This is a genomic window from Shewanella vaxholmensis, assembly GCF_031932135.1.
Lineage (GTDB): Bacteria > Pseudomonadota > Gammaproteobacteria > Enterobacterales > Shewanellaceae > Shewanella > Shewanella hafniensis.
Genome location: NZ_JAUOEV010000011.1, coordinates 115,343 through 158,210, shown reverse-complemented (window position 1 = coordinate 158,210; position 42,868 = coordinate 115,343). Strand labels below are relative to the sequence as shown.

The following is a 42,868-nucleotide window of genomic DNA, read 5'->3' as shown; positions in this document are numbered from 1 at the left end:
CCAGATAGCACCTGTTTACCCCAATACAAAATGTAAAAGTTAACCAGAGTCGAGGCACCTTAGTTGATGTTGGCGTAAATTCAGTTCGTGCCCATTAGGTCAACAAATCGGTATGAACCGAATACACAGGCTTTAATCCCCTCGCTAACTCGCCAACACCACAGACTGTTCAATCCAGCCCAAGGCAAATGCGTACAATCAACACAGGTGCAAAAATGCCTCAGTTAGATTAATCTGACCTTCCTTTACTTGCTTATGGTGCTTATCTTGCGGTACACGGCCGATTTATTAGAAATGCGCAGCTTTAAGCGTTTCGAGACCGAACTCGCACACTTAGGCTTTACGCATTTTAAACCCTTAGCGCCACTTCGCCCTTGGGTGCAGCGCTACTTTCATTTGCGCGTAGCGACCGATTTACCGCAGAACATTGAGCAGACATTTTATCCGGACGGCGGCACTAGCCTGCATTTCTATTTCCCAACGCCAACACAATCGCTAACTCAAACGATAAGCAGCGATGAACCCAAAGTGTTGTTTCATTGCGGTCAAAGCCGACATTCCCACGCCTTTTTGCCAGGAATCGAGCTGCTGATAGTTCGCTTTCACCCCGGCGGCGCGTTTCATTTACTCGGCATTGAACTGCAAGATATTAAGTCTACAACATCAGTGACGGCTATTGATGCGACGCAATTGCAGCTAACAGGATTGGATCAACTGCTATCACAACTGGCGCAAACCAATCAACCAGCCCGACGCATCGCATTACTTGAGCATTGGCTATTGCAACTCAACCAGCGGCAATTTACTGCGGCCTTATCTCGGCATGAATGCGCGAGGATTGGCTTAGTGCAGGCGAGTTTGCCAAAGCTTATTCAAACCCAAGCCAGTTTAGAGGATTTCTACGGACAACTGCCCCTAAGTCGTCGTCAGTTTGAACGAAGATTTAAACAAGAAACCGGATTGTCGCCAGCGCAGTTACTGCAGTTAAACAGAGTCAAAGTCGCCCGTAACCTACTCAGTCAATCACCTAACCTCAGCCTAGTGCAAGTTGCATTCGATTGCGGATTTTACGATCAAGCCCATCTACATCAACACTTTGTGCGAGTGACACAGCAAACGCCAGGACAATACAAAAAGCGTAAAATGTCGCAAATCTCCAATCCTACGTCGCGCTAACCGCTTAGATTGAAGCCTCAGCTTATAGGAGGCTTTTATGTCAGAACGTATACCACGCCAGCAAATTTATCAGCTACAACCCGCACTCGCCAACGCACTGTTAAGCTTAGACAAAGCAGCCGGCGACTCCCACTTTGCGCCATTACTGGTGCATTTAGTCAAGCTCAGAGCATCGCAACTCAATGGCTGCGCGTTTTGTCAGCGAATGCACGCAGAAGAAGCCAGAAGCGACGGTGAAGAACAGCTGCGTTTAGATTTACTTGCCGCTTGGCATGAGGTCGATGGAATCTTTAATGAACGGGAACGTGCAGCGCTGCTCTGGACAGAAATCTTAACCCAAGTTGCTACTGCACCCGTGCATGACAGTCAATATGCGGCGCTTACTGAGCATTATTCCGAGAAAGAAATTGTCGACCTCACCAGCTTAATCATTGCCATTAATGGCTGGAACCGCATCGCGATCGCCTTCCACTTGCAACCCATATAGCAGCAAATAAATGGACAATAAAAAGGGCACCTAATCGGGTGCCCTGTTTGTTGGTATCACTATGCCGTTCGTATCGCTATGCCGTTAACTTAAGGTCAGCGCGACAATTTTAAGTGGATGATTGTCATCGAACGAAGGGAAATCTTCATGGGGATCAAGCCAAGTGTGCGCTGTGACTGTACGACCTTGTTTTTCAACGCAGCGTACTAAACTGTCAAACCATGCTTGGCGCTCAACTTTCGCCACATTGTTGCAGCAAACGATAGTGCCGCCGACTTTAGTCGCCATTAATGCAGGCTTAAATAAACCTTGATAATCATTGATCAAATCGACAATACCGAAAGCACTCTTGGCATAACGCGGTGGATCGAGGAACACGAGATCAAACTGGGTTTGCGGCAATTTTGGGTAGCTCGGTAATTTTTGATTACGGCGCCCTCCCACACTTAAACCAGCCAATTGGCGCAATGCCGGAAACGCATCACTCTGCACAAACTCACACACATTGGACACCTGATTTAACGCCGCATTCGCTTTGCCCGTCGCTAAAGCAAAGGAAGAAAAATCGACGTTCATCACCCGAGTCGCGCCGCCGATGGCTGCCGCTGTACCAATGCCGCAGGTGTAAGAAAATAAATTCAGCACGGTTTTATCTTGGCTGTTTGCCCGCACATATTCACGACCAATGCGCATATCGAGGAATAACAGCGGATCTTGTCCTTCGTGGCGCAGTTTAGTGCTGAACTTAATACCATTTTCCTGCATGACTCGCTCAGAACTCGCGATCTCTGTCAGTGCCGGTGATAACGCGTTCAATACGCGGGAATTGCCTAATGAGCGGTCGTTATACACAATCGGCAAATCGGTCTGTTGCAGCAAAACGGCGCTAATATCGCTCAACTCTTCGTCGGTTAAGGTCTGATGAAAACTCTGCACTAGCCAAGTATCGCCGTAACGGTCGACATTCAAGCCACTCACGCCTTCGACTGTGCCATGGAACACCCGAAAACAATCGGTTTGATCCTGTTCTGCTTGTTGTAAAAAATCATGGCGTTTCGCCAGAGCCGTCGATAACAGCGTTTGAATAGACATAAAAAGCGGGACTCGCGCAGCGGAAACCTGCGTAAGGTTTCAAGAAGGAAAACGGCATAATAACAAACTAGGTCGCAGAATATCGGATAAATTCACCAAAAGAGCGCTAAATTGCAGGCTTTGGCCCGTTCCAACGAGGGCCCGACTCCCTTAGCATAGCTCTCTCGATAGCACTGTTGGATATAAGGTCAGATACCGCTCATGCTGATCATTTGAATAATCATTAGCTTGAAATCTAGCGCTCACGTTTCGGCTAGCGTCAGTGCGCTCTTAACCTAAGCCGTTTTCTGAGTGCCCTTTCATTCTTAGTGCATCTCAAACTCACTTCACCCGTTTACTATTATGTTCACTGAGCCCTTGATGTATAAGGCTAAAGCATGCAGATGGATTTTCTAACGGCAGCAGATGTCCATATCGCTTATCTTCTAAAAATACTGTATCCGGCGTGAGCTGTTGCCAGCGCTGCCAGGTCGCTTCAGAAAAGAACACTGACGGTTTCCCTCGGATGGCGACGCAGGGAAGCTTTATCTGCTTCAATATCGATAATACATTCGGCGGTTGAGTGTAGTTATGCGCTTCCCATCGTTTAGGAAACTTCAACATGAATTGGCCATCATTGTTTTGATGAATCCCAAATTGAGCTAAGGCGATAAAAGCCTCATCATCAAAGCGTTTGTATAGCTTACTCATTTTGCAATATTCGATATATTGCTCCCGGGTTTCCCACACATCGCGCTTCTTTAAGGTGTTTTTTGCGGGCGCGGTCAGATTCATTAACGATTTAGGCATTAACTTAGCCAACCAAGCGATAGGGAGCGATACCATTGCAGGTTCAATTAGTATCAGTGCTTTAAACAAATCAGGTCTTTTATTGGCGGCAAGAATGGTGCTGGATGCTCCCATTGAATGGCCAATTCCGATAATCGGCGCACTGCAATGCCGCTCAATATGCAAGATCAAATCATCGGCATAAAGCTGCCAATCTCGGCGCTTAGGCGGCATACCTGCATCAGGCCATGTCGGCCTTAACTCGAGTGCATTAAGGCTGAACGCTTGCTTCAACTTGGCCAATAAGGGCGCATAAACGCCTAATGGAAAACCATTGGCGTGGTAGAAATGAGCGGGGTCGCCAATATCTGAAAAGGTTTTAAAAACCTGAGCCTGTTGTAATTCAGTCCAAATTTGATCCATCAAATCCCACTTATCGAGCCCCACTGTTATAGTTCAACGGATTCAATCGTACCAATCTAAGCCGCTAGGCACCTTACGCTCAAGCTACGAAATCTAGCGATGAAATCAAACCTGTCGATATCAGTCTTTACGACAGCCTTAAAAGGTCATTAAATCACTTCAATTAACGACTCTAATCCGGGCGCGGTTTTTGTCGGCACAAACTCTATCACTTCAAACTCGGCAACATCGGCAATGCAGAAAGGATCTTGCTGCAAAATAGCCTCTAGCGCCGCGCGACTCTCAGCCTTAGCAAGGATGACGCCGCCGGTACGTGGCACTTTGCGACCTGAGGCGACAAAAGTCCCTGCGGCATAATACTGCTCAAGGTAGGCAATGTGCGCGGCTAAATGTAACTCCACTTCGGCAATAGGCTTTTTATAGGTGAGCGAAACAACAAACATAGGTATCCTCTTATTCAGCAAGTCGGGGCTTATACAATAGGTTTCTTCCCGCTGACTATATAGTGCGGTCCTAATATATAGTGCGGTCCTCAAGTGTCAAATGAACTTAGCCTCCAGCAAAGTTAAAAACAGTCAACAGCAGGTTGCACCTCTGTTTACGTGTGGTTATCAACCCATGATGAATACGTATGTAAGCGGTTGTACCTAAAACCAAGGCAAGGCTACTATAAATCCGCTCGTTTCACCCTCTGCTTGTGGGGTTTGAGATGTGTGAGGTCGTTTCTGATAGGGTTATATACAAGGATTACTATCAGGCTTAAGTTCTTTCTGCTGACTGGCTTTGAGCCATTCTTTTGGACTGACTCGTTTTAATTAAGGTGTTAAGTCCAAATGTGAAATGAATTTATCGGCGAATATGCTTCTGAGGGAGAGGTATATTCGCCATTTTTTCACAGAGCTGACTCATTCATAGCATGCGCGAAACCATAGCGAACAAGCTTTGAATCAGACTCTTAGCTGTTTCGAGGATGCGCTGGCTTTTACACACAAGCCTCTTTGCAGTGATGAATAGCGAACCACATAAAAGCAAAGTACAGTGCCAATCCATTGCTCGGCAAAACAATTAAAACAATAAGCACTCAAGGCAGAAATACTGCCGGCAACAGAAAGGAAGTTCAATGTCTTCGAATCATCAACAGGCTAATCAAAAAGATAGCCATCAAGCTGCCACGCCTCAGGCGCCGCATTCATTCAAGCAACAACCTGAGCTGAATTTCTGGCAAATTTTTAATATGTGCTTCGGTTTTTTAGGCATTCAATTTGGTTTTGCCCTGCAAAATGCTAACGTCAGCCGCATTTTCCAAACCTTAGGTGCATCTATCGATGAAATCCCCATTCTGTGGATTGCCGCGCCGCTGACGGGTTTATTGGTTCAACCTATTATTGGTTATTTGAGTGATAAAACCTGGGGACGCCTTGGCCGTCGCCGCCCTTATTTTTTGATTGGCGCGATTTTTACCACTCTTGCTATTTTTATCATGCCGCACTCACCTACCCTGTGGATTGCCGCGGGCATGTTGTGGATCATGGATGCCTCGATCAACATCGCCATGGAGCCGTTTCGCGCTTTCGTCGGTGACAATTTACCTAAAAGCCAGCGTACCCAAGGCTATGCCATGCAAAGCTTTTTTATCGGCATTGGCGCTGTGGTCGCGTCAGCTTTACCTTATATTTTGACTCACTTTTTTGCTGTCGCTAATACTGCACCAGCGGGTGAAATTGCCGACTCCGTGCGTTATGCCTTCTATTTCGGTGGCGCAGTGTTATTGCTCGCGGTCACTTGGACTGTCGTATCGACAAGAGAATATTCCCCCGAAGAATTAGCCGCCTTTAACGCTAAACAAATCGATGCAGAGGATGAAACTTTAGCTCGCACTCGTACCCGCAAGGATTATCAATTTGCGTCCTTCGTGTGGATGGGTCTCGGCGCCTTGCTCACCTTCGCTATTTGGGCGCAGGATTTAGATAAGCAACTGTATATCTTAAGCTTAGGGATTTTCGCCTTTGGCCCATTGCAACTGTATTGCGCGCTGCGTTTGGGCAATTCACAACCCGCTGAACGCAATAAGCTCGGCATGGTATTTAGCGTGGTCGATGACTTATTCCATATGCCCAAAGCCATGCATCAACTGGCGATAGTGCAGTTTTTCTCTTGGTTTGCGTTGTTTGCCATGTGGATTTACACCACAGCTGCCGTGACGTCTTACCATTTTGGCAGCAACGATGTATTGTCCCAAGCCTACAACGACGGCGCAGATTGGGTTGGCGTGCTGTTCGCCTCCTACAATGGTTTTGCCGCGATTGCCGCGATTTTTATACCTATGCTGGCTAAGCGTATCGGCATCAAACTGACGCACACGGTCAATATGTTCTGTGGCGGTATCGGGTTGATTAGCTTCTTTATTAAAGACCCAAGCCTGTTATGGCTGCCTATGATAGGTGTCGGTATCGCGTGGGCGTCCATTTTATCTGTGCCCTACGCCATGTTGTCGGGCATGTTACCCCCGCAAAAAATGGGCGTTTACATGGGGATTTTTAACTTCTTCATTGTGATCCCGCAGCTTCTCGCCGCCAGTGTGCTGGGTTTAGTGCTCAATGGTCTGTTCGATGGTCAACCTATTTATGCGTTGATCACAGGTGGCATCTTGATGATGTGCGCAGGTATTGCGGTACTTTTTGTTGAGCAAGAGATTGTGGATCAAAATGACCAAAGCGCCGCCGTAAATAGCAAAACCAACTTAACCACAAAAGCCGCAAACAAAGTTAACTGACAGTTCACTAAGTGCTGTGGCGCTGAATAAGATGGCACTCAATTAAGTGCCATCTCCTTAAGTGAGGCTCTTTTAGATGCCAGGCCGTTAGATAACAGTCAGTTAGATGCTAGGTCTTTAGATAACAATCAGTTAGTCGGCATATAGCCAGATACATTAAGCGCGGTGAACTCGGCCAGTTGGCGATTCACCGCAGCATGAAGCTTTTATATCAATTCAATCACTATAAAAATATAACCATTATTTGGGGAGAACGAGATGGAATCTAGTCCTACGCCGCAGCAGGATCTGCACACTAGCCAAACCCGTCACGCACAAACGTTAACAAGGCGCAGCCGCCTAGCGCTTGCCGTCGCCGCAAGTCTATTAGGGACAATAGGATTCACAGCCTGTTCACCCTCATCGAATTCAGCAACACCGAGCATGAGTGGCAATGCCGCATCAAATGTGCAGCAGGTTGCGCCCGGCGCACCGGGTAAAGCGCCGACTTGGGCATTTTCGGGTAAAACCGGTATTGGAACGTCTTACGAGCCTTACACCCAAGGTCAATACCAAGATGCCAAGCAAAATCCCATTAGCCGCGTTTGGTTCTCCCTCGCCCAAGGTATTTTAACCGAAACCATGTATGGTCTTATTCACAATGCGCAGCTCAAAGAACTGCAATTTGTGGTCACGGGTAATGGCTTTGTCGATACCGAAAAAGATAACACCATCAGCAGCATAGAATATTTAGATACCGATGCTAACGGTCGCCCACAATCCCTTGCCTATAAAATTATCAATAAAGATGTTGAAGGTAAATATCAGATTGAAAAGCATATCTTTACCGATCCTGACCGCGACACCCTAATGATGCGCGTCACCTTTACCGCCTTTGAAGACGGCATTACGCCGCATTTGTATGTCAATCCGCATATCGATAACGCGGGCGCCAATGATATCGGCCGCATCGACACTCATACTGACAATCATGCCAACACTCATGCTAGTAATCAGGCGCTGGTGGCCTATACCGCCGCCAAAGACAGCAGCGTGATGACGGTGAAATCCGATCTCAATTTTGTGCAGGCAACGACAGGCTTTGTCGGCGTCTCTGATGGCCTAGCCGATTTGGCCGATAACGGCACACTCGATACGCACTATCAAACGACCAGTGCACAGGATAAATCGACCGTTGGCAATATCGCCTTTACCGCGAGTTACCCTACGCTCATCAAAGCCAAACCCGTCACTTTTAATCTCGCCATCGGTTTTGGTAAAGATGAAACCCAGAGTTTAGCCAATGCCGATGCCACCTTGGCCGCAGGTTATGATGCTGTGCTGAGCGCCTATAAAGGCGATGCCACCCATGTCGGCTGGCACGATTACTTAAGCTCGCTGCCCGCCATCACAAACATGGCCAACAACACGACCGATAACGGTAAGCTGCTGTATACCAGTGCTATGGTCTTAAAAGCGCAAGAAGATAAAACCTATGCGGGCGCACTGATCGCCTCGTTATCTAATCCTTGGGGCGATACGGTTTCAGCAGCCGTTCCGAGTACTGGCTATAAAGCGGTATGGCCGCGTGACTTTTACCAATGTGCCATGGCATTCCTCGCCATGGGTGACACCCAAACGCCCAAAGTGGCCTTCGAATACCTGAAAAAAGTGCAAGTGACCGAAAAGACGCCCGGCTTTACGGGTACGCCGGGTTGGTTCCTGCAAAAGACCCATGTGGATGGCCAAATTGAGTGGGTTGGTGTACAGCTCGATCAAACCGCCATGCCAATCATGCTCGGCTGGAAACTCTGGCAAGCAGGTGTGCTCACCCCTGATGAGATCAGTCACTGGTATCAAGAGATGCTCAAAGGTGCAGCGGACTTTTTGATCAGCGGCGGTGAGGTCAATCTGGATTGGAATCACACCCAAATCACCCCGCCTAAAACCCAGCAAGAACGTTGGGAAGAACAAGCGGGTTACTCCCCCTCAACAACGGCTGCCGTGATTGCCGGCCTTGTTGCCGCGAGTGACATCGCCAAAGAAGCCAAGGATCCCGACTCCAGTAGTCGTTATCTTGCCGCCGCCAAAGGCCTAAGTGATAGCTTAGAAAAACACTTAGTCACCACCCAAGGGCTATTGAAGAACAGCACCGGAGTCAGCACGCCTTACTATTTACGTTTAAGCCCGAATGGCGAGCCAAATACTGGCGATACACTGGCGGCAAATAACGGTAAGCAAGGTTTAGATCAACGTCAGATCCTCGATGGCGGATTTTTAGAACTGGTGCGTTATGGCGTGCGCGGTGCAACCGATAAGCTCATCAATCAAAGTCTTCAACTGATTGATAATACTGAGCTTGAGCACAACCTACGCCTTAAATACGAGTTTAGCGCCAAAGATGGCAGCACTATCCCCGGCTTTAGACGTTATGGCAACGACGGCTACGGTGAGGATACGGTTTCTGGCCATAACTATGCGGAATCGGGCAGCAACAGCGCCGATCAACGTGGCCGAGTCTGGCCCTTCTTCACCGGTGAGCGCGGTCATTTTGAATTAGCACTCGCCCAAGCGAAAGGTGAGCTAACAGGCAATAACGCCCAGCAAACCAAGCAGCAGTTGCTCAACACCTATGTGCAGGGCATGGAAACCTTTGCGAATGCGGGCATGATGTTACCCGAGCAAGCGTGGGACGGTGTCGGCGATGCCACCCGCTACCATTACCAACTCGGACAAGGCACTAACTCGGCCACGCCGCTCGCTTGGACCCATGCCGAATACATCAAACTGGTGCGATCGATGACCGACGGCCAAGTCTGGGATAACTACCCTATCGTCCCAGCGGCATTGAAATAATGTATTGAAATAACATATTAGTCGAACTACAAATTCGGTATATCGCTGGCTAGAACAACCTCTCATAAGTTGTTCTAGCTTTTTTATAGGGGTTTTATAATGCTTGATTTAGCTCCTACTCTCCCCACATAAATTATTTCGATAAGTATCATTGTTAGACTATACTGTTCATACGTACAGTATATTGTGATTTATTATGATGATCCTAGGCCGCTTCGCCAAACATACCCAATATCGGCTCTCGCTATTTAGCTCCTTGATTGCCGCAGGATTTCCGTCACCTGCCCAAGACTATGTAGAACAAACATTAGATCTCAATGAGTTATGCATCAAGCACCCAGCCGCCACGTTTTTTGTCAAAGTCCAAGGGGATTCGATGATCGACGCGGGGATTTTCTCCGGTGATATTTTAGTGGTGGATCGCTCATTACAGCCGGCCCACGGGGATACCGTTGTCGCAGCAGTCAACGGCGAGTTTACCGTAAAGCAATTGCAACTGCGCCCTGTGGTGCAATTACTGCCACGTAATGCCTTATTCTCCCCGATTGCCATCAATGATGAGTCTGAGTTAAACATCTTTGGGGTGGTAACCAACGTGGTGAAAAAGCTCAAATGACGCCCTCACTATTCGCACTCGTCGATTGCAATAATTTTTATGCCTCCTGTGAGCGGATGTTTAGGCCAGATTTAGCTGGCAGGCCGATTGTAGTGTTATCCAACAACGATGGCTGCGTCGTCGCCCGCTCGGCAGAGGCAAAACAACTTGGCATCAAGATGGCGGTGCCTGTGTATCAAATCGCAAACCAACTCCGCCAGCATCACGTTGCGGTATTCTCCTCCAACTATGCACTCTATGCCGACATATCAAATAGAGTCATGACCACCTTAGAACAAATGGTACCGAAAGTAGAAGTGTATAGTATTGATGAAGCGTTTTTAGATCTTTCTCGTCTCGATAAATGCATTGATATTCATCAGCTTGCACTTGATATTTATCAACGAATACCACAGTGGATTGGGATCAGTGTTTGCGTCGGCATTGGACCGACAAAAACCCTGGCTAAACTGGCAAACCATGCCGCGAAACGTTATCCCGCGACGCGGGGCGTGGTTGACTTGCGCGACCGTGAACGCCAACGACGGCTGATGGCGCTTATCCCTGTCGACGAAGTCTGGGGAATAGGCCGTCGGCTTACAAAACGCTTGAACATCATGGGCATAAATACCGCGTTGCAATTGGCGGATGCGCATCCCAAGCTTATCCGCGACACCTTTTCTGTCACCGTTGAGCGCACGGTACGCGAACTTAACGGCATTGACTGTGATGACATACAAGAGGTCGCCGCCACTAAGCAACAAATTATCAGCTCCCGATCCTTTGGCAGCCGTATTGATAATTTAGAAGCGATGCAACAGGCAATCAATGAATACACTTTTAGGGCCTGTGAAAAACTGCGCTCCGAGCGCCAGTACGCTAAAGCAATGTCGGTATTTGTGCGTACTAGCCCTTTTAGCGATGCAACTCCCCAGTACAGCAAATCGCTGTCGGGCAGTTTAGTTCGCCCCAGCAATGATACGCGGGATTTTGTCACCCTTGGCCAAAGCCTACTGCAAAGTATTTGGCGTGAAGGTCATGCCTATGCAAAGGCCGGTGTCATGTTAGGGGATTTTTTTGGTGCTGGCGTGTTTCAGCTCGGATTATTCGATGACGTCACGCCTAGGCCTAAAAGCAAAGAGTTGATGCAGTTACTCGATAAAGTGAACCACAGCGGTCATGGAAAAATTTGGTTTGCAGGACAAGGTATTGACCCGACTTGGGGAATGAAGCGTGAGCAGCTTTCCCCTCGTTACACCACCCAATGGGCACAATTACCCATAGTGAAATAATCAGCAAATCCAGTGGCTAAATGATCGTCTGCGAATTACAGACCCCATCTAACTCTAAACTAACTCTAAAATCCATATAGCACTAAAACCCATCTAGATCTAAAAAATATATAGCGCTAAGCCCCGTAGGGTGTTAACGCTAAAGCGGCATTAACACCCATCAACCTTTGGCTCATTCCGCCTTAACACTCTTCATCGCTGAGATCTTCAAAGTACCAGTAGCCTTGATTCACCCACTCGGTAAGTTGCGTGAGCAAATCAGCATGGGCTAACCAAGGGGCTAAGGCGGTTTTATCCAACTGATTACTATCACATAGTAATGGGATCACTGCAGCCAATTCGGCTGAAAGCTGATACTTATCACCATTAATATAGACAACGCCCTGTGCCACATTAATATCAAAATACAAACAGCGCAGCCCGCCGAGGCGAATAAGCGGCTGCTCATCGAGCCAAGCGAGCACTTCGTCTTGTGTGATGTCCAATGGCTCATCGGGTAAATCTAAGGCGCACTTTGACTGAGTTAAATAGCGGCCAGAAAACTCGCTCACGAGTTCATCGGTCAACATATTGGTCAGTTGCGTACGTAACCGCGTTAAATCGCCATTATCGACACAACCACTGCGGGTGGTCAGCTCACGGTCTGGATCTTTAATTTGCTGTGCGCCTAAATCCTGCTCAGACAAATGATCGGCCAAAGCGCTTATCATATCTTTAGCGGAGGCGGTGCGATAACCCACTGAAAAACTTAACGACTGTTCTAAGGTTATGCCGTCATGGGGGAATCCAGGGGGAATATAAAGGATGTCGCCAGGCAACAACTCAGTATCGATAATCGGGTCAAAGGCTTCGGTGTGCAGCAAAGCGGGATGGGCGGCAAACTCTTTGTGCGGCCCCAGATCGCCCACGCGCCAACGGCGACGTCCCGAACCTTGGCAAATAAACACATCATACAGATCGATATGCGGCCCCACGCCACCACCTGGCGTCGCAAAACTCACCATCACATCATCTAAACGCCAGCGCGGAATAAAATCAAAGCATTGGATCAAGGCTTCCGCATCGGGCACCCAGTTATTCAAGGCTTGCACGATCAGAGTCCAATCCCGTTCTCCGAGATGATCGTAGGAATCGAAGGGGCCAAATTCCGCCTGCCATTGGCCAGCTTGTTGGTACACCCGCCGAGATTCCACCAGCTCATCCATGGCTAAGCCCGCTAATTCTTCGGGCGAAATTAAATCTTGAAAGTGCTTGAATCCTTGGCGGATCACCAAGGGTTTTTTCTGCCAATATTCTGCTAAAAATTGCGCGGGCGTTAAGCCGTTAATATCGAGTTGCATGGGTTGCTCACAAACCAAACTGTTATTCATAGCAGCAAATGCTAACAGGAAGCGAAACCAAGAAAGCTCGACCGGATCAACAAAGCATTAAGTCTTTTGTCAGCATCAATGTGATAGTGAATTTACTAACGTATTGAATTACAATCGGCTTATCAAAAAGCATTTCGCCACAAACAGCGCTAATGCTGACACATCATTTATTGAGTCCACGTAAGATCTATGCCTACATCAGCAGCTAACACTTTGGTCGTGCTCGACTTTGAAACCACGGGGCTATCGCCCAATCAAGGGGACCGCGCGATTGAAATCGGCGCTGTACTGATAGAAGACGGTGTGATCACTCAAAGATTTTCTGAGTTAATGAACCCTGGATTTAGAATAAGTCGCTTTATTGAGGACTACACAGGGATCAGCAATCAAATGCTAAGGGACGCGGCGCCCTGCAATGAAGTGATGGCACGTTTTGCCGACTTTATCGCCGATCACAATTTAGTTGCCCACAATGCGGCGTTCGATCAACGCTTTTTAGATGCGGAGTTTGCCCAAATTCGCCATCGTTATCTTGGGCAATTTGGCTGTTCCTTGCTGGTGGCGAGACGTTTGTATCAAGCGGCACCCAATCATCAGTTAGGTACTTTAGTGCGCTATAAACAGTTACCAACCGATGGCACTTTTCACCGCGCCTTAGCCGATGCCGAAATGACCGGCCATTTGTGGCTGGCTATGCTGGCAGACCTTCAGCAAGAGTTTGGACTCTGCTCACCGACCTTTGAGTTACTGCAAAAATTAGCGAAGAAAACCAAAGCAGAGGTGCCGAAGTTTTTACGCCAATACGCCGTCAAGTGATCCAAAAAGCAACGCAGCTAAGAGGTATCAAAAAGCAAAAAACCGATAAATCCAAGGATTATCGGCTTTGTTCCATCAGCTTAGTTTCAACAGGTAAAATTAACGATTCAATCGGTTGCCGACAAAAACATTATGCTAGCGGTAACGGCTTAAGCGGCGCGCTATCAATGCCGCAGGAGCTGCGAACCACTAAGGTTGTCGGAATAAGCTGCGCACTCACCTCTTGTCCGCGGATAAGTTTGAGTACACTGTCGACTAAGATCTCACCGGCTAATTGGGTGTTCTGCTTAATGGTCGTTAATGGCGGATTAGCAAAACTCGCCACCGGAATATCGTCATATCCCACTACAGCCACTTGCTCTGGGACTGAAATACCCTTTTCTTTCAGCGCCCGAATCGCGCCGATGGCAATCAAATCACTGGCCGCAAATATCGCATCAAACTTAGCGCCTTGGGCAATCAACACCATAGCGGCATCGTAGCCGGAACTTTCTGTGCTGATGGCCGACACTTGCTTAGTGCGATCCACGGGAATATTCGCCGTTTGCAGCGCCTTCACATGGCCTAAATATCTGTCCCTAAACTCAGGGCTATGGCTCGAAGCATCACCTAAAAAGGCAAAAGCGTTGCGGCCAAGGGAAATCAAATGCTCTGTCGCAATCAAGCCGCCTTGATGATTATCACAACCAATCGACAACACAGACTTATTGTTATGCTCGGCGCCCCAAATCACAAAATGGGTATTCTGCGCTAACAGTCGCTCCAGCTTTTGCTCGTAATCCATATAGTCGCCATAACCGAGCAGAATAATGCCATCGGCTTTATTGCTGTCTTCATAATCGGCATGCCAATCGCTGGATAATTGCTGAAAAGAAACGAGTAAATCATAACCCTGCTGCGCCGTTGCTCGGGTAATAGAACCTAGCATAGACAGGAAAAAGGGATTGATTAACGAGTCATCATTGGTGGGGTCTTCACACAATAACAGCGCTAAGGTATGGCTATTTTGGGTGCGAAGATTACTGGCGTTTTTATCAACCTTGTAATTCAGCTCTTTAGCAATGGCTTGAATACGTTGACGGGTCTCTAAATTGACTAACGGACTGTTTCTAAGGGCACGGGAAACCGTAGACTGGGATACGCCAGCACGATAAGCAATATCAATCGAGGTCGCTTTCGATGCCATAGAGAGGAGGTAACCTTAGTGATTATTTTGCGTCGATACTAAAACAGTTCCGCTAACTTGTATAGACGAATGCATTAACATCCGTCTTACACTTAGATTTTCTGCTTAAATGCCAAGCTGATCGAGCAAATCATCGGCGTCATTATCAATGGCGCGAGTCGCAATGGCGGGTTTGTCTGCCATCTTCACCCAAGGCGAAACATTCGACGTTGAGTCCTTATTACCGCCTATCGTACTGTGCTGCTCTAATAGGCTGTCGGGGTCGAATTCTTCATCGTAAACAAATTCATCTAAACGAATGAACTCAGTTTTATCCATGGCAAATTCGAGGTAGAAAATATGATTGTTTTCAGTTCTAAACGACACTCTACGGGCGACCGCATCATCTAAGTTAGCATCGATTGAAATGGTTAACTCTTTATTAATCGTCAACATTTTTGGCTGACTTTGGCTGATTGACGTTTGCAATTCTTTTGAAATTTTATTAATAAAATCCCCTAAGATTTGGTTCATCAACTCACCCATCACGTTACTCACTTCATCTGACGTATGCGAAAATGCCAACTCAGATTCAGGCATGCCCATGTTCAGCATGTAGCGACGGTAGATTTCAATCGCCGCCGAAGATGAAAAGTTAATGACGACTAGGCCCGAAAAACCACCATCAAAAATCGAGAAACAACCAAGATCGGGTTTTAGACGCGTGCGCGCGATACTTTGTACCATACCTGCGTGGGTAACATTACTGGCACTGGTGCTAGAGAGTACGTGGGCGACTGAGTGACATAACTTCAGTAAAATATCATCCGACGTTACGATAGTATTTGTGGTCATAATCGATTCTCAAACTGAATAATGCATTAATCTTGCGCGTAAAAGCGTAAAAAATCAAAATTAAAACAATTGATTAGCCTAATTTAGCAAGGCCGTAAAGTTAACATAACGCTAACTTATTGATATTTAATAGGTCAGATAAAACCTGCAACATGCAACGACTTAAAAAACGGCATAACTTAATAAGAACATGCCCCATAATGCAACAGATTAAAATTCCCTATCATCATTTCCTGCTTTAGATCAAAGAAACTCATATTTTATAACGGCTTTTGCTGAATTTATGTCACAGACGATTCAATTGAGATTGATTCGCAGGTATATTAAGTAACAATTATCAGCCTTTGAGACCCCCAATGATCACGTTTTTGCGCCGATTTACTATCTTGCAACGCTTAATGATGATGCTTCTTATGGCCGCGATAGGGACTGTGTGTTTTGCCAGTTTTTCGATTAAAGAACAGTACAGCAATTTAATTGAGCAGAAATGGCTACAAATAGACGGTCAACTCGCCAGCATGTTAAGCGTGATAGATGTACATCGTCAGGATGCGCTCAAAGGTAAATACAGCGAAGAAGACGCCAAGAAAGCTGCCGCGGAGTTAATCAATCAGACTCGCTATTCTGGCTCAGGCTATTTCATTGTTATTGATGATAATAATCAAATCCTCGCCGACGGTGACAATGCAAGTCTTGTTGGCACCTCAGCATTAACATTTAAATTACCCAATGGCACTAATCCATTGGCCACTATGCTGCCTTTAGCGCGGGCTAAATCGAAAACCACCCTCGAATACCCCATAGCCGATCCTATGACTCGCGCTATCGAAGATAAGCTCGCCGAAGCCCGTTACTACCCACAATGGGGCTGGACAGTGATGACAGGTGCTTATCTCAGTGATGTGAAAGCGAGTTTAAAGTCGGTCATTATCGATTACCTAATTATCATGTTTTTGATTTCAGTGCCGATTTTTGCTTTCTTCCTTGTGCTTAATCATTCCATCACCTCGCCATTGAATGATGCCATTGATGCCCTTGAAGATATTGCCCAAGGCGAAGGCGACTTAAGTCAGCGCATTAATGCTCAAGGTAAAGATGAGATTGCCCATCTCGCCCGCGCCTTCAACATGTTCGCACAAAAAATTGGCGACATGGTCGGCCATTTACAGCCCCTAGGCCAAGCGTTAGACACAGACGCAAAACAGCTCATGATTGCAGTTGAAGAGTCCAATCAAAGTGCTGAGCATATCCACAGAGAAACGGGCAGCGTTGCCACCGCCGTCAATCAAATGCTGTCGACCACCCATGAAATGGCGAGCAACACCCAGCAAGCGGCCGATGCGGCGAACAGCGTAAAAGAACAAGCGCAGCAAAGCCAAGTGGTGATTGATAACACGGTCAGCAATACTGAAAAGCTGGTAGCTGAATTAAAAGCCTCTGAAGTGATTACCCAAAAACTGGGCGTCGCCTCACAGCAGATCGGTAGCATTCTCGATGTGATCCGCAGCATTGCCGAACAGACCAACTTGCTCGCCCTCAATGCCGCCATTGAAGCTGCTCGAGCAGGGACCCACGGCCGTGGTTTTGCCGTGGTTGCCGATGAAGTCCGCGCCCTTGCTACTCGCACCCAAGACTCGACCAATGAGATCCAAAAAATCATTAGCGAGATCCAATCCGGTGTAGGCTCAGTGATGAAGAGCAACAATCAAACTCAACTGCAATCTGATGAGCTGCAGGCTCAAGCCCACGAAGCGGGTAAAGCCATGGCGGCGATTCTGCAATTAATTGCCCATATCAGTGACATGAACACACAATTAGCCAGCGCCACCGAAGAGCAATCACTGGTGACCGAAGAAATTAATCGAAATATTTGTAATATTTCAGAATTAACCGAAGTCTCAGTCAAAGCTAACGAAAGTAATAGCCATGCAGCTCAGTCACTGCAAGACATTAGCCAAGACATGTCCCGCACCTTAGGCCAGTTTAAAATCTAACTTGGCTGTATGACTTACCAACAGGGGGCGCATAGGGCGCCCTTTTCTTTGATCACATTTCCAGTAACCCAAGTTACGACTATCTCAGCAACGATGAATACTAATGAAAAAGTCCCATTAACCTCAAATTCTCTGTCACGCTAACGTGTGATATGCGGTATGCTTTAGCCTTAAAAATCCAACCGAGACACTGCCATGCGAATGACCTTAGCCGTTCACCCTGAACAGTACACTATTCATAGCTTTAGCCCGAATGCCGTATTGCCCAGTGAGGTTTTTGTACAGGACATGTATTTCATTGGAAAAACCCAAGAAGGTTTATCTTTAGTTATTTCCAGTGAAGTGAAACTCGACAGCCTAGAACAAGAACCGGGCTGGTGTTGTTTTGAAGTGCTCGGGCCACTCGGATTCTCGATGACAGGCATTTTATCTAAAGTGTCTGGCACCTTAACGGACGAACAAATCAGTATTTTTGCAATTTCCACCTTTGATACTGACTACATTTTAGTGAAAAAGAATCGCCTCAAAAGTGCCGTCGCTGCCTTGAAAAAACAGGGCTACCACATCATAGAATCGAAAGACGAAGTGTAATACCCCTTTAAATATGAGCTCATCTACTATGTACGAAAAAACAGTCACCATTACCGCTAAACATGGCATCCACACTCGTCCTGCTGCTTTACTGGTTAAAGAAGCCAAAACCTTTGATTGCGATGTCATGGTTGAATGCAATGGAAAACAAGCGAGTGCTAAAAGTCTGTTTAAGCTACAAACTTTAGGGCTATATTCTGGCGTTACGGTAAGAGTGTTTGCCGAAGGTGAACAGGCACAAGCCGCAGTTGAGAAAGTCTCCGAACTGCTGATCACGCTAAGCTAGCTAGGCCTTTGTCCTATTTACGAGTGTATTGATTAGCGCACCAATATCTAAGACTGCATATATAACTTACCGACGAGGGATAAATCGAAACGGGTTCTGTACGTGCCAATACTTTACACGCCAACGCTTTACAAACTCAACGCCACTCAACTAGACTCGCTAGCGCTAACAAGCATTCAGTTCAGTGGTTAATTTAGGAAGGGATATGTCAATAACGGGGATTATAGTGTCATCGGGAATTGCCTTTGGTCAGGCTCTTCACCTTATTCACACCGAACACCACCTCGATTATCGCCCTATTCCCCTGTCGAAAATTCCCCAACAACAGGGCAAGTTTGCCAAAGCCTTACAAGAGCTGCAGGCACAACTGACCCACAGCCAAGCTGCGCTCGATAGCGACTCCGAAAATTATCAGCTGATCGAAGCCGATTTATTATTATTGGAAGACGATGAGTTAATCGAGCAAGTAAATGATGCGATTCGTACCTTACAATTGTCGGCAAGTGTGGCGGTTGAACGCATATTTGCCCATCAAGCCAACGAGTTACAATCCCTAGATGATCCCTATTTAGCCAATCGAGCCCAAGATGTTCGCTGTTTAGGCCAACGCGTTGTCGCCGCGATCAACGGCCATTTAGGCCAAGGACTCGACAAACTCGACAAACCCACTATCTTGTTGGCGCAGGATTTAACCCCCGCTGAATTTGCCTTGCTGCCAAGGGAAAACCTCTGCGGTATTGTGCTCAAAACTGGCGGTTTAACCAGTCATACGGCGATTTTAGCCCGAGCAGCCGGTATTCCTGCCATCTTAAGTTGTCAGTTTGATGCCGATTCTATCCCCAATGGCACGCCCTTAGTACTCGATGCGCTCAATGGTGAGCTTTGCGTTAATCCCAATCCTGATCAACAGGCAAGACTCACTGTCACTTTCCACCACGAACAGGCAAGACGGGCGGCACTGCAAACTTACAAAGATGGCCCAGCGCAAACCCAAGATGGCCATATCGTGGGGCTTATGGCTAACGTCGGCAATCTCAACGACATCACCCATGTCAGCGATGTTGGCGCCGATGGTATAGGTTTGTTTCGCACTGAATTTATGCTGATGAACGTCAGCACCCTGCCCGATGAGAAAGCCCAATACAGCTTATATTGCGATGCATTGCACGCTCTGGGCGGTAAAACCTTTACCATCCGCACCTTAGATATAGGTGCCGACAAAGAACTGCCCTGCCTGTGCCAAGAAATAGAAGACAATCCTGCCTTAGGGCTGCGCGGCATTCGCTACACCTTGGCACACCCAAACTTATTTAAAACCCAATTAAGGGCCATTCTGCGCGCTGCAAACCATGGTCCAATCCGCTTGATGTTCCCTATGGTCAATCAAGTCGAAGAATTGGATGAAGTGTTTGCACTCATTGCCCAGTGCCAAGATGCCCTGAAAGAAGAAGAGAAAGGCTACGGTGAACTCAGCTACGGTATCGTTGTCGAAACCCCTGCTGCGGTATTTAACCTCAATGCTATGCTGCCAAGACTCGACTTTGTCAGCATTGGCACCAATGATTTAACCCAATATGCAATGGCCGCCGATAGGACCAACCCACTGCTTACCCGCGACTATCCGTCCCTTTCGCCGGCCATTTTAGCGTTAATTAACATGACAATAGTCCAAGCAAAAGCGGCCAATGTAAAAGTGTCGCTGTGCGGCGAATTGGCCAGTTCACCACAAATTGCACCGCTGTTAATCGGCATGGGGCTGGACGAACTCAGCGTTAACCTAAGTTCACTGTTAGAAGTCAAGGCCGCCATTTGCCAAGGTAACATCCAACAATTTTCGGCGCTGGCGCACACTGCATTACAACAAGATAGAATTGCAGGTCTACAGCAGTGTATAACAAGCTATAAATAGAGACATTTATTCGTTATGCTGCATTACAGAACAAAAACAATGACAAAAACAAGCAAAAGAGGCTCTAGATTATGGGATTTTTAAGCCGAATTAGGCGCTTGGTATCGGGTCAGACTCAGTTAGCTGGCGGTATCATGGTATATGCCCCCGTTTCCGGCGATATTGTCGCCATTGAAAAAGTCCCCGATGTGGTTTTTGCTGAAAAGATTGTCGGTGATGGCATCGCCATCGCCCCCAAAGGCGAATTAATTCTTGCGCCAATCGACGGCACCATAGGTAAAATTTTTGAGACAAATCATGCGTTCAGCATTGAGTCTCCCCAAGGTTTAGAATTATTTGTTCACTTTGGCGTCGGCACAGTCGAACTGAGAGGCAAAGGTTTTAAACGTTTAGCCCAAGAAGGCCAAGAAGTGAAAGTTGGCGATCCAATTTTGTCCTTCGACATTGATTATCTTAAAGATCAAGTAGACAGCCTACTCACCCCTGTCGTTTTGGCAAACATGGAAGACGTCAAATACCTAGACAAGGCCCAAGGCAGTGTTACCGCAGGTAAAGACGTGATTTTTACAGTGCAGATCTAATTTAAAAATATTGCATCATCTATCGGTTGTTTGTTGAATAATAAAAGGCTGACTCACCATCATGAGCCAGCCTTTTACGTTTTTGAAAACCGAGCCTAAAACGGTATTTGCATTCGCCAAGCTGTAGCAGTCTCGATACACAGACTTAGGAGAATCTATTTCGGCCGTTCTCACGCTAAGCATCACATTAGCTGCAACGAGCTGAGATAGAGTCTCGTACATTAATCCGCTTTAAACATGGCAAAATCAGGTCGCGGCAATTTATCTAAAATACTGTACAGATAAATCACTAATACCGAGAGTGCCGCGCCCGTCAAAAACAGCCACTGACCGCCAAAATGATCCAATATTATGCCGCCACCAAGGGGCGCGAGGGCAAAGCCTAAATCATAGAATGAGGCAGCCCCAAAGTAGGCGCCGCGAAGATGCTCAGGGGCTAAGCGGTCAATATGCACATTCATAGTAGGAAACAAAATCGTCTCGGCGACACTCATCACCACAATTGCGCCTATCCAGCCCCAAAAAAGATCTAGCGGATTAAATGCCAGCCAGACTTGTGAGCAGATCAATAACAGCAATCCGATTTGAATCCGTTTGACGAGCGAAAAACGGGCCATGAGTTTCAATAGCAAAAATTGAGTGGAGATAATCACCATAGCATTAGTGAAAATCATGCCAGAAATTAACGTCAGTAAATCAGGTGCCCCAGCGCGAGTGAGATATTGGATCAACGAGCTGTCCATTTGGGCATAAATGAACATACACAGAATATTGGCGAAAATTAAACATTGCAGCAGTTTATCTTGCAATAGAATGGCGATAATTTGCTTACGACTCACGACTGCCGCTTTTTTCGTGCTCGTCTCTGTATCACTCGATACGCCATTCACACCACGATTAACACCGTCACTTGTTATGCCATTTACACAGCCATTTACACAGTCACATGCACACTCACTTGCACCATCACTTTCAGTGCCACTCGTACCGCCACTTAAATTGTCATTCGATGAGGCGCCAGCCGCCAAAGCCGCATCCTGACGGGTTTGATAGTTAAATCCCCAGTACAACATAATTAACAGCACGGCAAAGGCCACTGCAGTAAGGTAAAAACTGGACTGCTTGCCCGTAAGACCAAGCCATACCCCCAGCATAGGGCCAACGGCGCAGCCAACGTTGACGATAAAATACAGCGACTGCATCGCCAATTCACGTGTTTTAGGATCGGCAATAATGTCGCCAATAGCCGCCGATGTCAGCGGTCGCCATAATGAAGTGGCCATAGAGCACAATGTCATCACAACCACATACCCTTCGACAGAATTGGCTTCAGCCAATAACGAAAACGAGATGATATAGAGAGTGCCCGTCACGTACATCAGCTTATGACGACCTATTCTGTCGGATAATGAGCTACCAACAAAGCTGGTAAATACCGAAATAATCGCGGCGCTGGACAAGACCATGCCGACCTCTGTGGCACTTAGCGCAAATTTCTCATATAAAATAACAGCTAAAAATGGCCATACCATGTAATAACTGCCACGGGTGATAAACGACCCAAACAAAAATATCCACATCAAGCGCGGAAATTGCTTAAATCGCTGCAAAGAAACATCGCTGTGCATTTTAATCCTTTAAAAGTCGCGCTAGAGTCAACGCCAGATATCAAACTGATTTTAATAAGAAAATAATATATAACAGACAGCTTAAGTTAAACAAGTGTAAAGGAAGATACGGAGTAACCAAGGGATAACTCATCCAGTAATACAGCAACGGCATGAGTAATAATTCGACAAAATTTACAACCTAAAATGGGACCATAAACACTTGTTGATCACAAAAACTTAAAAATAAATATGACGACTTGTTTTAGAATGAAATGATGACTATACCTCTAAGAAAGCTTTTTGATATTCAAGAGGAAAAACAATGAAATTTAGTCATAAGATTGTAGCTGCATCCTCTATATTACTTTTAGTCACAGTAACGCTGTTAACATCCAAACAATACTCTTCAATTCAAAATGAAATGAAGTCACAGGTTGAAGCCAGTGTTACCGAAATTGTCGATGGGGTTAGAAATACTGTTTCGTCGGAAATTGAATCCCGTAAACAAATGGCCGCTTACACGACAAGTCTATTGGAGCAAGATCTCAGCCCCACACATATTACTTCTGTTATTACTCGTCCAGTTGTTAAAAACACCTTCATACTTGTCGGATTCGGCTATGAAAAAGATGGTAGCAACATAAATAACAATCCTAGTTGGGACCCTGGCGCCGGATGGAACCCACGAATTCGTCCTTGGTACATAGATGCAAAAAAATCCGATAAGCTGATTATCACTGCGCCCTATGCTGACTCAGCATCTGGTGAAATTCTCGTCTCAATTGCAACACCGGTAAAAGATAATGGCGAGTTCATTGGGGCTATTTTCTACGATGTCAGCCTCGTAGGTCTAGCCAAACTCGTCAATGAGGTTAAGCTCTTTAATGCAGGCTATGTCTTTATTATTTCTGGAGATGGCACGACAATCGCGCACCCAGAGTCAAAACGAAATGGCACGCCAATGAGCGACTATTTGCCACATGTTGAAGTGACGGAGAAGCCACAAAAAGTCACCATAGATGGTAAACATTATACCTTAGATTTCTCTCGTGTTTCAGGAGAGGACTGGTATGTCGGCGTTATCTTAGATGAAGATATAGCCTATGCTGCAGTCACAAACCTACGCAATAGTTCTATTCTCTATTCCGTTATTGCCTTAATCATCAGTATCACAGTACTACTCTTTTTGATTATCCGTTTAATGCGTCCATTACAAACCTTAAACGATGCAATTCAAGATGTTGCCTCAGGAGACGGCGATCTAACCCAACGCTTGAATACACAAACAGATGCTGAATTCTCATCTTTAGCCATTGGATTTAATACATTTACGACCAACCTACAACAACTGATTATTGAATCTAAGTCAATTGGGCAGCTCATTCACCAAAGCTCAGAGCTGACATCGTTAGAGTTACAACAATCGACAAATGCCATGAACTCGCAAATGCATGAATTAGAACAACTTGCGACAGCGATGCACGAAATGGCCACCACGTCTTCAGACGTGGCCCGTAATGCTCAAGGGGCTTCATCCGCCGCAAAAGAGGCTGATGAAGCGACAAATGTGGGTTCCAAAGTCGTCAGTGATACCACAAATGCTATTAACGCTCTGTCATCAAAAATCGATATGGCTGTTGCTGAAGTAAATACCTTAGGGTCAGCAACAGACAACATTGCCACTATATTGAAAGTCATCAATGACATTGCAGATCAAACGAATTTATTAGCCTTAAACGCAGCCATTGAGGCAGCAAGAGCGGGTGATTCTGGTCGTGGTTTTGCTGTGGTCGCAGATGAAGTCAGAACCCTCGCCCAAAGGACTCAACAATCTACAACTCAAATCCGTAACATGATAGAGCAACTCCAAACAGGAGCAAGGGCTGTTGCAGAGGTCATGAGTCAAAGTAAAGATAATGCAAAAGATGCGGTCACACTCGCCCAAGGTGCGAATACCGCATTAGACAAAATTCGTGAAGCAATATTGCAGATCAGCGATATGAATCTACAGATTGCCTCTGCAGCCGAAGAACAAAGTTTAGTTGCCGAAGAAATTAATAATAATACCATTAGAATTAAAGATTTATCTGTCCAAGTATCAGACACTGTTATTCATGCCAATACGGCTATGCATACGCAAACTCAGCACATCAAAGAGCAAGATACCATCCTTAATAAATTCATTGTTTAGGTATAGTAAGTCATGGATTCATCCATGACTTACGGTGGAAATCTTAATAAAGGTACTCATCATGAGCAGAATCGCATTGTTCGTACTAGGCACTATTCTTCAAATACCGCTACAGGCTAATGCCCAAGAAACGGAAGAGTCAGATCGACTGCAGCAGCTAGAGCAAAGAGTGAAGGAATTGGAGCAACAAGCGAAAGCTGCACAAACCAGTCCATCAATGCAGTCCTCCTTACGCAATAGCCACTTTTCTCTCTACGGCTCGCTGCGTCCAACCTTAGAATACCAAGACAAAGCAGACGATGTATGGGATATAGGTGATGCCCTCTCTCGTTTAGGGGTAAAAGCTGATACTGAGTTTGCCCCAAATTGGCATGCTATTGCCCAAGGAGAATGGAAGATTCGCCTCGATGATAATGGTCGATTCGGTGAGGCGCGCCTCGCATTCGCCGGAATAGGATCTCCCTTTGGTCAGATAACCTTTGGACGTCAACGGCCAGTGCAATACACTTTAGTCGCTGAGTACATTGATATTTTTAATAATGCAAATAGCCCGTTTGGTTACAACCAAGAGAGTCCATTCTTTGTTAATAATGCTTTGATATACGAACTGAAACTCAAACCCGTTACTGTAATGGCTTCTGCAATTTTTGATGGCAACTCCGGTGGCAGCGGCGCTGATACTATTAATGTCGGAGCCGGTTTTGACAAGAATGGATTACACTTAGGCGCCGCATATTTACAACAAGATACCTATGCCAACGCGAATAGAACTGGAAAAGAACAACTGGCAGGCGCGGTTATCTCATATGAATTTAGCTCTGGTATATATGCTGCTGTTGGCTATCAGGCTAAAGATTACGAGTTTGAAACTGCAGTCAACCGCACTGGTAGTACTTTTGACAGTGCACTGGCTATCCCTTTTGCTAACGCCTATAAGCTAAAATTAGGGTATTTTTGGTTTAAAGATGGGATAGAAGATACTAGCAGTCAGGATTATGATGGCTATAACCTCACCTTAGAATGGCAAATTGCGGCAAATGTCCGTACACATTTAGAATACTTACAACAAAATAATGATCAACGCGAAGATGACACGATTATCGCCTTAGGCATTCGCTATGATTTTGATTTAAATTGGGAGTTCTAATTAAGATTCGTTTTATTTAAACTAGCGAAATATATAGGGTTAGAAACATTTAACAATTGACTGCCGCTCTAATTATCGCCCTTAAGTGCAATCTTGACTGCAATATGAAGCGCAACAATTAGAGGTTTAAATAGTAAATATCATTATTTCAACTTTAGGCAAAAGTGTCGACGCCCGCCTCTTTCGCACGCTTTTGGGATGACTCATTCATTTCCTCTACTTTCTGAGGCGAGATAGTGGTCTGTTTCTGTTGAGCTTGTATCGATGATGACTGCATGCTCGCAGATGATTGACCCACATTGGCGATATTAATGATGATTTCCCTCAACTAATAACAACAATTACACTATTAGACATTAGAGCGGAAAACTTAAGCGACGCTTAAGCCTTTAGCCTGTTTTTCATACAAACCAAGAGACTTCCACCATGCTCAGATAATGCTTGCTAGCCCACAACAGCAGGCATGTAAAGGCGGATACACTGACATTTTTATGCTCACACTATCTCAGCAACACATCCCACTTGTGACATGCGCCGCACAATGCCACAATGCCAGCAAAATCAATGCTTGCCAGCCAAGCGTCCATCCACACTGGAGCATCATTTTGACCCTCTACGGTATTAAGAATTGCGATACAGTGCGTAAAGCACGTAAATGGATTGAAAATCATCAACTTCCAGTTCATTTCCATGATTTTAGAGATGACGGCCTACGTCAAGAAGACCTCGAATTCTGGTGTAAAACCTCGGGCTGGGAAACCGTATTCAATAAGCGCAGCACAAGCTTTCGTGCCCTCAGTGACACAGATAAAACCGATATCGATCAAGCCAAAGCCATTCAACTTATGCTGGCGCAACCGACACTGATCAAACGCCCCGTCTTGGTCGTCGGTGAACAAGTGCTGATTGGCTTTGATGAAGCCGCCTATAAAAGAGTATTTTCACTATGATGCCAGCCGACGATTATCCTGTAACTGAACTAACAAAAGCGCTGATCGCCCGCCCTTCGGTGACGCCGCTTGATGAAGGCTGTCAAACCTTAATGGCTGAAAGACTCAGCGCCATCGGCTTTAATATCGAACCTATGGTTTTTGAAGACACCACCAATATGTGGGCCCGCCGTGGTAATGAAGGTCCGGTCTTTTGTTTTGCCGGCCACACAGATGTTGTCCCAACGGGTGATGTGAGCCGCTGGCACACGCCGCCTTTTGTGCCCACCATTATCGATGGCTACTTATATGGCCGCGGCGCCGCGGACATGAAAGGCTCATTGGCGGCTATGGTCATTGCCACCGAACGTTTTGTGGCTAAACATCCCGATCATAATGGCTCAATCGCCTTTTTAATCACCAGCGATGAAGAAGGCCCCTTTATCAACGGTACGACGCGAGTCATTGATACCTTAGAAGCACGCAACGAGAAGATCACCTGGGCATTAGTCGGCGAACCCTCATCAACCCTAAAGCTGGGCGATGTGGTCAAAAATGGTCGCCGCGGCAGTTTAACTGGCAACTTAACCGTGAAAGGCATTCAAGGCCACGTGGCCTATCCACACCTTGCCGATAATCCAATCCACAAAGCCGCGCCTTTCTTAGCTGAGCTGAGTCAGATGCACTGGGATAATGGCAATGAGTTCTTTCCGCCCACCAGCTTCCAAATCGCCAATATTAATGGCGGCACCGGCGCATCGAATGTGATCCCCGGCGCACTGGACGTGATGTTTAACTTCCGTTACTCCACCGAAGTGACAGCCGACATCTTGATTGAGCGGGTTGAAGCCTTATTGAAAGCCCATGAGCTAGATTACGATATCAGCTGGATTTTCAATGGTCTGCCATTTTTAACCGGCGATGGCCCACTGCTTGACGCGACCCGTATTGCGATCCGGCAAGTCACAGGGTATGAGACAGATCCACAAACCACAGGCGGCACATCGGACGGACGCTTTATCGCGCCAACGGGTGCTAAAGTGTTAGAACTTGGCCCAGTGAACGCCACCATTCATAAAGTGAATGAGTGCGTTAAAGTGGACGACCTTGAGCAGCTAGCCCTGTGTTATGAAGTGATTTTGGAACAACTATTGTGCTAACACACCTTGAGATCCGCCCCGAAACCGCGAGGCTTTACGGCTTAAACTCCCCTGAATTGGTGGAATATTTAAGTCCGTATCACCTTGGGTATCATAGCTTTTGGCTCGAAGCGAACACCGCCATCGCCTTTAATGCGATGGCGGAAACAGCCAAAGATGCGGGCATAGCACTCGCCATCTGCTCTGCCCATCGCCCTTTTGAGCGACAACTGGCAATTTGGAATGCCAAAGCCAGCGGTAAACGTGTGGTATTGGATGCCAACGAGCAAGCGGTGAGCATAAAAGGTTTAAGTGACGATGCCATCGTCGACTTGATTTTACTCTGGTCGGCGCTGCCCGGTGCTTCGCGTCATCACTGGGGCACAGATCTCGATGTGTTCGATGCGAATCAAATTGATGTCAAAGCCCTGCGTCTTGTTGAAGCTGAATATGTCCAAGCTGGCCCCTGCGCAAAATTGCATGCTTGGCTGGTGGAAAATGCCCATGATTTTGGCTTTTATTTCCCGTTTCAACAGGGGCAAAGCGCGGTCAGTCCTGAGCCTTGGCACATCAGCTATTTCCCTGTTGCGCAATTATTGTTGCCGCAGTTCGATCGTGCCGAACTGGCAATCCTTTTAGAAAACAGTGATATGTTGCTCAAAGATGCGGTACTCGCCCGATTAGACTATCTAGTGGATGAATACGTGCTGCGTATTGCTCAGCCTTAGCTGTGGGATATTCGCCGCAGATTTTTATAAAGGTTAAGCCCAGCGATCTATCGCCCAAATTGGTGCCAGAATACGGCTTAACATAACGATATTTGATTAAGTAGGTTTTATGGATTTTTCTTCACACCGTCAGCAGCTCATGATTGTTGAGCGTCAATTAAGTTACCTTGATGTCGGTACAGGCCCTGTACTCTTGTTTGGTCACAGTTATTTGTGGGACAGCGCCATGTGGGCGCCTCAAATTGCCGCGCTAAGTGCCCATTACCGCTGTATCGTGCCAGAACTGTGGGGTCATGGTCAGTCAGATTTACTGCCCGATAATGGTAAAACGCTACTCGATATTGCCGATCACATGTTGGCCTTAATGGATGCCCTCAATATCACTGACTTTAGTGTTATCGGACAATCTGTTGGTGCTATGTGGGGCGCAGAATTGGTACTGAAAGCACCAACAAGGGTTAAAACCCTCGTGATGCTCAACAGTTTTATCGGTTTTGAACCCGAAGTGACCCGCGCGAAATATGATGGCATGCTGGATATGATTACCGCCGCTAAGGCGATTCCTGCGCCGCTTATCAGTGCAATTTCACCTTTGTTCTTCGCAAACAATGCAGCACATAACACACCTGAACTGGTCGCTGGCTTTGAACACTCACTTGCCACAATCTCAGCGGAAAAAATCCCCACGATAGTGAAACTTGGACGAATGATTTTTGGTCGTCGCGATACCATGGAATGTGCGGAGCAATTTACACTCCCCTGCCTCATCATGGCGGGCGTTGAGGATAAAGCACGCAGTGTGCTAGAAAGCTACCTAATGAGCGATGCCATCGATGGCAGTCAGTTGGTGCATATTCCTGCGGCGGGACATATCTCAACCCTTGAACAAGCGGAGTTTATTAATCAACACTTAGCCGATTTTCTCGCACAACATCACTGATCCGTTGCGAAATACCGTCACTCAATAAAATCTTCAAGATGTGGACATTCGCATCTTGAAGACAGCTATTTCAGCTTAATCCACATCATCAATACCGAACCCAGGTTCAATCCCTATTTATCCCATGCATACATTGGGCTTTAGCTGATTTTGCTTCGCAGATTAGCCCACTCACCTTTCAAAGACTTCCCCATAAAATCTGCATTAACAAATAGAAATCACCATTTTGTCGTCAGCGCCTCAAAAATGTTGCATAAAGGTGAAATCTACCATTTATCAACTACCTTTATTACTGTATTCCCTCAACAAGGTATTCTGCCATGAGAAAAAGTACAGTTGCCCTCTGCGTGCTCAGCACACTTTATATGCCGTCTCTTTATGCCGATGTTCAAATAAATGGATTTGCCTCTATTGTCGCGGGATCGAGTCTCAGTGACGATAAAAGCTATTATGGTTATGACAAAGAAATCAACTTTAATAATGATTCTAAAGTTGCCTTACAATTTACCGCCGATCTGGGTAGTGGCCTAAGAGCCACGGCGCAAGTGCTATCCAGAGGCAATAACGATTACAGTGCCGAATTTGAATGGGCTTATATCTCCTATGACATCAGCGACAAACTTATGCTCATGGCGGGCCGCCAACGCTTTAACCTCTATAAATACTCTGATTATATTGACGTAGGCTATGCCTATCACTGGATCACCCCGCCCCGCGGCGTTTATTCACTGCCATTTAATTCAGGCGAAGGTGTCGGCTTAGTATATTCCGATTTATGGGGCGATACCGAAGTCGGTTTGACCTATAAGTATATTACGACTTCTGTTTCTGACTATGCACCTATAGGTTCATCAACACCTCCCGCGCCCTTCTCCGCCGAGGGCCACATAATGAACTTCAACTTTGTAACCTCAGGGTTTGAGTACGGCTTGAATATCGGCATAGTGACTGATTTCTCCTACGAGTTACCTGCTCTGCTGGGCCTAGGCGATGCGATTGCCCAAACAGGGTTATTTAGTCAGCAAGTGGTAGATGATCTTTTACCCATTAACGACAGCGCGTTACTCATAGGTGCTAACGTTAAATATGATGCGGGTAAATGGTTTATCTTGGCTGAATACACCCGAATTGACGTCGATCCCAGTAGCTTTAATATTCAAGATTCAGCCTTTGTTTCCGGCGGGATCCGCTATAAAGATTTCACTTTTCATTTAACCTACGGTATTGACAAAGGTGATCCACAATACGATGCCTATGACGGCATGTTACCGCTATACAATAGTCTGCCACCAGCAAACCAAGCTGCGTTAGCGCCTCTGGTTTTCGGTACAAAAGCAGCGCTTGAAGCACAGCAAGAAGACAGCGCCTACTACATCATAGGAACACGCTGGGATTTCCATCCCTCAGCCGCACTAAAACTGGAGTACACCAACTACAGCAATGACAAACCGTCCTCCGATGAACAGTTGCTGAGTATGGCAATAGACTTAGTTTTTTAAGGAGTTAAACATGAAACTATTAATAAGATCTCGGTTGATGATGAAAACCTTAGTTGCTAGTGCACTTTTACTTGGCAGTGCCTATGTGCAAGCCGAAGTTGCCGTCGTGGTACATCCTTCAAATACATCCGAAATTAGTGCTGCGGATATTTCACGTATCTATTTAGGTAAACTCAAGTCTTTCCCCAATGGAGGGACTGTGGTTGCGCTCGATCAGCCCGAAGGCTCACCCGCTCGTGATGCCTTCGTGAAGCAAATCCTCAATAAAACTGAGAGTCAGCTCAAAGCCTATTGGTCAAAACTGGTCTTTTCAGGCCAAGGTCAACCACCCAAAGTCGTCGACTCGAGCGCTGAAATGCTCTCATTGATTGCCGCCAATCCGAATATGATCGGGTTTGTTGACGTCAGCGAGGTGAACGATAGCGTAAAAGTGATCAGTAAGTTCTAACCCATACTGCATCATCCTTGTCCGCCTTAATTTTTAGCGGACAAGGCGTTCACTCAGTTTTAGTGTAATATCACCCCCAAACACGCTAACAAATGGCGCTTAGATCCCCAGAGGGAACCAATTCATTTGCAGAACTATTAATAAAAAATAATCTCGATTCCTCAATATCCCGATTCAAACCTTAATTGGATAGACCAGCAGAGCCAATTTTGCTGGTATACTCTTGCTAAAAATGTGCTGCTTGCATGAATTAGAGCATGAGAAGACATTTTATATGTCAATAAAACAATAGGTTAAAATGAAACTACTCAAACCTTTATTCGACAACAACCGCCGCTGGGCCGGACGTATACGCCAAGAGAATCCTGATTTTTTCGAGCAATTAGCGAAACAGCAACATCCTGAATACCTGTGGATTGGCTGCTCGGATAGTCGCGTACCTTCTAACCAAATCATTGATCTTATGCCGGGTGAAGTCTTTGTTCACCGTAATATCGCCAACATGGTTATCCATACCGATCTTAACTGCTTATCTGTGTTGCAATACGCCGTTGATGTGCTCAAGGTGAAGCATATAATGGTAGTGGGTCACTACGGCTGTGGTGGTGTGCGCGCGGCCATGGGTCAGCAACGTTTGGGATTAATCGATAACTGGCTCGGGCATTTACGTGATATCTACCGTATTTATCAGGAAGAATTACAACAGATGGATGAAGCTAAACGTTTTGATCGCCTGTGCGAGCTCAACGTGATTGAGCAGGTTGCTAATGTGACCAGTTCAACCATAGTGCAAGAAGCTTGGGATCGCGGCCAAGAAGTGGCGGTACACGGCTGGATTTACGGCATTGATAACGGTTTACTGACAGATTTAGATGTCACGGTTGACCGTGAACATGGTTTAGCTAATCCACGCTAACGGCCTGAATATAGGCTTTTAACCCTTAGCTGAGTGTCATCAATGCTCAGATAAAACCTGCCCCTGTGCAGGTTTTTCTTTTTCCATGACAATTTTCAGCAATAAAACATCGCAAGGGTCTATTACGCCAGTTATAATCCGCCAGTTAATTGCAGGCGACCTATGCGCCACAAATTCTAAGGAGATACCTTCCATGCCCGGTTTTGAATTATTTGGTCCTGAAGAGAAGCAGGAAGTCGCTGACGTTATGGAAAACGGTTTTACCTTCCGTTACAACTTCGACCATATGCGTAATGATCGCTGGAAGACGCGCGATATGGAGCAACTGCTCTGCGAGAAAATGAACGTGAAGCATGCTCACCTTTTATCAAGCGGTACTGCTGCGCTGCAAACGGCCATGATGGCTGCAGGCATTGGTGCTGGCGACGAAGTTATCGTGCCACCTTTTACCTTTGTTGCCTCAGTTGAAGCGATTTTTATGGCTGGCGCGATTCCGATTTTTGCCGAAATCGACGAGACACTGTGTTTATCCCCAGAAGGTATCGAAGCCGCAATTACTCCACGCACTAAAGCGATCAACTTAGTGCATATGTGTGGTTCTATGGCGAAGATGGATGAAATTAAAGCCATCTGTGCAAAACATAACATCAAGATTTTAGAAGATGCTTGCCAAGCCATTGGTGGCAGCTACAAGGGCCAAGCCCTAGGTACTATCGGTGATGTGGGTTGTTACTCATTCGATTCAGTCAAAACCATCACCTGTGGTGAAGGTGGCGCTGTGATTACCAATAACACTGAAATCTACAACAACGCGCACATGTTCTCCGATCACGGCCATGACCACATTGGTAAAGACCGCGGCGCTGAGTCACACCCTATCATTGGCTTGAACTTCCGAATTTCGGAAATGAACGCCGCCTTAGGGTTAGCGCAATTACGTAAACTCGATACCATTATCGATATCCAACGTAAAAACAAAAAAACCATTAAAGATGCAATGGCCGCAGCTATCCCTGAAGTAACTTTCCGCCTGATCCCCGATCCAGAAGGCGACTCAGCGGGCTTCTTAACCTTTATGTTGCCAACCGAAGCGCGCACGCAAGAAGTGAGCAAAAAACTGGCTGAAAACGGCGTCGATGGCTGCTTCTACTGGTATGTAAACAACTGGCATTATTTGAAAAACTGGAAACACATTCAGGAGCTTAAGGCATCTGCTGCGTTACCAATCACATTAATCGCCGATAGACCTGACTATACTCAAGTTTCTGTGCCTAAATCCGATGCCATTATGAGCCGCACCATTTCTATGCTCATCAAGTTGTCTTGGACCGATGCTCAGATCGCCGAGCGTATCGAAAACATCAAGAAAGCATTTGCCCAATAATTCTACGGGAGTTTGTTGCAATGAGTTTTAAGAATTTTAAAGTAGTTGAAAAAATGATCTTCGGCCGTGGCTCATTCGTCCAATTGGATGAAGTGTTAGCAGCTGAACGTAAAAACGCCGACGACTTCGTGGTGTTTTTAGTCGATGACGTGCATCAAGGCAAAGCCCTTGAGGGCCGCATTCCAGCTAAAGCACAAGACATGGTAATTTGGGTTAACGTTGATGAAGAGCCAAGCACAATTCAAATCGATGCCCTGACTGAACAAGTTCAAGCTTTCAATAGCAAACTGCCAGTGAGCGTCGTCGGTTTAGGTGGCGGTTCAACCATGGACGTGGCTAAAGCGGTATCGCTGATGCTGACAAACCCAGGTGGCTCTGCCATGTACCAAGGTTGGGACTTAATCAAGAACCCAGCGGTACACCACATTGGTATCCCAACGATTTCTGGTACGGGTGCAGAAGCGTCACGCACCGCCGTATTATGTGGTCCAGTGCGTAAGCTAGGTCTGAACTCAGATTACACAGTATTCGATCAAATCATCATGGATTCTGAGTTAATCGAAGGCGTGGAAACCGACCAATGGTTCTACACAGGTATGGATTGCTATATCCACTGTGTTGAATCTTTACAAGGTACCTTCTTAAACGAATTCTCTAAATCCTACGCTGAAAAAGCCATGGATTTATGTCGCCAAGTGTACTTAGACGACCATATAGATAAAGACGACAAGCTGATGATGGCGTCTTTCATGGGCGGCATGAGCATAGCCTATAGCCAAGTGGGTGCCTGTCACGCGGTTTCTTACGGTCTGTCTTATATCCTGGGTTACCACCACGGTATCGGCAACTGTATCGCCTTTGACGTGTTAGAAGAATTCTATCCAGAAGGTGTTGAAGAGTTCCGTTTGATGATGAAGAAACACAACATCACACTGCCGAAGAACATCTGTAAAGATCTGCCAGACGAAACCATAGCAAAAATGGTTGCCGTGACTAAGAGCATGGGTCCACTATGGGCTAACGTTTACGGCGCGGGTTGGGAAGAGAAAGTCACAGACGAAATGTTGACTGCCCTGTTCCGTCGCATCTAAGCTCTAACACATATTAAAAGGGCTCAATTGTGAGCCCTTTTGTCTATATGCATTGTATTTCTACACTGTATATCTTTGATAAAAGTAGGATAATTTGATGAATGTGACTCTGTTAATCCCGGCTCGTTACGGTTCAAGCCGCTTCCCGGGCAAACCCTTAGCCCCGATTAACGGCAAGCCAATGATCCAACACGTGTATGAACGCGCGTCGTTAGCCAAAGGCCTCACCAATATTTATGTCGCTACCGATGATGACCGCATTAAAGCGGCCGTTGAAGGTTTTGGCGGCAAAGTGGTCATGACCAGCCCAGAAGCGGCATCGGGTACAGATCGTATCAATGATGCGATAAACCAACTGGGACTGAAAGATGACGACTTAGTGATCAACCTACAGGGCGATCAACCCCTTATTGACCCAACATCCATCGAGCAAGTCATCAGCCTCTTCGAGCGTCACCCAGGTGAGTTTGAAATGGCCACCTTAGGCTTTGAAATCGTGAATAAAGCCGAGCTTGACGATCCTATGCATGTGAAGATGGTGTTCGATAACAACAACTATGCCTTGTATTTCTCTCGTTCGCGTATTCCTTTTGGCCGCGACACCCAAGATTACCCCGTTTATAAGCACTTAGGTGTGTATGCTTATACCCGCAAATTCGTCCAAGCCTTCGCCGCCCTACCATTAGGACGTCTAGAAGATCTAGAAAAACTCGAGCAATTACGCGCATTAGAATATGGTCATAAAATCAAAATCGCCATTAGCGCCTTTGATTCTATTGAAGTTGATACGCCAGAAGACATTCGTAAATGTGAGCAACGTTTAGCGGTTGATTAATCGCCCGTGTGTCTTGTGCGCGAGTCTATTCGAAACAGGAGCTGAGTATGTCGACCTTAGAAGTCTGGATCATTATTATTTTGATCGTCGGTGTCATCGCCAGCAATCTTGCCGCGTTGAAATACAGTGCTAAGTTCAAACTGCCGCAGTTCGGCCAACATGGTAAAGATAAGCAGATAAAGCCTACTGCCAAGCCTTCGGCAGCAGAGAATGACGCAGATGCGGCTTCAAACAAGCCAAGTTCTACGGACTCAGAAGCCAATAAAACAGATGAGCCACCTAAGCGCTAAACTCAATAGTGGCTTTTAAAGAGTGAGTCAAAAGATGGCTCTTAAACACGCCTCTTAAAGACTGTGCTAAAAAGCTGAACAATGACGTTAGCAAACATAGAAAAGGCGCCATAAGCGCCTTTTTTGTCTCTTATACCAATCGTATTAATCACAAGCTCGTCCACGCATCGACCTTAAGCTTTTTTCGCTGATGTGCGACTCAATGGCTGCTCCTCAAGGTGTGCCACTAAAAAGACTAAGAAGCGAAACAGGGATTTAATCCTCAGATCGTGGCTTTTATTCGGCTCAGCCGCGACTAATTTCTGCAGTGATTTGATTTTAGAATAAGCATTCTCGACCAAAGCGTCGTTCTCTTTACCGACATACTTAGCAAACTCGGAAAATTCGCCAATAAACGTCAGGGTCACTTTACGGCGATTTAACGCAGTGAGTGCAGCGCCCTCTTTCAGTTTTGCCTCAAAAATACTGCATTCTAAACCGCTGGCGATCGCGCTTTGTGATAAACCGCTGCTTAAGGCATCGGCCAGAAAACCCAAATTGGCTTTTAACTCAAAGGCAATCGCCTGCTTACTGGCGCTCGATTGCTGCCAGCGACTGCGTTCCTTATCGAAAATATCGTATAGCTCTTTCCAAATGCTCATGCGCTTTGCCTACCTTGCACTGAATCGCTCCCTGTCGTTTAATGGCACTCGACTTCATTTTTCAATACTAGTAATACTCGCGTTTTTTAATACTAGCGACTGAAAGTTATCATAAATTTAAGATTTTCGGCATAGCGCTATGATAAATAATGAGTTAAATAATGGGTTAATGCACATTCACACTAAAACTAAAATCGGCATAAAAAAATGGCCCGAACGAGTCGGGCCATAGTGCAACCATATTCAAATCGAGAGCAATGTATGAGCTGCCTGAGCGAGAAACGAACTCAGTGCGAACTCATGATTAACTTACAGCTAATCCAATGAAATATAAAGTTAAAGCACTTGCGATTTTTTCGCGTTATTTTTCTCGGCGGCGAGTCGACGCTGCGCTTCTTTTTTCTCGCGGCGTGCTTCAATCACTTGATTCACATCGCTGCCGATATGCGCTTCGTTACGGGCTTTTGCCAGATTCACTTGGCGCTCACGCTCAACAAAACGTTTACGCTGCTCGTCAGAAATTTTATCGATACAATGTGGGCAACTGACACCTTGCACATAGGCAGGGCTCTGTTTTTCAACTTCAGTGATTGGCATGCGGCAAGCATTACATTGATCGTATTGGCCTTTCTTCAAGTCATGGTTAACCGCGACGCGGTTATCGAACACGAAGCACTCGCCTTCCCACAGACTTTCTTCTGCTTTGACTTCTTCAAGGTATTTAAGAATGCCGCCTTCGAGATGATACACCTCGTCAAAGCCTTGCTCTTTCAAATACGCGGTTGATTTCTCACAGCGGATACCACCAGTACAGAACATGGCAACCTTTTTATGTTTAGCAGGATCAAGATTCTGCTTCACATATTCGGGGAATTCTCTGAAGGTTTCAGTCACAGGATTAATGGCATTTTTGAAAGTGCCGATTTGCACTTCATAATCGTTACGGGTGTCGACTAAAATCACATCCGGATCAGAAATCAGCGCATTCCAATCTTGAGGCTTCACATAGGTGCCAACCACTTTAAGTGGATCAATACCTTCAACGCCCATAGTCACGATTTCGTTTTTCAGTTTGACTTTAGTGCGGTAGAACGGCATTTCATCGTCGAATGACAATTTGTGCACGATATTATCTAGGCCATTTTGGCCGTTAAGCCAAACCAATAATGCTTCAATTGCTTCTTGGGTGCCGGCAACTGTGCCATTAATTCCTTCGCTTGCGAGGAGCAGAGTGCCTTTGATCTCGGCCTGTTCCATCATAGCGAGCAATGGCGCTCGGATAGATTCAAAATGCGGTAAAGACACAAATTTATATAACGCACACACGACAACTTTAGCCATAACACCCTCTTTGCTGGCTGGAACTTAATTTCCAGTGCATAAACACATTAATCATCTGTAGACTGGCTACAGATCCCAAAATAGCGCGGAATTCTACCTGAGTCACAGCAAGATAAACACAGATAAAGTACAGGGTCTTTAATTCTTTACGCACAGAAGTCAGATAAATCTTTTTTAGCTGGCGAATTAAGCAGAAATATCAAGATGAAAGCGTTACCATCAGCGCCCTTTGTACGCATGTACGCTGCATTAGGTCTACGCAGTATTCTCCTATTGGTACATAACATTCATACTGGCATACTCGCGTCGTCAATAAGCATGCATAAACACGCTGACATCAGCTTCCACGCATGGCGCCGCACAGTAGAGGAAATCCTAATGGCTCTAGCCGTCTTATACACTTTTCGTCGTTGCCCCTATGCCATGCGAGCGCGTTTCGGACTCTTACTCGCCCAATGCAATGTTGAAGTCCGCGAAATCACCCTTAAAGCTAAACCAGCGCAAATGCTGGCCGCTTCACCCAAAGGGACAGTGCCGGTATTAGTGCTAGCCAATGGCGAAGTGATTGCCGAAAGTCTTGAGATCATGCGCTGGGCACTCACGCAAGCTGATCCCTTAGATCTGCTATGTCAACAAAGCCCTGTAATTGAAGATAAAATGGCGCAACTTATCGCGCAAAATGATCAGCAATTTAAGCCATGGCTCGACCGCTATAAATATGCCGACCGCTACCCTGAGCAAACGCAAGCTGACTATTACCAGCAAGCGAGCCATTTCCTCACGCAACTTGAAGCATGCTTAGGGCAACACGCCTTTTTAGTCGCCGATACACCTCGCCTTGCTGATTACGCCATCGTGCCTTTTGTACGCCAATTTGCCGCAGTGGATCTCAAACATGCATTGAGTGATGATTTTCCGCGACTCGCCGCTTGGCTAGAAAACCTCATTTCGAGTGAAATATTTATTCGTGCGATGGAAAAATATGTGATCTGGGACGCTAGCCATTCCCCAACTTGCTTGTTAGGAGACATGTAACCCAATAAGATTTAAAGATTATTTTTATTTTATGTTATAGCCATCGGTAAAATATTCGAGTAAGGTATTTGACAGTTAGTTAGGTCGCTAATTTAGCTACAGATCACTAGGCAAGCTTCTCAAGATAAATGTAACCGCGCTTAATGTCTTTCAAAGGCGTGAATGATAGAACACAAGGATAAGGCAGTTGGAACATATGGATATCAATATCATTATTATGCTTGGGGGCCTGATGCTACTGCATTTTCTTTTCGCCCTTCGAGCCTTCAAGAGTAAAGTGGATCTCAGCACCAACAAAAAATGGTTATGGTGCCTACTCAGTTTGATCCTCGGCCCAATGGGATATTACGGTTATCACGGTTTTATTCCCCTCGATAGAATTCTCAAAGACTAAGCCGTCAAACACCATCACATTGGGCGATAAAACTTGCTACGGCATCATTGACCCGCACAATTAAAGGCTTTTTCATACCAATAAAAGCACATAAATAAGCCTTTAAACATAGACTTACAATGACTAAAATCCATAAAAAATAGCGCAACCTTAGGCTGTGCTATTTGAATGAATCCACTTTGATTTAATCTTTAAATTCAAACCATTCGCTATAAATGGCTATGCAACAGCACAGCATCATCGGGGACTTTTTGGATCACAGGCGCTTGCCCTTCAGCCAAGGCTTGTTTATAGCTTTGATTCATTTTAAGGGCGAGATACAAATCTGGCCGGATCAGAATGCCGCCTTCCCCTGTCTGCATACCCGCTTGCTCGAACCAACTCAGCATCTGTCGTTTACGCCCCGCAAGCACTAAGCGTACTCCACGCTTTTTAAGCAATTGATGTAAATCAGCCAACATGGCCATCACACTTAAATCTAAATGGGTAAAACAAGGCACGGCATCAATAATGATGCAATCGACCGGCTCAGATTCCCGAATAAACTTTTCCAGTAAACGGCGCTTAAAATACGTCGCATTAAAATAAGTTAACGGCGAATTAAAGCGATACATAAACACGCCAGGAACAGATTTAGCTTTACCCGAATCATCGACGCTGCGGATAACGCCCTTATGATCTAAACCAAGCACTTGATCCGTGGGGCGCATTACCGTAGCAAGGAACTGGAATAACCCCAGTAACACGGCCAAAGTGATCCCAGGAATCACCCCAATGAACAGCACGGAGAACAAGGTAATACACGCAAGCAAGAAAGCTGATTTATCGCGCACACGCAGATTCCACAGCGACTTAAGGTCGATAAGCGAAATAGAGGCAATCACCAATACCACGCCTAAAGCTGCGCTAGGGATGTACTTCAACGGTGCAGTAAAAAACAGCGCGACAACGCCGATCAACACTGCCGCTATGATGGACACTAACTGGCTCTTGCCACCATTGGCATCGTTCACCGCAGTGCGGGAATCGGCGCCGCTCACCGCAAACCCTTGGGAGATGGCGGATGCGATATTGGCTAACCCTAACGCTCTGAATTCTTTATCTGCATCTATATCGTAACCATTTTTTGCCGCAAAACTTCGGGCGGTCAGCATCATGCTCACAAAGCTCACCATGGCTAAATTGAGCGCTGGCACCACCAACTCACGGGCGATCCCCAAATCAAAAGCCGGTGCTTGGAATGAAGGTAAACCAGAGGTCACCTCTCCGACAACGCTAATGTCAAAGCTCGTCAGGTTAAATACCCAAACAAGGAACGCCGCCATCGCCATCGCGCACATAGATGCGGGCCATTGTGGACGAAACCGTTTCACTAAGGCATAGGTCGCCAGCGTCACAATCCCCATAGTCAACGTCGGCCAATGGGTTTTTGATAAATAAGAAGGGGCGCCGCTGAGGCGTTCGATTAAATAGCGCTCGTCGAAGGTAAAACCAAAAATCTTCGAAAATTGTCCGACGATAATGGTGATCGCGACCCCGTTAAGCAATCCCATCAAAATCGGCTTTGACAGAAAGTCAGCAAGCACACCCAGCTTAAAACGGCTCGCAATCAAGCACCAAAAGCCTGTCATGGCTGTCATGGTCATGACTAACTGCCAGTGCTTCATGCTATCGCCAGCGGCAAGGGGCGTAACAACGGCGGCGATAACAGCGCAAGTTGCCGCATCTGGACCCACGATTAATTGCTTTGAAGTACCAAATAGCGCGTATACCAGCATAGGCAATACGCAGGAGTACAAACCCACAGCAGCATTGACGCCTGTGAGCTGGGCATAGGCAATAGCAACAGGGAGTGCCACAGCGGCAACTGACAAGCCTGCGCGCACATCATCCCTAAGCCATTGCTTTTCATATTGTAATAATTGCGCCAATCCCGGCATAAACGAAATCAAACTAGGGAACTTCACTCGGCAACCTCCATACACACCATCAAGATAAGCACTAATCAGTATAACCGAGACTGAAAATATTCAGCGAAAAGGTCATTACCTAAAAGCCAGCAATAGTATGTTGGTTATGGCATAAAGCCAATCATTACGCGAGTATTTTCCTCAGAATATTTATGGAGTTAGGCGCTGAATAAACACTAAGTTAGCGCAATATCATCGGCAGTGACACTAAAAGTAAACTGCCCATAAACCAATTAAAATGACGTTTACGTCTATCCGTATTGAGTTTCTTACTGATCGCCGCACCAACAAACACCCAAGTAAATGATGCAGGAAATCCCACTATGTTGAACATCAATACGCCAAGAAACGCACTCAACCAAAAGCCATCGCCACTTAATGTAAAAGCGCTACACAGGGTAATCGTCGACATCCAAGATTTAGGATTAATCCATTGAAATAATGCAGCTTCAATGAGCCTCATAGGTTTTCGTCCATCATCCAAATGCGTGCTCTGCACTGGCGACGTCACTAATTTGTACGCGAGATACAGCAAATACGCCAAAGCGAAATATTTCAATACTTGGTGCAATACCGGTAATGCTTCAAACAAGGTACCGAGGCCGAATAATACCGCAAGATGTAAAGAGGTCGAACCCAAGCGGATCCCTGCAATATGTGGCACGGTACGCAGCACACCAAAATGCGCTCCAGAGCTAGCTAAGAGAATATTGTTCGGTCCGGGAGTCATTGTCATCGTCGCGCAAAACAGCGCGGTCGAGGCCATTAAAGTCCATAATTGTGGATCATAAAGCAGTGCAGTATTCATATTTTCCTTAAATTGTACGCATACATTTGTTGACATAAAAAGATGCAATAAATAATATACGGAGAATATTAGAGATCAATGGATTTATTGTCATGAGTACAATCTGGACGCCAGACCTAACAGCTTTTTCAGGCCCGAAATATCAGCGCTTAGTCAGTGCTATAGAACAAGGCATTTTGCAGAAGGTGTTAACCCAAGGCAGTAAACTGCCCCCGCAGCGCCGTTTAGCCGATGCTTTAGGCATCACTATTGGCACTGTGACCCGCGCCTATGCATTGGCGGAACAAAGGGGGTACGTCGAAGCGCGCGTCGGTGATGGCACCTATGTCAACGCCTCCCCAGTACCAGAGATCGGTAAAGTACAATTGAATATGGCGACCTGCCAGCAGCCACTCACAGATCAAATTAGCACCCTCAGTGATTGCCTCAGCCAATTAGCAAAAGACCCGACAAAGCTCAGCCAGTTACTGGGTTATCGCGCCAGTCCATTAGATCAACACCAACAAGTGTTTCACCAATGGCTT

General features: G+C 46.2%; 39 protein-coding genes (1 of these 39 only partly in view). 28 read left to right on the top strand and 11 right to left on the bottom strand.

What is annotated here, in order from left to right; all coding sequences use genetic code 11:
- Window positions 1–255: 255 nt before the first annotated feature.
- Together Q4Q46_RS11730 and Q4Q46_RS11725 are read left to right on the top strand one after the other, a co-directional pair.
- A complete protein-coding gene (locus Q4Q46_RS11730; protein ID WP_311906016.1) occupies window positions 256–1,176 on the top strand; it encodes a helix-turn-helix domain-containing protein in 921 nt (306 codons plus the stop codon).
- Between the two features lie 37 nt (window positions 1,177–1,213).
- Window positions 1,214–1,663 carry a carboxymuconolactone decarboxylase family protein gene (locus tag Q4Q46_RS11725; RefSeq protein ID WP_311906015.1) on the top strand — a complete coding sequence of 150 codons (450 nt, stop codon included), beginning with the start codon at window positions 1,214–1,216 and terminating at the stop codon, window positions 1,661–1,663.
- A gap of 84 nt (window positions 1,664–1,747) precedes the next feature.
- Here the strand turns inward: Q4Q46_RS11725 and Q4Q46_RS11720 are convergent, their stop codons facing one another.
- From Q4Q46_RS11720 to Q4Q46_RS11710, 3 genes are all read right to left on the bottom strand, one after another.
- Window positions 1,748–2,755 (bottom strand): class I SAM-dependent rRNA methyltransferase, encoded by a 1,008-nt coding sequence (locus Q4Q46_RS11720; protein ID WP_107404604.1) that lies wholly within the window; start codon window positions 2,753–2,755, stop codon window positions 1,748–1,750.
- A gap of 321 nt (window positions 2,756–3,076) precedes the next feature.
- Window positions 3,077–3,946: an alpha/beta fold hydrolase gene (locus Q4Q46_RS11715; RefSeq protein WP_311906014.1), complete on the bottom strand. Its 870-nt coding sequence runs from the start codon at window positions 3,944–3,946 to the stop codon at window positions 3,077–3,079.
- 149 nt (window positions 3,947–4,095) lie between these two features.
- The gene (locus Q4Q46_RS11710; protein ID WP_259482351.1) at window positions 4,096–4,389 is read right to left on the bottom strand and encodes a YciI family protein; all 294 of its coding nucleotides are present in this window, start codon (window positions 4,387–4,389) and stop codon (window positions 4,096–4,098) included.
- A gap of 677 nt (window positions 4,390–5,066) precedes the next feature.
- On the opposite strand from Q4Q46_RS11710, the gene Q4Q46_RS11705 reads away from it, so the two are divergent.
- The 4 genes from Q4Q46_RS11705 to umuC all read left to right on the top strand — a co-directional run bounded on the left by Q4Q46_RS11705 (window position 5,067) and on the right by umuC (window position 11,441).
- Window positions 5,067–6,719: an MFS transporter gene (locus Q4Q46_RS11705; RefSeq protein ID WP_311906013.1), complete on the top strand. Its 1,653-nt coding sequence runs from the start codon at window positions 5,067–5,069 to the stop codon at window positions 6,717–6,719.
- A gap of 258 nt (window positions 6,720–6,977) precedes the next feature.
- Window positions 6,978–9,554: a glycoside hydrolase family 15 protein gene (locus tag Q4Q46_RS11700; RefSeq protein ID WP_311906012.1), complete on the top strand. Its 2,577-nt coding sequence runs from the start codon at window positions 6,978–6,980 to the stop codon at window positions 9,552–9,554.
- A 196-nt stretch (window positions 9,555–9,750) separates the two neighbouring features.
- Window positions 9,751–10,170, top strand: coding sequence for a translesion error-prone DNA polymerase V autoproteolytic subunit (umuD, locus tag Q4Q46_RS11695; protein ID WP_063883498.1), 420 nt, complete (start codon window positions 9,751–9,753; stop codon window positions 10,168–10,170).
- Window positions 10,167–11,441, top strand: a complete 1,275-nt coding sequence (umuC, locus tag Q4Q46_RS11690; protein WP_311906011.1) for a translesion error-prone DNA polymerase V subunit UmuC — start codon at window positions 10,167–10,169, stop codon at window positions 11,439–11,441. The genes umuD and umuC overlap by 4 nt, the downstream gene beginning before the upstream one ends.
- A gap of 182 nt (window positions 11,442–11,623) precedes the next feature.
- On the opposite strand, the gene Q4Q46_RS11685 is transcribed toward umuC, so the two are convergent.
- Window positions 11,624–12,781: a ribosomal protein uL16 3-hydroxylase gene (locus tag Q4Q46_RS11685; protein WP_311906019.1), complete on the bottom strand. Its 1,158-nt coding sequence runs from the start codon at window positions 12,779–12,781 to the stop codon at window positions 11,624–11,626.
- A gap of 219 nt (window positions 12,782–13,000) precedes the next feature.
- Here Q4Q46_RS11685 and Q4Q46_RS11680 point away from each other — a divergent pair, with 219 nt between their 5' ends.
- Window positions 13,001–13,627, top strand: a complete 627-nt coding sequence (locus Q4Q46_RS11680; protein WP_011846919.1) for a 3'-5' exonuclease — start codon at window positions 13,001–13,003, stop codon at window positions 13,625–13,627.
- Window positions 13,628–13,757: 130 nt separating this feature from the next.
- Here Q4Q46_RS11680 and Q4Q46_RS11675 read toward each other — a convergent pair whose 3' ends face one another.
- Both Q4Q46_RS11675 and Q4Q46_RS11670 read right to left on the bottom strand, forming a co-directional pair.
- Complete coding sequence (locus Q4Q46_RS11675) at window positions 13,758–14,813, bottom strand: LacI family DNA-binding transcriptional regulator (RefSeq protein WP_006081815.1); 1,056 nt, start codon at window positions 14,811–14,813, stop codon at window positions 13,758–13,760.
- A gap of 105 nt (window positions 14,814–14,918) precedes the next feature.
- Window positions 14,919–15,647 (bottom strand): DUF3334 family protein, encoded by a 729-nt coding sequence (locus tag Q4Q46_RS11670; protein ID WP_006081816.1) that lies wholly within the window; start codon window positions 15,645–15,647, stop codon window positions 14,919–14,921.
- A gap of 356 nt (window positions 15,648–16,003) precedes the next feature.
- On the opposite strand from Q4Q46_RS11670, the gene Q4Q46_RS11665 reads away from it, so the two are divergent.
- From Q4Q46_RS11665 to crr, 5 genes are all read left to right on the top strand, one after another.
- Window positions 16,004–17,641, top strand: a complete 1,638-nt coding sequence (locus tag Q4Q46_RS11665) for a methyl-accepting chemotaxis protein (protein WP_311906010.1) — start codon at window positions 16,004–16,006, stop codon at window positions 17,639–17,641.
- A gap of 195 nt (window positions 17,642–17,836) precedes the next feature.
- Window positions 17,837–18,232 carry an ACT domain-containing protein gene (locus Q4Q46_RS11660; protein ID WP_311906009.1) on the top strand — a complete coding sequence of 132 codons (396 nt, stop codon included), beginning with the start codon at window positions 17,837–17,839 and terminating at the stop codon, window positions 18,230–18,232.
- Window positions 18,233–18,260: 28 nt separating this feature from the next.
- Window positions 18,261–18,518: an HPr family phosphocarrier protein gene (locus Q4Q46_RS11655; protein WP_028760055.1), complete on the top strand. Its 258-nt coding sequence runs from the start codon at window positions 18,261–18,263 to the stop codon at window positions 18,516–18,518.
- A 205-nt stretch (window positions 18,519–18,723) separates the two neighbouring features.
- Complete coding sequence (gene ptsP / locus Q4Q46_RS11650) at window positions 18,724–20,427, top strand: phosphoenolpyruvate--protein phosphotransferase (protein ID WP_311906008.1); 1,704 nt, start codon at window positions 18,724–18,726, stop codon at window positions 20,425–20,427.
- 71 nt (window positions 20,428–20,498) lie between these two features.
- Window positions 20,499–21,008 (top strand): PTS glucose transporter subunit IIA, encoded by a 510-nt coding sequence (gene crr, locus Q4Q46_RS11645; protein ID WP_106650635.1) that lies wholly within the window; start codon window positions 20,499–20,501, stop codon window positions 21,006–21,008.
- Between the two features lie 221 nt (window positions 21,009–21,229).
- Here crr and Q4Q46_RS11640 read toward each other — a convergent pair whose 3' ends face one another.
- On the bottom strand, window positions 21,230–22,636 hold the full coding sequence (locus Q4Q46_RS11640) for an MFS transporter (protein WP_311906007.1): 1,407 nt from the start codon (window positions 22,634–22,636) through the stop codon (window positions 21,230–21,232).
- A 304-nt stretch (window positions 22,637–22,940) separates the two neighbouring features.
- Here Q4Q46_RS11640 and Q4Q46_RS11635 point away from each other — a divergent pair, with 304 nt between their 5' ends.
- The 13 genes from Q4Q46_RS11635 (at window position 22,941) to Q4Q46_RS11575 (ending at window position 36,155) form a co-directional block, all read left to right on the top strand.
- Window positions 22,941–24,809 (top strand): methyl-accepting chemotaxis protein, encoded by a 1,869-nt coding sequence (locus tag Q4Q46_RS11635; protein WP_107947728.1) that lies wholly within the window; start codon window positions 22,941–22,943, stop codon window positions 24,807–24,809.
- Window positions 24,810–24,870: 61 nt separating this feature from the next.
- On the top strand, window positions 24,871–25,956 hold the full coding sequence (locus Q4Q46_RS11630) for a porin (protein WP_311906006.1): 1,086 nt from the start codon (window positions 24,871–24,873) through the stop codon (window positions 25,954–25,956).
- Window positions 25,957–26,561: 605 nt separating this feature from the next.
- Window positions 26,562–26,906 carry an ArsC family reductase gene (locus Q4Q46_RS11625; protein WP_063883504.1) on the top strand — a complete coding sequence of 115 codons (345 nt, stop codon included), beginning with the start codon at window positions 26,562–26,564 and terminating at the stop codon, window positions 26,904–26,906.
- Window positions 26,906–28,045 (top strand): succinyl-diaminopimelate desuccinylase, encoded by a 1,140-nt coding sequence (gene dapE / locus Q4Q46_RS11620; protein WP_172837313.1) that lies wholly within the window; start codon window positions 26,906–26,908, stop codon window positions 28,043–28,045. Before Q4Q46_RS11625 ends, dapE begins: the two co-directional genes overlap by 1 nt.
- Window positions 28,039–28,752: a M15 family metallopeptidase gene (locus Q4Q46_RS11615; protein WP_311906005.1), complete on the top strand. Its 714-nt coding sequence runs from the start codon at window positions 28,039–28,041 to the stop codon at window positions 28,750–28,752. The genes dapE and Q4Q46_RS11615 overlap by 7 nt, the downstream gene beginning before the upstream one ends.
- Before the next feature lie 109 nt (window positions 28,753–28,861).
- Window positions 28,862–29,692, top strand: coding sequence for an alpha/beta fold hydrolase (locus tag Q4Q46_RS11610; protein WP_311906004.1), 831 nt, complete (start codon window positions 28,862–28,864; stop codon window positions 29,690–29,692).
- Window positions 29,693–30,012: 320 nt separating this feature from the next.
- Complete coding sequence (locus tag Q4Q46_RS11605) at window positions 30,013–31,191, top strand: porin (protein WP_106650642.1); 1,179 nt, start codon at window positions 30,013–30,015, stop codon at window positions 31,189–31,191.
- A 10-nt stretch (window positions 31,192–31,201) separates the two neighbouring features.
- Window positions 31,202–31,639, top strand: coding sequence for a type 2 periplasmic-binding domain-containing protein (locus Q4Q46_RS11600; protein WP_311899266.1), 438 nt, complete (start codon window positions 31,202–31,204; stop codon window positions 31,637–31,639).
- A gap of 298 nt (window positions 31,640–31,937) precedes the next feature.
- Window positions 31,938–32,555, top strand: coding sequence for a carbonate dehydratase (gene can, locus Q4Q46_RS11595; RefSeq protein WP_028760064.1), 618 nt, complete (start codon window positions 31,938–31,940; stop codon window positions 32,553–32,555).
- 193 nt (window positions 32,556–32,748) lie between these two features.
- Entirely contained in the window at window positions 32,749–33,939 is a 1,191-nt protein-coding gene (gene kdnA, locus Q4Q46_RS11590; RefSeq protein ID WP_220590361.1) for an 8-amino-3,8-dideoxy-alpha-D-manno-octulosonate transaminase KdnA, read from the top strand.
- A gap of 20 nt (window positions 33,940–33,959) precedes the next feature.
- Complete coding sequence (kdnB, locus tag Q4Q46_RS11585; protein ID WP_311906003.1) at window positions 33,960–35,030, top strand: 3-deoxy-alpha-D-manno-octulosonate 8-oxidase KdnB; 1,071 nt, start codon at window positions 33,960–33,962, stop codon at window positions 35,028–35,030.
- Window positions 35,031–35,127: 97 nt separating this feature from the next.
- Complete coding sequence (gene kdsB, locus Q4Q46_RS11580; protein ID WP_006081834.1) at window positions 35,128–35,865, top strand: 8-amino-3,8-dideoxy-manno-octulosonate cytidylyltransferase KdsB; 738 nt, start codon at window positions 35,128–35,130, stop codon at window positions 35,863–35,865.
- Between the two features lie 47 nt (window positions 35,866–35,912).
- Entirely contained in the window at window positions 35,913–36,155 is a 243-nt protein-coding gene (locus tag Q4Q46_RS11575) for a DUF2897 family protein (RefSeq protein ID WP_011846935.1), read from the top strand.
- Window positions 36,156–36,328: 173 nt separating this feature from the next.
- Here Q4Q46_RS11575 and Q4Q46_RS11570 read toward each other — a convergent pair whose 3' ends face one another.
- Together Q4Q46_RS11570 and trhO are read right to left on the bottom strand one after the other, a co-directional pair.
- Window positions 36,329–36,796, bottom strand: a complete 468-nt coding sequence (locus Q4Q46_RS11570) for a hypothetical protein (RefSeq protein WP_012197231.1) — start codon at window positions 36,794–36,796, stop codon at window positions 36,329–36,331.
- 336 nt (window positions 36,797–37,132) lie between these two features.
- Window positions 37,133–38,137, bottom strand: coding sequence for an oxygen-dependent tRNA uridine(34) hydroxylase TrhO (gene trhO, locus Q4Q46_RS11565; protein ID WP_311906002.1), 1,005 nt, complete (start codon window positions 38,135–38,137; stop codon window positions 37,133–37,135).
- A 378-nt stretch (window positions 38,138–38,515) separates the two neighbouring features.
- Here trhO and Q4Q46_RS11560 point away from each other — a divergent pair, with 378 nt between their 5' ends.
- Both Q4Q46_RS11560 and Q4Q46_RS11555 read left to right on the top strand, forming a co-directional pair.
- Window positions 38,516–39,172: a glutathione S-transferase gene (locus tag Q4Q46_RS11560; RefSeq protein ID WP_311906018.1), complete on the top strand. Its 657-nt coding sequence runs from the start codon at window positions 38,516–38,518 to the stop codon at window positions 39,170–39,172.
- 196 nt (window positions 39,173–39,368) lie between these two features.
- Window positions 39,369–39,566, top strand: a complete 198-nt coding sequence (locus Q4Q46_RS11555) for a hypothetical protein (RefSeq protein ID WP_006081839.1) — start codon at window positions 39,369–39,371, stop codon at window positions 39,564–39,566.
- A gap of 209 nt (window positions 39,567–39,775) precedes the next feature.
- Here the strand turns inward: Q4Q46_RS11555 and Q4Q46_RS11550 are convergent, their stop codons facing one another.
- Both Q4Q46_RS11550 and Q4Q46_RS11545 read right to left on the bottom strand, forming a co-directional pair.
- Window positions 39,776–41,533, bottom strand: a complete 1,758-nt coding sequence (locus Q4Q46_RS11550; protein WP_011846940.1) for a SulP family inorganic anion transporter — start codon at window positions 41,531–41,533, stop codon at window positions 39,776–39,778.
- 184 nt (window positions 41,534–41,717) lie between these two features.
- Window positions 41,718–42,344: a LysE family translocator gene (locus tag Q4Q46_RS11545; protein ID WP_263178400.1), complete on the bottom strand. Its 627-nt coding sequence runs from the start codon at window positions 42,342–42,344 to the stop codon at window positions 41,718–41,720.
- A 92-nt stretch (window positions 42,345–42,436) separates the two neighbouring features.
- On the opposite strand from Q4Q46_RS11545, the gene Q4Q46_RS11540 reads away from it, so the two are divergent.
- A protein-coding gene (locus Q4Q46_RS11540; protein ID WP_311906001.1) for an aminotransferase-like domain-containing protein crosses the window boundary here: on the top strand, window positions 42,437–42,868 show its start. The gene runs 927 nt beyond the window's last position; 432 of the gene's 1,359 nt are visible here — the first part of the coding sequence; the start codon lies at window positions 42,437–42,439; the stop codon falls past the right edge of the window.

What these genes read in the sequence shown, in the direction of transcription:
- trhO (WP_311906002.1), bottom strand. Translation starts at nt 38,137, where the DNA reads ATGGCTAAAGTTGTCGTGTGTGCGTTATATAAATTTGTGTCTTTACCG.
- kdnA (WP_220590361.1), top strand. Translation starts at nt 32,749, where the DNA reads ATGCCCGGTTTTGAATTATTTGGTCCTGAAGAGAAGCAGGAAGTCGCT.
- Q4Q46_RS11605 (WP_106650642.1), top strand. Translation starts at nt 30,013, where the DNA reads ATGAGAAAAAGTACAGTTGCCCTCTGCGTGCTCAGCACACTTTATATG.
- Q4Q46_RS11680 (WP_011846919.1), top strand. Translation starts at nt 13,001, where the DNA reads ATGCCTACATCAGCAGCTAACACTTTGGTCGTGCTCGACTTTGAAACC.
- can (WP_028760064.1), top strand. Translation starts at nt 31,938, where the DNA reads ATGAAACTACTCAAACCTTTATTCGACAACAACCGCCGCTGGGCCGGA.
- Q4Q46_RS11715 (WP_311906014.1), bottom strand. Translation starts at nt 3,946, where the DNA reads ATGGATCAAATTTGGACTGAATTACAACAGGCTCAGGTTTTTAAAACC.
- Q4Q46_RS11685 (WP_311906019.1), bottom strand. Translation starts at nt 12,781, where the DNA reads ATGCAACTCGATATTAACGGCTTAACGCCCGCGCAATTTTTAGCAGAA.
- Q4Q46_RS11720 (WP_107404604.1), bottom strand. Translation starts at nt 2,755, where the DNA reads ATGTCTATTCAAACGCTGTTATCGACGGCTCTGGCGAAACGCCATGAT.
- umuC (WP_311906011.1), top strand. Translation starts at nt 10,167, where the DNA reads ATGACGCCCTCACTATTCGCACTCGTCGATTGCAATAATTTTTATGCC.
- Q4Q46_RS11710 (WP_259482351.1), bottom strand. Translation starts at nt 4,389, where the DNA reads ATGTTTGTTGTTTCGCTCACCTATAAAAAGCCTATTGCCGAAGTGGAG.
- Q4Q46_RS11670 (WP_006081816.1), bottom strand. Translation starts at nt 15,647, where the DNA reads ATGACCACAAATACTATCGTAACGTCGGATGATATTTTACTGAAGTTA.
- Q4Q46_RS11560 (WP_311906018.1), top strand. Translation starts at nt 38,516, where the DNA reads ATGGCTCTAGCCGTCTTATACACTTTTCGTCGTTGCCCCTATGCCATG.
- Q4Q46_RS11570 (WP_012197231.1), bottom strand. Translation starts at nt 36,796, where the DNA reads ATGAGCATTTGGAAAGAGCTATACGATATTTTCGATAAGGAACGCAGT.
- Q4Q46_RS11660 (WP_311906009.1), top strand. Translation starts at nt 17,837, where the DNA reads ATGCGAATGACCTTAGCCGTTCACCCTGAACAGTACACTATTCATAGC.
- Q4Q46_RS11705 (WP_311906013.1), top strand. Translation starts at nt 5,067, where the DNA reads ATGTCTTCGAATCATCAACAGGCTAATCAAAAAGATAGCCATCAAGCT.
- Q4Q46_RS11600 (WP_311899266.1), top strand. Translation starts at nt 31,202, where the DNA reads ATGAAACTATTAATAAGATCTCGGTTGATGATGAAAACCTTAGTTGCT.
- kdnB (WP_311906003.1), top strand. Translation starts at nt 33,960, where the DNA reads ATGAGTTTTAAGAATTTTAAAGTAGTTGAAAAAATGATCTTCGGCCGT.
- Q4Q46_RS11640 (WP_311906007.1), bottom strand. Translation starts at nt 22,636, where the DNA reads ATGCACAGCGATGTTTCTTTGCAGCGATTTAAGCAATTTCCGCGCTTG.
- Q4Q46_RS11725 (WP_311906015.1), top strand. Translation starts at nt 1,214, where the DNA reads ATGTCAGAACGTATACCACGCCAGCAAATTTATCAGCTACAACCCGCA.
- Q4Q46_RS11545 (WP_263178400.1), bottom strand. Translation starts at nt 42,344, where the DNA reads ATGAATACTGCACTGCTTTATGATCCACAATTATGGACTTTAATGGCC.
- kdsB (WP_006081834.1), top strand. Translation starts at nt 35,128, where the DNA reads ATGAATGTGACTCTGTTAATCCCGGCTCGTTACGGTTCAAGCCGCTTC.
- Q4Q46_RS11665 (WP_311906010.1), top strand. Translation starts at nt 16,004, where the DNA reads ATGATCACGTTTTTGCGCCGATTTACTATCTTGCAACGCTTAATGATG.
- Q4Q46_RS11610 (WP_311906004.1), top strand. Translation starts at nt 28,862, where the DNA reads ATGGATTTTTCTTCACACCGTCAGCAGCTCATGATTGTTGAGCGTCAA.
- dapE (WP_172837313.1), top strand. Translation starts at nt 26,906, where the DNA reads ATGCCAGCCGACGATTATCCTGTAACTGAACTAACAAAAGCGCTGATC.
- Q4Q46_RS11630 (WP_311906006.1), top strand. Translation starts at nt 24,871, where the DNA reads ATGAGCAGAATCGCATTGTTCGTACTAGGCACTATTCTTCAAATACCG.
- Q4Q46_RS11635 (WP_107947728.1), top strand. Translation starts at nt 22,941, where the DNA reads ATGAAATTTAGTCATAAGATTGTAGCTGCATCCTCTATATTACTTTTA.
- Q4Q46_RS11730 (WP_311906016.1), top strand. Translation starts at nt 256, where the DNA reads ATGGTGCTTATCTTGCGGTACACGGCCGATTTATTAGAAATGCGCAGC.
- Q4Q46_RS11675 (WP_006081815.1), bottom strand. Translation starts at nt 14,813, where the DNA reads ATGGCATCGAAAGCGACCTCGATTGATATTGCTTATCGTGCTGGCGTA.
- Q4Q46_RS11700 (WP_311906012.1), top strand. Translation starts at nt 6,978, where the DNA reads ATGGAATCTAGTCCTACGCCGCAGCAGGATCTGCACACTAGCCAAACC.
- ptsP (WP_311906008.1), top strand. Translation starts at nt 18,724, where the DNA reads ATGTCAATAACGGGGATTATAGTGTCATCGGGAATTGCCTTTGGTCAG.
- umuD (WP_063883498.1), top strand. Translation starts at nt 9,751, where the DNA reads ATGATGATCCTAGGCCGCTTCGCCAAACATACCCAATATCGGCTCTCG.
- Q4Q46_RS11575 (WP_011846935.1), top strand. Translation starts at nt 35,913, where the DNA reads ATGTCGACCTTAGAAGTCTGGATCATTATTATTTTGATCGTCGGTGTC.
- Q4Q46_RS11655 (WP_028760055.1), top strand. Translation starts at nt 18,261, where the DNA reads ATGTACGAAAAAACAGTCACCATTACCGCTAAACATGGCATCCACACT.
- crr (WP_106650635.1), top strand. Translation starts at nt 20,499, where the DNA reads ATGGGATTTTTAAGCCGAATTAGGCGCTTGGTATCGGGTCAGACTCAG.
- Q4Q46_RS11555 (WP_006081839.1), top strand. Translation starts at nt 39,369, where the DNA reads ATGGATATCAATATCATTATTATGCTTGGGGGCCTGATGCTACTGCAT.